The organism is Dorea sp. MB18-49, assembly GCF_023669465.1.
Classification (GTDB): domain Bacteria; phylum Bacillota; class Clostridia; order Lachnospirales; family Lachnospiraceae; genus Dorea_A; species Dorea_A longicatena.
Map to the genome: position 1 here is coordinate 1 of NZ_JAMOYX010000023.1, position 42,518 is coordinate 42,518.

44 protein-coding genes are annotated in these 42,518 nt (G+C 40.1%); 3 read left to right on the forward strand and 41 right to left on the reverse strand.

The window, feature by feature from the left end:
• Positions 1-101 precede the first annotated feature (101 nt).
• Positions 102-1,202 carry a tyrosine-type recombinase/integrase gene (locus tag NCY30_RS08285; RefSeq protein WP_250818622.1) on the forward strand — a complete coding sequence of 367 codons (1,101 nt, stop codon included), beginning with the start codon at positions 102-104 and terminating at the stop codon, positions 1,200-1,202.
• Between the two features lie 141 nt (positions 1,203-1,343).
• On the opposite strand, the gene NCY30_RS08290 is transcribed toward NCY30_RS08285, so the two are convergent.
• The 8 genes from NCY30_RS08290 to NCY30_RS08325 form a co-directional block, all read right to left on the reverse strand.
• Positions 1,344-1,988 carry a cytidylate kinase-like family protein gene (locus tag NCY30_RS08290; protein ID WP_022416129.1) on the reverse strand — a complete coding sequence of 215 codons (645 nt, stop codon included), beginning with the start codon at positions 1,986-1,988 and terminating at the stop codon, positions 1,344-1,346.
• 81 nt (positions 1,989-2,069) lie between these two features.
• Entirely contained in the window at positions 2,070-2,990 is a 921-nt protein-coding gene (locus tag NCY30_RS08295; protein WP_250818623.1) for an RluA family pseudouridine synthase, read from the reverse strand.
• Positions 2,971-3,477: a signal peptidase II gene (gene lspA, locus NCY30_RS08300; protein ID WP_006426560.1), complete on the reverse strand. Its 507-nt coding sequence runs from the start codon at positions 3,475-3,477 to the stop codon at positions 2,971-2,973. The genes NCY30_RS08295 and lspA overlap by 20 nt, the downstream gene beginning before the upstream one ends.
• Positions 3,478-3,524: 47 nt before the next feature.
• Positions 3,525-4,280 carry a YlmH family RNA-binding protein gene (locus tag NCY30_RS08305; RefSeq protein WP_006426561.1) on the reverse strand — a complete coding sequence of 252 codons (756 nt, stop codon included), beginning with the start codon at positions 4,278-4,280 and terminating at the stop codon, positions 3,525-3,527.
• Between the two features lie 2 nt (positions 4,281-4,282).
• Positions 4,283-4,843, reverse strand: coding sequence for a cell division protein SepF (locus NCY30_RS08310; RefSeq protein WP_006426562.1), 561 nt, complete (start codon positions 4,841-4,843; stop codon positions 4,283-4,285).
• Positions 4,844-4,868: 25 nt separating this feature from the next.
• On the reverse strand, positions 4,869-5,567 hold the full coding sequence (locus tag NCY30_RS08315) for a YggS family pyridoxal phosphate-dependent enzyme (protein ID WP_006426563.1): 699 nt from the start codon (positions 5,565-5,567) through the stop codon (positions 4,869-4,871).
• A 35-nt stretch (positions 5,568-5,602) separates the two neighbouring features.
• On the reverse strand, positions 5,603-6,979 hold the full coding sequence (locus NCY30_RS08320) for an HlyD family efflux transporter periplasmic adaptor subunit (RefSeq protein WP_044919567.1): 1,377 nt from the start codon (positions 6,977-6,979) through the stop codon (positions 5,603-5,605).
• A gap of 12 nt (positions 6,980-6,991) precedes the next feature.
• The gene (locus tag NCY30_RS08325) at positions 6,992-7,948 is read right to left on the reverse strand and encodes a TIGR01212 family radical SAM protein (protein ID WP_173787376.1); all 957 of its coding nucleotides are present in this window, start codon (positions 7,946-7,948) and stop codon (positions 6,992-6,994) included.
• An 83-nt stretch (positions 7,949-8,031) separates the two neighbouring features.
• Here NCY30_RS08325 and NCY30_RS08330 point away from each other — a divergent pair, with 83 nt between their 5' ends.
• Positions 8,032-8,232 (forward strand): DUF378 domain-containing protein, encoded by a 201-nt coding sequence (locus NCY30_RS08330; RefSeq protein ID WP_022416124.1) that lies wholly within the window; start codon positions 8,032-8,034, stop codon positions 8,230-8,232.
• A 117-nt stretch (positions 8,233-8,349) separates the two neighbouring features.
• Here NCY30_RS08330 and NCY30_RS08335 read toward each other — a convergent pair whose 3' ends face one another.
• The 33 genes from NCY30_RS08335 to NCY30_RS08495 all read right to left on the reverse strand — a co-directional run bounded on the left by NCY30_RS08335 (position 8,350) and on the right by NCY30_RS08495 (position 41,685).
• Entirely contained in the window at positions 8,350-9,345 is a 996-nt protein-coding gene (locus NCY30_RS08335; protein ID WP_055193848.1) for a D-alanyl-D-alanine carboxypeptidase family protein, read from the reverse strand.
• On the reverse strand, positions 9,329-9,724 hold the full coding sequence (gene mgsA, locus NCY30_RS08340) for a methylglyoxal synthase (protein ID WP_006426567.1): 396 nt from the start codon (positions 9,722-9,724) through the stop codon (positions 9,329-9,331). Before mgsA ends, NCY30_RS08335 begins: the two co-directional genes overlap by 17 nt.
• Before the next feature lie 12 nt (positions 9,725-9,736).
• A complete protein-coding gene (locus tag NCY30_RS08345) occupies positions 9,737-10,861 on the reverse strand; it encodes an FtsW/RodA/SpoVE family cell cycle protein (protein WP_022416122.1) in 1,125 nt (374 codons plus the stop codon).
• Positions 10,858-11,070, reverse strand: a complete 213-nt coding sequence (locus NCY30_RS08350) for a cell division topological specificity factor MinE (protein ID WP_006426569.1) — start codon at positions 11,068-11,070, stop codon at positions 10,858-10,860. Before NCY30_RS08350 ends, NCY30_RS08345 begins: the two co-directional genes overlap by 4 nt.
• A gap of 11 nt (positions 11,071-11,081) precedes the next feature.
• On the reverse strand, positions 11,082-11,873 hold the full coding sequence (minD, locus tag NCY30_RS08355; RefSeq protein ID WP_173787377.1) for a septum site-determining protein MinD: 792 nt from the start codon (positions 11,871-11,873) through the stop codon (positions 11,082-11,084).
• Positions 11,855-12,445, reverse strand: coding sequence for a septum site-determining protein MinC (locus tag NCY30_RS08360; protein WP_022416120.1), 591 nt, complete (start codon positions 12,443-12,445; stop codon positions 11,855-11,857). The genes minD and NCY30_RS08360 overlap by 19 nt, the downstream gene beginning before the upstream one ends.
• 17 nt (positions 12,446-12,462) lie before the next feature.
• Positions 12,463-15,399: a penicillin-binding transpeptidase domain-containing protein gene (locus tag NCY30_RS08365; RefSeq protein ID WP_179970543.1), complete on the reverse strand. Its 2,937-nt coding sequence runs from the start codon at positions 15,397-15,399 to the stop codon at positions 12,463-12,465.
• Positions 15,392-15,910 carry a rod shape-determining protein MreD gene (gene mreD, locus NCY30_RS08370; RefSeq protein ID WP_006426573.1) on the reverse strand — a complete coding sequence of 173 codons (519 nt, stop codon included), beginning with the start codon at positions 15,908-15,910 and terminating at the stop codon, positions 15,392-15,394. The genes NCY30_RS08365 and mreD overlap by 8 nt, the downstream gene beginning before the upstream one ends.
• A 3-nt stretch (positions 15,911-15,913) precedes the next feature.
• Positions 15,914-16,792, reverse strand: coding sequence for a rod shape-determining protein MreC (gene mreC / locus NCY30_RS08375; RefSeq protein WP_195549331.1), 879 nt, complete (start codon positions 16,790-16,792; stop codon positions 15,914-15,916).
• Positions 16,792-17,820 (reverse strand): rod shape-determining protein, encoded by a 1,029-nt coding sequence (locus NCY30_RS08380; RefSeq protein ID WP_006426575.1) that lies wholly within the window; start codon positions 17,818-17,820, stop codon positions 16,792-16,794. The genes mreC and NCY30_RS08380 overlap by 1 nt, the downstream gene beginning before the upstream one ends.
• Positions 17,821-17,856: 36 nt before the next feature.
• Positions 17,857-18,549, reverse strand: coding sequence for a RadC family protein (radC, locus tag NCY30_RS08385; RefSeq protein ID WP_006426576.1), 693 nt, complete (start codon positions 18,547-18,549; stop codon positions 17,857-17,859).
• Between the two features lie 61 nt (positions 18,550-18,610).
• Positions 18,611-18,871, reverse strand: a complete 261-nt coding sequence (locus tag NCY30_RS08390; RefSeq protein WP_250818624.1) for a DUF4321 domain-containing protein — start codon at positions 18,869-18,871, stop codon at positions 18,611-18,613.
• Positions 18,872-19,016: 145 nt separating this feature from the next.
• Complete coding sequence (locus tag NCY30_RS08395) at positions 19,017-20,648, reverse strand: NAD(P)/FAD-dependent oxidoreductase (protein ID WP_250818625.1); 1,632 nt, start codon at positions 20,646-20,648, stop codon at positions 19,017-19,019.
• A 31-nt stretch (positions 20,649-20,679) separates the two neighbouring features.
• Positions 20,680-21,909 carry an NAD(P)/FAD-dependent oxidoreductase gene (locus NCY30_RS08400; RefSeq protein ID WP_250818626.1) on the reverse strand — a complete coding sequence of 410 codons (1,230 nt, stop codon included), beginning with the start codon at positions 21,907-21,909 and terminating at the stop codon, positions 20,680-20,682.
• 37 nt (positions 21,910-21,946) lie between these two features.
• A complete protein-coding gene (locus NCY30_RS08405; RefSeq protein WP_006426580.1) occupies positions 21,947-23,230 on the reverse strand; it encodes a methionine gamma-lyase family protein in 1,284 nt (427 codons plus the stop codon).
• Between the two features lie 41 nt (positions 23,231-23,271).
• A complete protein-coding gene (locus NCY30_RS08410) occupies positions 23,272-23,568 on the reverse strand; it encodes a hypothetical protein (protein WP_022416113.1) in 297 nt (98 codons plus the stop codon).
• Complete coding sequence (gene miaA, locus NCY30_RS08415; protein ID WP_006426582.1) at positions 23,562-24,506, reverse strand: tRNA (adenosine(37)-N6)-dimethylallyltransferase MiaA; 945 nt, start codon at positions 24,504-24,506, stop codon at positions 23,562-23,564. Before miaA ends, NCY30_RS08410 begins: the two co-directional genes overlap by 7 nt.
• A 1-nt stretch (position 24,507) precedes the next feature.
• Positions 24,508-26,613 carry a DNA mismatch repair endonuclease MutL gene (gene mutL / locus NCY30_RS08420; RefSeq protein ID WP_173732513.1) on the reverse strand — a complete coding sequence of 702 codons (2,106 nt, stop codon included), beginning with the start codon at positions 26,611-26,613 and terminating at the stop codon, positions 24,508-24,510.
• A 3-nt stretch (positions 26,614-26,616) separates the two neighbouring features.
• Positions 26,617-29,265, reverse strand: a complete 2,649-nt coding sequence (gene mutS / locus NCY30_RS08425) for a DNA mismatch repair protein MutS (RefSeq protein WP_330591521.1) — start codon at positions 29,263-29,265, stop codon at positions 26,617-26,619.
• Positions 29,266-29,292: 27 nt separating this feature from the next.
• The gene (locus NCY30_RS08430) at positions 29,293-29,751 is read right to left on the reverse strand and encodes a putative ABC transporter permease (RefSeq protein WP_022416109.1); all 459 of its coding nucleotides are present in this window, start codon (positions 29,749-29,751) and stop codon (positions 29,293-29,295) included.
• 69 nt (positions 29,752-29,820) lie between these two features.
• A complete protein-coding gene (miaB, locus tag NCY30_RS08435) occupies positions 29,821-31,266 on the reverse strand; it encodes a tRNA (N6-isopentenyl adenosine(37)-C2)-methylthiotransferase MiaB (protein ID WP_055193861.1) in 1,446 nt (481 codons plus the stop codon).
• Positions 31,267-31,314: 48 nt separating this feature from the next.
• Positions 31,315-31,497, reverse strand: coding sequence for a DUF4250 domain-containing protein (locus NCY30_RS08440; protein WP_006426587.1), 183 nt, complete (start codon positions 31,495-31,497; stop codon positions 31,315-31,317).
• A gap of 20 nt (positions 31,498-31,517) precedes the next feature.
• Complete coding sequence (locus NCY30_RS08445) at positions 31,518-32,102, reverse strand: 5-formyltetrahydrofolate cyclo-ligase (RefSeq protein WP_416387607.1); 585 nt, start codon at positions 32,100-32,102, stop codon at positions 31,518-31,520.
• A complete protein-coding gene (locus NCY30_RS08450) occupies positions 32,071-32,292 on the reverse strand; it encodes a DUF896 domain-containing protein (RefSeq protein ID WP_006426589.1) in 222 nt (73 codons plus the stop codon). The genes NCY30_RS08445 and NCY30_RS08450 overlap by 32 nt, the downstream gene beginning before the upstream one ends.
• A 30-nt stretch (positions 32,293-32,322) precedes the next feature.
• On the reverse strand, positions 32,323-32,694 hold the full coding sequence (locus NCY30_RS08455; RefSeq protein WP_006426590.1) for a hypothetical protein: 372 nt from the start codon (positions 32,692-32,694) through the stop codon (positions 32,323-32,325).
• 46 nt (positions 32,695-32,740) lie between these two features.
• Positions 32,741-33,562 (reverse strand): pyridoxamine kinase, encoded by an 822-nt coding sequence (locus NCY30_RS08460; RefSeq protein ID WP_006426591.1) that lies wholly within the window; start codon positions 33,560-33,562, stop codon positions 32,741-32,743.
• 3 nt (positions 33,563-33,565) lie between these two features.
• A complete protein-coding gene (locus tag NCY30_RS08465) occupies positions 33,566-35,236 on the reverse strand; it encodes a putative polysaccharide biosynthesis protein (RefSeq protein WP_006426592.1) in 1,671 nt (556 codons plus the stop codon).
• 45 nt (positions 35,237-35,281) lie between these two features.
• Positions 35,282-35,776: an rRNA maturation RNase YbeY gene (ybeY, locus tag NCY30_RS08470; protein WP_006426593.1), complete on the reverse strand. Its 495-nt coding sequence runs from the start codon at positions 35,774-35,776 to the stop codon at positions 35,282-35,284.
• On the reverse strand, positions 35,773-36,789 hold the full coding sequence (locus NCY30_RS08475; protein WP_006426594.1) for a PhoH family protein: 1,017 nt from the start codon (positions 36,787-36,789) through the stop codon (positions 35,773-35,775). The genes ybeY and NCY30_RS08475 overlap by 4 nt, the downstream gene beginning before the upstream one ends.
• 3 nt (positions 36,790-36,792) lie before the next feature.
• Entirely contained in the window at positions 36,793-38,058 is a 1,266-nt protein-coding gene (locus NCY30_RS08480) for a sporulation protein YqfD (protein WP_250818627.1), read from the reverse strand.
• Between the two features lie 12 nt (positions 38,059-38,070).
• Complete coding sequence (locus NCY30_RS08485) at positions 38,071-38,343, reverse strand: YabP/YqfC family sporulation protein (RefSeq protein ID WP_006426596.1); 273 nt, start codon at positions 38,341-38,343, stop codon at positions 38,071-38,073.
• Between the two features lie 78 nt (positions 38,344-38,421).
• Positions 38,422-40,461 (reverse strand): polyphosphate kinase 1, encoded by a 2,040-nt coding sequence (ppk1, locus tag NCY30_RS08490; protein WP_250818628.1) that lies wholly within the window; start codon positions 40,459-40,461, stop codon positions 38,422-38,424.
• A 174-nt stretch (positions 40,462-40,635) separates the two neighbouring features.
• A complete protein-coding gene (locus NCY30_RS08495; RefSeq protein WP_173817893.1) occupies positions 40,636-41,685 on the reverse strand; it encodes an endonuclease/exonuclease/phosphatase family protein in 1,050 nt (349 codons plus the stop codon).
• A 200-nt stretch (positions 41,686-41,885) separates the two neighbouring features.
• Here NCY30_RS08495 and NCY30_RS08500 point away from each other — a divergent pair, with 200 nt between their 5' ends.
• Positions 41,886-42,293, forward strand: coding sequence for a hypothetical protein (locus NCY30_RS08500; RefSeq protein WP_055181775.1), 408 nt, complete (start codon positions 41,886-41,888; stop codon positions 42,291-42,293).
• Positions 42,294-42,518: the final 225 nt, after the last annotated feature.

Here is a 42,518-nt window from a genome sequence, read left to right on the forward strand (position 1 = left end):
TATTTACGATATGTTTTCTTTACAATATGTTTTGTAAAAATATGTATATATTATACACTTATGCTTTTTATATTTATTATTTTAAGGAGGTTTTTTCTTACATGATTGATTCATCTACAAATCTGGCCAATACATCGTCAAACAAACCGCATAATTATCATGAACAGAGCCAGATTGACCAGACGTTACGGCTCCGTGAAGTTTTGAAGACTTTACCGCCTTTTGTTAAGGACTATTTCCGTGCTATGGAACCGAAATCATCGGCACGTACCCGTATTAACTATGCTTACGATATCCGTGTGTTTTTCCACTTTCTTATGGAAAACAATCCTGTATACAAGAATTATACAATTGACAGATTTACGCCTCAGGATCTTGAGAATCTTGAGCCTGTAGATCTTGAGGAATACCTGGAATATCTGAAAGTATACAAACGTGATGAGGACGGCGAACTGATCACCAATGGGGAAAAAGGTCTGGCACGAAAAATGTCTGCCCTTAGAAGTTTTTATGGATATTACTTCAAGCACCGGATCATTCAGAAAAATCCGACACTTCTGGTAGATATGCCTAAATTACATGATAAGGCAATCATACGTCTGGATACTGATGAAGTTGCGCTGTTATTGGATTTTGTGGAATCTGCAGGCGAACATCTGACCGGGCAGGCACTGAATTATTATAAGAAAACGCGTGACCGTGACATTGCTATTCTCACATTATTATTAGGAACCGGAATCCGTGTATCCGAATGTGTCGGACTGGATATAAAGGATGTAGATTTTAAGAACAATGGAATTATGGTTACAAGAAAAGGTGGAAATCAGATGGTTGTCTATTTCGGTGATGAGGTTGCGGAGGCGCTTAAGAATTATATGGCAGGTGACCGTGCGGCCGCTACTCCCCTCCCCGGCCATGAACAGGCATTGTTTTTGTCAACACAGAGAAAACGCATGGGTGTCCAGGCTGTTGAAAATATGGTGAAAAAATATGCCAGGCAGGTAACACCGAACAAAAAAATCACGCCGCATAAACTGCGCAGTACATATGGTACTTCTCTCTATAAAGAGACTGGGGATATTTATCTGGTAGCGGATGTCCTGGGACATAAAGATGTTAACACGACAAAAAAGCATTATGCAGCGATTGATGATAACCGACGCCGTAAAGCTGCTTCTGCGGTCAAATTACGAGAAATATAAAATGTAATGGAACTTTTTTGTCACAGTGACAGGTGTGTTCTTCTTGTTCATCTATTTTTAATTTAAATGAAAAAAGAATCTCCGGCAACATATAGTAAATAATATATGTCGGAGATTCTTTTATTTATTAGTTTAATTAGATTATAATTTTTTATCTGTAATGTTCTCTTTTAATTCAACCAGCTGCTCAATGGCCTTTGCAGTACCATCAATTCCCAGAAGTGAACTGTCAAGGCAGATATTATAGCTTTCGGCAGCTCCCCATTTTTTATTGCTGTAATAATTATAATAGCTGGAACGTCTCTTGTCCGTTTTTTTGATCAAGTCTTTCGCCTTTGCATCTGTCAGATCATAGATACGTGCAATTCTGCGGATTCTGGCATCCATATCGGCATGAATGAATACGCTTAAAACATTATCGAATTCTTCCAATGCATAATCAGCACAACGTCCAACCAGAATACATGGTCCCTCAGACGCTATCTTACGGATTGTATCGAACTGGGCAAGAAAAATCTTATGATTAATTGGCATATCTGTGTAACTGGATGAAGGATACCCGAAAGAATAAGAATCCATAACCAAAGAATACAGAAAACTGTTGGTAGGTTTCTCATCATGTGTCTCAAAAAGTTCTTCACAGATACCACTTTCTTTTGCTGCGCGTTCCAGCATTTCTCTGTCGTATAATTTGATTCCAAGATCTTCCGCAACTTTATATCCGATCTGGCGTCCGGCACTACCATATTCACGACCGATTGTAATGATTGTATTTGTCTTTGCCATATAAATCACGCTCCTAAACAAAAATTAATATAAACATATTATACAGCAAACTTAGACAAATGTATAGAATTTTCTCATAATTCAGTTATAAATATTCCTTAGTCTGTCTAATAGTTCAATGAAATATTCTGGGAGAGGTGCATTTACTTCCAGATATTTTCCTGTGGTTGGATGAATGATTCCAAGTGTGCGTGCGTGCAGGGTCTGCCCTTGTAATCCTTTGAATGGGCATTTTTTCGGACCATAGACCTCATCACCAATCAGAGGATGTCCGATACTTGCCATATGGACGCGAATCTGATGTGTACGCCCGGTTTCAAGTTCGCACTGAATATATGTGTAATCGCCGAATCGCTCCAGAACTTTATAATGTGTGACTGCATCCCGTCCGTTTTTACAATGGGTGCTCATTTTCTTTCGGTCTGTTGGATGGCGTCCGATCGGAGCATTGACCGTACCGGAATCTTCTTTGATATTTCCATGTACGATAGCAACATAGATACGCCGTATAGAGTGTACTTTTAACTGTTCCGAAAGGCTTTGATGAGCTTTATCGTTCTTACATACAACTAATGATCCTGTCGTATCCATATCAATCCTGTGGACAATTCCAGGCCTCATACAGCCGTTAATACCGGACAGCTCATCACCGCAATGATACATCAAAGCATTTACCAGTGTCCCGCTATAATGTCCGGGAGCCGGATGTACGACCATTTGTTTTGGTTTGTTGATCATGATGATATCCTGGTCTTCATAAAGGATATCCAAAGGAATGTTCTCTGGTACGATATCAGGCTCTTTTGCCTCCGGAAGGGTAACTTCCACGCTGTCGCCAAAAGAAAGCCTGTAATTGGATTTTACAGGCTTCTGGTTGACTTTTACATATCCTTCTTTCATAATTTTCTGTATATAAGATCTTGATCTGTCTTCTAATTCATCTGAAAGATAGCGGTCTATCCGCTGGCCTTCTGTATTGCGATCAATGGAAAATTCTTTCAAGGTCGTCCTCCTTATAGTAAATGAGTATTAATATAACCAGCAGAAATGCTGCAACGGTTACATAGATATCGGCAACGTTAAAAATCGGGAAGTTGATCAGCTTGAAGTATAAAAAATCGACTACATAATTCAGACGGATCCGGTCTATACAATTGCCGAAAGCACCGGAAAGAATTAACACTGCACAGATACGAAGCGGCAGATATTTATGTTCTATAGGTACTTTGTGGTAAAACCAGATAACAGCAATTGTAATCAAAAGTACACTGATATAAAAGAATATACGTTGATTTTGCAGCACACCGAAGGCTGCACCCCTGTTTTCCAGATATTCTAATTGAAATACATCTTTAATCAGGACATAGGCAGACCGATCCTTAAGATGTAATACAACCAGATGTTTTGTAATCTGATCCAATAATACCAGTACAACGATACTTACCAATGCCATTATATAATGTGTGATTCGTTTTGTATTTGTCTTCATGATACTCCTTCTATAAATTAACTGTATAAATTATTTAAATTATTGTCCTAAATGTATTTGCGTACAGAGATCAGGTAGCGTCCCTTTTTTGTTTCTGAGAGAATACCATCATATGCAATACGTCCCATTTTCCTTACAGAGATAATATCATTGTCTTTTAAACGATAACCGTTACTCGTGATAAGTTTTCCATTTACAAAGACTTTTCCGGCTTCAATCTGTGCAGTAATCTTACTTCTGGAAAGTGGATAGGCAAGAGCAAGTACACTGTCCAGACGAATGGAAGATACGGTCCCTTTCAGCTCCTCAAATCTTGGTTCATAATCTACTTTAACCCCTTTTCCTATGGATGTATTTACGTTCGTATGACGAACCACAGTCAGATTATCTGCAATATATTCAGCGAGTTCTTCTTTGACAAAAATCAATCCTTTCTGATCTTCAACAATAATATCTCCAACTTTGGAGCGCTCGATGCCAAGATTCATAAGTGCTCCAAGATAATCCCTGTGTGTAAGATCTTCGGCAAATCTTTTGCTTGACGGAGTGACTTCTATAATCTGAATGGGATATTCATAATCATAATAAAGAGCATCAGGTAGAAAAACAGCCATCTGACGCTCTGATAAGTCATATCCACCATAAGTTTTATACTGAGATAAAAACATGTCTTTTGGTGTGGTATGAAGAATATTTAATTCATTCAAATTAAGAAAGTCGGAAAATATAACAATCCCTCTGTTATATGCCAGTCTGGAGAGTTCCACCAGACGTTTCTGTAACATACTTTCTTCTTTATTCATAATTAAAATCTTGACCTCATAGATGAAGAATCCAGAGAAGTGTTAAGCAAATCCTGAAGATCTCCAGATATATCAACATTTGTAGGTGTTACCAGGAATATGTAATTAGAAATTTTCTGCAGGTTACCACTGATTGCAAATGTAGCTCCTGAAGTAAAATCAATAATACGCTGAGCAATCTCAAGATCCAGTCCCTCAAGATTCAAAATAACGGTACGTCCACTTAATAAAGTCTCTGTAATCTCTCTTGAATCTTCTACAGAAGTTGGCTTGATCACGCAAACCTCCATATTTACACTGCTTCTTCTTGAAGGCTGACGCATCGGAGTTACTTTATTATTAGAGAATGCAGATTTGGACTTCACAGGTGCTGTGTAATCGTCTTCATCGTCTTCATCGAAATCTTTATCATTGTCTTTGGTGTTTTTATGAAAGAGGCTTCTCTTGGGCTTTTCTTCATAATCATCATCATATTCGTCATCGTCGAAGAATTCATCCTCATCGTATTCATCATCTCCGTCGTCTAACTTCATGATACTTAAGAACTTATCTAATACTCCCATTTTTAATAAATCTCCTATCTTCCGTTTATACTTGATGAGTATAATCACGTGCTCCAAAAATTCCGGTTCCCACACGGACCATGGTAGCTCCTTCTTCTATGGCCACCTGATAGTCATTTGTCATACCCATAGAAAGAATACTCATAGTAATATTATCAATGTTTTTCTTTGCGATGTCAACAGATAATTTTCTTAAATGTGCAAAAATCGGTCTGTTTTCTTCTGGATTTTCTACAAATGGAGCAATTGTCATTAATCCCTTTACGCGGATATGAGGAAATCCGGCAATCTTTTCTACAAATTCAGGAACCTCTTCCGGCATGAGACCAAATTTACTTTCTTCTTTTGCGACATTTACTTCAATCAATATATTGGCAATAACACCGTGCTTTTCTGCTTCTTTATCAATTGTTTCTGCGAGTCGGACAGAATCTACAGAATGAATCAGATCAACTTTATCGATAATGTATTTTACTTTATTACGCTGCATATGCCCAATCATATGCCAGTGAATATCCTTTGGAAGGACTTCATATTTAGAAGCCAGTTCCTGTGCTTTGTTTTCTCCGTTTATACGGACTCCAAGGTCATAGGCCTCCTGCAGCATTTCTACAGGTTTTGTTTTGCTTACGGCGATCAGAGTAACTTCATCTCTTTTACGTCCGGCACGGTCACATGCAGCCTGTATATTTTCTTCTACTTTTTCCAGATTTTCTTTTAACATAATTGTCCACTCCTTTTATAATCTGTTATTGTGTGTCAGGATATTACATCGCCCTCATGTACGTCTTTACCCGTCAGAGCAATGTGATCATAATTGGAAAGTCCGTAGTCATCACCACTTTGAACAATATAATATTCATCGCTTTCGCACAGAATCTGTACCTGTCGGAATACGGCATAACCACGGTTAATATTATATACACCTTTTAACTTCCGGGTTTTGTTTAACTGGCAGGTATCCGATGAATCAGGCTTTCTAAGTGTTGTATTTTCTTCAAAATCATCAGGATCTATATAAACAGAACCGGTTGATGTATCTCGGTAATAGATATCGACTGATTGGAACTGTGCATTTTCCTTCCCGGTATCGATCAATACTCCTGTGCTGTTGCTGTTACCACCCTGTGTAAGATAGTCTTCTGAGATCACATAAAAATTCTTTTTGGTGACTGCAGATTTTGGTATTTTAAGTCCGGTATGATCTGCCATAATAAGCTCTACATCTACAAAACGATCCTGGGCATAACGAACCATAGAATTATCAAATGCCAGATATCCAAGCCAGGTGCCTTTTACTTTTTTCATGGAAAAAGCCGCTGTCATAGTTTCGTTATCTTTCGGAAAACGGACCTGAACGCTGGAAGCATCAGTTAAATCTTTTACTGATTGTTTACTTAGAGCAATCACAAGTGTCCAGTCATCATCTTTGATCAATTTATATACTGAATCACCGGATTTGATTTTCGTATTATTCTTCTGCTCTTTTTTATTGTAGTTTTCTTTGTTAAGCATATCAGGGGTTATATCTTCTGCTTTTGTATTTTCAAAACCATCTACAGAATAGCTGATAATTCCGTCGGACTCAGCGGTATATACTTTCAAACCATCAAGATCTGATTCCGTCAAAGCCGCGATCTGCGTCTGACGATTCTGATTAGACTTGCCTTCAAGAACTCCGGAAATATTGTTCTTTAAAGTATATACATCCCCAAAGGTTCCGTCGGTATAATTTTCGCAGAAAGTCTGTGTCTTCTGACTGATTGCCGACTGTTCACTGGAGGTTAATTTTTGTGTGTTGTTTGTATTTGTTTCAAATTGAAGTTTCTGGTCAGACAGGGAATAAACCTGTGTTTTGGCACCGACTTTGTTTCCTTCTGAAATAAAGTAATTAACATAACCCTTCCCTTTGGAATGTACGACCGTTTCGTTACGAATGGCTAGACCGGTGTAAGAAGTATCTTTTACGATCGAACCCTCACGTACTTCATAAACAGAAATGTGCTTTGCGGTCAGATACATCAGAACCGTCACAAGAAGATAAATAAATATAACCCCAAAAATGACGATTCCGATATTTAAATGTTTTTTCTTTTGATAAACTTTTATATTTGAAGAAGTAATATTTGCAGCCAAAATACGGGCCTCCTATTCTTTGTTGTCCAATAAACGCAATGCCGCTCCATCCAGATAGTTCAGTTTTTTTCCTTGAAAACTATTCTGCTCTTCCATTCTTAAAAGAAGTTCATCACGTAATTTCCACCAACTTGTGTTCCAGTTGCAGAATACGGCATCTTTTTCAGGAATACGGCTAAACAGACGCTCTACGGCAATATCCGGATTTAGATGTTCAAGAAAAGCAATCAGTCTGTTCAGATATTCTTCTTTTTCGCATAGAGATATTGTACCATTTTCATAGTCATCGCACAACCGTGTGTCTTTGGCTATATAGAGAGAATGTGCTTTTACAATCTGAACGGGAAGAGCCGATAATATCTTAGCGGTTTCAATCGAATCATCCATCTCATCTCCTGGCAGATTTAAAATCACATGAGTACAGATATCATAACCATATCTGCTGATACGAAGAACGGCGTCAATATATTCTGCAAGAGTATGACCGCGCGATATTCTTTTCAGAGTATGATAATTTACTGTCTGAAGTCCAAGTTCTATTGCAATCTGAATTCCCGTTGTTTCGCGAATCCTATTTAAAACATCAAGATAATCTTCACGGATGCAGTCCGGACGTGTGGAAATCGCAATTTCTACGATATCAGGAACCTTCGATGCTTCGAGCATATATTTTTGAAAAATATCCAGAGGCATAAATGTGTTGGTATAATTTTGAAAATAAGCAATAAATTTATGGGCATGATATCTTTTCTCTATATATTTCCTTGTGCTCATCAGCTGTTCGGTAACAGAAACAGCTGAATCCATTGCTTCAAATCCGGTTCCGGTTTCTGCACAGAATGAACATCCTGCGCCTGAAATACGATTTGGGCACGTAACAGGAAGATTTACCGGTAATTTATATACTTTTTCTCCATATCTTTTCTTTAAATATTTTGAATATGGATAATATCTTTCATCGATATCCATTATATAAATCCTTTCTCTGATATGTGTATAATCTTTCCTTTTATGGTAATACTATTATCATTCGATAAAAGGAGGATTCTTACATGAAATGGTTTGATAACACTGCTTTAACGCTGGTGATCATAGGCGCACTTAACTGGTTGCTGGTCGGTATTTTTAAACTGGATATTGTAGCCGTGATATTTGGAAATCTTACATGGCTGTCCAGAATTATTTATACAATTATCGGACTGTGCGGTTTATATCTCATCAGCCTTTATGGAAGAATTGGAAGTTCATCCTAAAAAAGGGGTATCCGTAATTTGGATGCCCCTTTTGTTTGGGTATACAAGAGAAGTTGCCACCGGCAACTTCTCTTGTATACTTTGGTATGAAAAGTGTCTGCGACATATTCTTATGCATCAATTATTTTCAGGAATTGCTTCTACAATTGCTGTCATATCTTTGTAAAGTAAAGGTTTGGTATCAGCCTTCATTACGATTGATATATACGGATGGTCATTTTTATCTTTTGTAAGCAGAATTAAACAGTTTCCTGCCAATTGAGTTGTACCGGTCTTTCCGCCGATTACAGTTACATTATCAGGCTTCTTGGCATCTCCCGTTGCATAAAAGTTTGTTGGTTCCCATGTGATGCTCCTTATCGTTCCATCGTTTCCGGTAACCTTTGCGGTGTGAGATTTTGCCATGATAATTTTTACAAAATCATCATATTTGATACATTCATTAAATATTAAATATAAATCATATGCCGTTGTATAGTGGTTATCATTGTGAAGTCCGTTGGAATTTACAAAATGTGTGCCGGTTGCCATTAATTTGGCTGCTTCTTTATTCATCATTTCAGCAAATCCATCCATACTTCCGCCGACATATTCTGCTATAGCAGTAGCATTATCATTACCTGAATGTAATAACAGACCATATAATAAATCGGATAAAGTAATTTTATCTCCAGCTTTTATTCCACAAGTTGCTTCATCCGCAGCAAAACTGTTCATATCCGCATTCTGGGAAACGGTTACAACATCGGAAAGATCCGCATTTTCTAAGGCTACAAGTGCCGTCATGATCTTTGTTGTACTTGCAGGATATATTTTGTCAAACATTTGATAAGAAAAATCTACTTTCTTTCTGTCCACATCAAACAGCGCAGCAGAATGTAATGTATTAGTCTCATCCGAAGATATGCCACTGAGACTGATATCACCGGAAGCTACACATAAATCTGAAGCAAATAATTTTCCGGTGTAAAGGTCTTTGTTATAATTTTCTGCCTCGTATTCAGCGACTACATTCTTCGTTCCAAGCAGATCTGTAATTCCACATCCGGTTGCCATGACAACCGTTAATAACAGTACAGAAATTAATTTTGAATATTTACCGATACATTTCACGCCAGTCCAAATCTCCTCTGTCAATTGCCAAAATAATAATCTCTGCTGTTGCAAGGTTCGTAGCCAACGGGATATTATAAGTATCACACATCCGAATCACGTCATTTAAATCTGGATCATGTGGCTTTGGATTAGAGGGTTCTCTTAAAAAGATAAGCGCATCAATGTCATTTTGCGCAATCTGAGCTCCCAGCTGCTGTTTGCCACCTAAAGGACCGGCAAGATATTTATGAACTTTCAGGTTCGTAACTTCTTCAATTAATCTTCCGGTCGTTCCTGTAGCATAAAGACTGTGTTTGCTTAAAATTCCTCTATAAGCGATACAGAAATTTTGCATCAATGCTTTTTTTGAATCATGTGCTATCAGACCTATATTCATATCATTCACTCCTTACTGGTATTTTTTCGGTTGTAATCCTACGTTCAAGACTAATCCAATTCCAATATATAAACTTACAAGAGAAGTCAGACCATAACTTACAAAAGGTAATGGAACTCCGGTATTTGGCAAAATTTTGGTGGCAACACCAATGTTGATAAAACTTTGTATGCCGATCAGGCCGCCAACACCGCAGCATATGATTCTTCCTGCAAGGTCTTGCGATCGTATCCCAACTAAGATACATTGTATCACAATCAATAGTAATAACGCAATAATTATACACCCTCCGACAAAACCTAATTCTTCTCCGATGATTGCGAAAATAAAGTCTGTCTGAGGTTCCAGAATGAAATTACCGTTTTTTACGGAAGTAGTTGTATTGTTATCCAGTCCTTTTCCTGTTAACTGTCCGGATCCTATAGCCATTACAGAATTTTTCTGCTGATATGCTTCATCACTTTCATATTTTTCCGGTTCAATGAAAGCAAGGATACGTTTCTGCTGATAATCTTTGAGGATTTTCTGATTCGGCTGAACAACAATACTCAAAAATATTACTGCGATCGGGACTAGTATAATCAATACCGTACCGATAAACTTATAACTGAGTCCGGCAATATAGATCATAAGGCAGATCATAAGTGCCGTACATATCGTAGTAGATAAGTTTGGCTCAATTAAAATTAAAGCAAGAGGAATTCCTGCCAGAACGGCATATTTAATTAATGTAAACTTATCATTAATATCCTCTTCATGTTCCATCAGGAATTTGGCAAAGAAAATAATAAGCAATATTTTTGCCAGTTCAGATGGCTGGAACTGAATAAATCCTACTTTAATCCAACGGGTTGCCCCATTTACATTTTCTCCGAATAATTTTACAGCTGCAAGCATAATGATAGACAATGCATACAAAACCCAGTAAAAATTCATAATCCACATGTAATCAATTAAGGAAACAACAATCATTGCAGTAAAGCCTATGATAACACCAAGAATCTGTTTGCTCTGAAGAGATTCCTTTGCACTGCCGACAACTAAAATACCCAGAACAGACAAAATCCCGACAAGTGTTACGATTCCAAATTTGTAATTTTTTAAATTGTATGGTTTAGTAAATCTATGTGATCTCACGTTTCTTCTCCTGCTATTTTTATCACTATCTGTGAACGGTTAATCTCTACCTGAAAATCATCTTCTGTAAGTTCCATATATTTGGAAAGTGTTTCGTATAAATCTTTGCAAATATGTTCATAAGCCGAAGGAGTACATTGTACACGATCTGATATGACCAACGTGCGCAGACGATTCTTTGCAATGGATACGGAAGAGTTTTTCAGCATAATAAATCCTCCTAATTCTTCCTGAAAGCATGGGCAATTCTGGAAAATACCCCTTTGCCTGTGTCAAGATTCATAAAAGAGACTTCCGTGCCCGTGATTCGTTTGCAAATGTTAAGATATCCCTTTCCGGCTTTTGAATCCAATCCGATTACCGGTTCCCCCTGGTTCGTTCCTATTACAACCTGTTCGTCATCAGGAAGGATCCCAATCAGCGGAACGGCAAGAATCTCTGTGACATCGTCAACCGACATCATATCTCCTCTTTTCACCATATCCATCCGGATACGATTAATGATAAGATCGATTGTACGGATCTGGTTCTGTTCCAGAAGTCCGATGATACGGTCGGCATCACGGATGGATGATACTTCCGGAGTTGTAACTACAAGTGCACGGTCAGCACCGGCAATTGCATTTTGGAAGCCCTGCTCAATTCCTGCAGGACAATCCAGAAGTATGTAATCGAATTCTTCTTTTAATTCTGCGGTGAGTTTCTTCATCTGTCCCGGAGAAACTGCGGATTTATCTTTTGTCTGTGCGGATGGCAGTAAATAAAGATTCTCATATCGGCTGTCTCTGATCAGTGCCTGTTTAAGCCGGCAGCTTCCATCAACAACATCAACAAGATTATATACAACCAGATTTTCCATGCCCATAACAACATCAAGGTTGCGAAGACCGAGATCAGTATCAATAATCACTACCTTTTTGCCAAGCTTAGATAATCCTGCACCTATATTTGCCGTTGTTGTTGTCTTTCCAACACCGCCTTTTCCTGATGTAATTACAATAACTTCGCCCATGAATAACTTCCTCCTATAACTGGTTTTACTTTAATCCCTCCGATCCGCAGTTTTTTAGGCTGCATATGGAGTGCTGCTATGACAGCATCTGTCCTGCCGGCGGCACCTGCAATCACGGTTCCGTATATAGTACCTGTCACGATTACATTTCCTTTTGATGCAACCGTTGCACCCTCTTCAACATCTCCGATGATCACGATGCTCTGTTCCGACTCCAGAACCTGTCTTCCTCTTAATGTACCTTTATAGAACTGTCCGTCCCTTTCATGGATAGCTTCAAGGCTTTCGTCCAGTAATTTTTTATGGACTTGTTCTGTAGCAGTATTCTTTTCAATAATGCATAGTATTTCAATACCGGCAGCTGATTCAATCGCTCTTGTCAGCTGCCGCTCTTCTTCTTCTGTGAAAGAACGGCCTTCATATTCTACCGCCATTTTTGCATGATTAAAAAATTTGGCGGCAGATTGAAATTTGTTTTTTACGTCATCAAGCAATTCTTCAAATGAATTGTCGGAATTAAAATAAATCGTAATGCCGTATTTGTTGCTCTTGATGAGAACATCATCTTTCACATAGAATCATCCTTTCTTTAATCGCCAATGGTTACAGTTCCGATATTGGAAGCCTCTCCGGTGATCAGTTCATTTTCCGGAGTAACTTTATAATAATACTCCATGACATTATTACCAACTTCAGTTGCAAAAGTTGAACTGTAACCATTGGCGATACGTATTGCAAATGCAATCTGTGGACTGTCACTAGGAGCAAATCCTACAAAAAGACCATGATCCGGGTGAGTCTGACTTTGCTGAGCTGTTCCTGTTTTACCGGATAATTGTACACCGCTGGCATTTAATTTTGTGAAAATATCTTTGTGTTCGGATGTTACCACTGCTCTCATACCTTCGTGAACTGCCTGCCATGTAGTAGATGATACATCGGTTACTTTATTTTTTACTTCCGGTGTATAATCTTTTACTGTCTTTCCCTTCGGATTGGTCACTTTGTCTAAAAGACTTAAATTATATACAGTACCCTTATTTGCAACAGCTGTAATATATCTTGCCAGCTGACTGGTTGTATAGTTGTTGGTTCCCTGTCCGATAGCGGATAATACAGAGTTGTCATCGGAAATCTGCGGATCTGATTCCGGAATTTCCATACCGGAAGTATCTCCAAGTCCGAATTCTTCTGCATATTTCTGCAGTTTTGCAATTCCTCTTTCACTTGAATAGTAATTCTGAGTACTCTTTCCGTCAGAAGTATCATTATCTAATTTTGAATCGCCTGTACTGTTAAGGCCAAGTCTGTATCCGACTTCATAGAAGAAATCATTACAAGAATGTTGAATTCCCTGCGATACATTCAGGTTGCCATGAGCAGACGGATAAATCCAGCACTTTGGATTTGGTGTAACTTTTTTATATACACCTGCGCACGGAAGGTAAGTATTTACATCAATAACACCTTCTGTCAGACCGGTGATAGCAGATAACGGCTTATAGGTAGAACCTGGTGCTGTTTTTTCCTGAGTTGCATTATTATAAAATGGACGAGACTGATTTGTAAGCAGTTTACTATAATAATCGGAGTCCATAGTATTTGCAAGACGGTTGTTGTCATATCCCGGATATGATACACAGGCCAGTACTTCACCAGTATTCGGATCTGTTGCAACTAAAGATCCGGTACATGGTTCAAGTCCAAGCTGTCCCGGGGTAATTTCCAGTGATTGGATCTTGCTGCGGATAAAATCATAAGCACCGATGCTTCCGGCTTTTAAGCTGTCGTACTGATTATCTTTTTTATCCAGAATATTCTGCTCATATAACATCATACATATCTGTCTGCCGGTAATAGTTCCTGATTTTATCATATAACGGTAGATCAGTTTGTCAAAATTGTTATCGGTATTTATATAATCCAGAATATAATTTATGATTCCCTGATATACTTCTCCGGAATCGGAATATTGTTCGTTGGATTTTATATAGTCTTTTAATAAAGAAGTATCTATCCAGTTCTTTGAAATTGCATAATTCAAATACGTATAAACATTAATAGATTCTTCATCTTTCCAGGCTTTATACGTAGCATCTTTAGTATCAATGGATTTTGACATCAAGACGCCTGTACCGTTAGTCAGTACATCAGATACCAGGTATGTCAGATACGCCTGGACTTCTTTTGGCTGATCTTTGTATGCGGCAGCTTTTGAATCATTCAGCACTTTTGTCAGTGTATTTTTAACTTCTTCTTTTCTTATAGAAAATGCAGAGGCAACTTCTTTTTCAGCTTCTCCGGCATCGGGATCCGTAAAGTGTGTCATGTCAAGCACATCATTATTGATCATTGCGTTATATACATCACCGATCGGGATGATAACGTCACTTCCATCTTCTACCTTATTGCGGTCAAAATCAAGAGAGTTCTGAATTTTGGCGAGAAGAACTCCTGCAAGTTCCTGCTCGAGAATATTGTAGGCAGCTTTCTGCAGATTGGCATCAATCGTCAGATAAAGATCATTCCCGGCTTTCGGATTTGTTCCTTTTACGGTTTTGATAACTTTACCTACGTTGTTAACATAGAGTTTCTCGCTTCCTTTTTTACCCTGAAGCTGAGAATCCATCGCCTTTTCAAGTCCTGCCTTACCTACAGTATCAGTTTTGCTGTATCGTTCCTGATCGGCATCGCTTAAAGCATCATACTCTTCCTGCGAGATCTGACCGGTATATCCGATAATATTTGCAAAACATTTACTGTCAGCATACTTACGAAGTGATTCTTCTTCTACATTGATCCCTGATAATTTGTCCAGATTTTCCATAATATCTGCAACTGTGGCATCGCTGACATCTTCAGCGATTGTGGTTGAGATATATTTCTGATAACTGTTCAGCCAGATCTGATAACGAATATTGATCAGTTTTAGTACAGTGGACTTGTCCATCTCCTTTTCATTAATTCCGAATTTTTGTTTATCCGTACAGAGATAATGAATAAGTTCATTTGCCGTTGTTGCTTTCTGTTTTTTAGAAAGCTGGTCGATGGTTGATTTTCCATATACGTCGGCAATAAAACGTAATTTCTGAGTCTCATTTTGCGCAACAAATTGATAATTATTATTACTGTCCAAAATGATTCCGAAGTTATTGATAACGGTATCTCCGTTCGATTCGACCATTTTAATAACAGAAGAAATCGTCTTGTTCAAAACTTTATTCTGTTGTGCTATGCTGTCATAAGATCCGTTATCTTCGATTGTAACGGAATATGCCAATTCATTATATGCCAGCAGATTACCGTTCCGGTCATAGATATTACCACGGGTACCCTGTATTTCTTTTGTTTTCTGAATCTGCAGTTTATAATCATCAAGATATTCCTGCCCTTTGACAATCTGAAGATAGAATATTCTCTGTACCAGGATTGCCGATGTAATACAAAAGACAATAATTAATACAAATATTCGAGATTGTACGAATTCTGCAATGCCGGATTTGATCCGTTCCCATAAACTATACAAATTTACTTGCACTCCTTTGCTCTTCTGCTTCCAGTTTCTTGTTAATGTGTAATATGATCTGATACAGAATCAGAGTAACCAGAATGGTATACACAAGTTCTGGCATAATGATCTGTCTCAGGTATGCTTCAAAAGCAAAATCCCCCTGCAAAAGATACATACAGAAGTATGTAACTAAACCGTATATCAATTCACTGATCGCAATAAGTGCGATAGGAAGTTTGATATCATCATCATAAAAGAGTCTTCGAAATGACCCGTTCATGTAACCAATTACCGAAAAAAGCAGGGTGTAAAAACCGAGAGTGTTTCCCCAGAATACATCTGTCAGGAAACCGGACAGAAATCCAACGGCAAGGCCCTCTTTTTTTCCTCTCATAAATCCGAACGAAGAAGTAACGATAATCAACAGATTGGGTTTGATCGTTGCGAATGCCAATCTGTGAAAAACGGTACATTCTAATAAAAAGCAGATAATGATAATGAAAAATGTGATAAGTTTTCTTTTCATATGCTACTCTCCCTTGGTGCTTCCGGATTCCTGTTTGATGAGTTCGCTTTTGGTCGTTGTAATAACAAGAACCTCGTGAAGTTTGCTGAAATCAACAGCAGGTGTAATGTATCCGGAACGTGTCAGGTTATTGGAATCTACTTTTACATCACTGACATATCCGATAAAGAGTCCCTGAAGAAATCTGTCGCTGACATGCGAAGTAACGACTTGTTCTCCAACTTCAATCTTATTATCATTATTAGCAAGCTTTTCAAAACGGATTCTTCCATTTTCCATCTGTTTTAAATCACCTCTTACCACACAGGTATCTGAAGTAGAAAGAAGCATTGCACTGATATTACTTTCATCATCTATAATAGAACGTACCCGGGCGTAATGAGGTCCGACTTCTGTTACAATTCCCACAAGGCCGCTGCCTGCAAGAACATTACAGTTTTTCTTGATTCCGTCTTTGCTCCCTTTGTCGATCGTAAAGTCGCTGAACCAGTTAGAACCGCTGTTGGAAATTACATGTGCGCCGATTTTTTTATAATCTGAATAATTTTCATCGAGTTTATATAATTCACGGAGTCTTTCCAGTTCATACTGATCCTGACGGAGTCTGGTGTTGTCTATTGTAAGATCATCTACTTTGGATTGTAATTTTTTGTTTTCCTTTTTCATATCCTGCAGTGTCTCAAAATTATCGGAAAGATCGCTCATATAACGTCCTACATATCCGATACCTTTTTGCATAGGAATTACTGTATAATTTGCAATGAAACTGATTGGTCCGTTCCCTCCGGTAATACGTTCTACCCCCATCAGAATAACACAGATGACGATTACAATGATCAGCCAGTATTTACTTGGAAGGGAAGATTGATTTTTTGTCTTCATTATCTCATCCACCTATAATTATCTTCTATCATTGAAAATGTAAGTTTTCTTAAATCTTTTGACATAATAATACGCTTCAGCCCATTTACCGCACAGGTATCCGGTTCCAGAGCTGTCCTTGATTTGATTCCAACCATCTGCTCGATATATATTTCGAGGCCTGGCATATTTGCAAGTCCACCTGTGAGGAAAATCCCGTTTTCATAAATTGCTTTGCGAACCTCAGGAGGTGTCCTGTCTAAAAGAGAATGTATTGCTTTTACACATTCAAGCAGAGGATCCTTCATTGCCGCACGGACAAGCATAATAGAAATAGGCTTTCGCATCGGTACACCTGTGATCAGATCTCTTCCGGCCACCGATAATATAGAATCGGAATCACCCGTAAATACATTGAAATTTCTTCGAAGTACTTCTGCCGTCTGCCGTCCAATCAAAAAGTCGTGACTGTGTTTTACAAGATTGATGATTCCCTGGTCAAACGTCAGACCGCCGACCTTTACAAGGCGGTTTAAAACCATACCTCCACCGGCCAGTACAGATAACTCGGTTGTTTCGCCTCCAAAATTCGCAATCATGATACCTTTTGTATTCTGAATATCAAGATTCAGACCTACTGCATCAGCAATAGACCGCTCTACAATGTTTACTTCTTTTGCTTTTGCCGTTGAATGGATTACCAGATCAAAGAATGCTTTCTTTTCTACTTCTGTTACATCCGTTGGAACAGCAATCACATATTCAGAACCACGCGAAAACTGACGTCCCCTTTTTAACAGGTTCTGAAGCAGGAACTGCATGTCATTAAATCTGGAAATGACACCTGCCTCCATAGGAAATGTGATTTCTATATTGGATGGTGCTTTTCCATACATACTGAATGCATCATCTCCAACTGCAAAAATATCGCGATCCCGGTTATCTTTAAATGCAATTACATTTTTCTCTTTCCAGATCGTATCTTTTTTCTTATCGTAGACCTTTATATCATAAGAACCAAGGTCCAGCCCGTATACATTTCTTGCCATCTGACAGAATCCTTTCTTCTATCTTGTTTGCAGAATTTACAGCATGCCCTCCTCACGAAAACTCATATAGCAATTATTGCCAATAATAATATGATCTAACAAATCAATTCCTATAAGCGCACCCGCATCCAGAATTCTTTTTGTTGTCAACATATCTTCACGGCTTGGAGTCGGATCACCACTTGGATGATTATGTAAAATTATAATTGATACCGCATTCTTCTGCAATGCTTCTATAAAAAGCTCTCTCGGTGTAATAAGGGATGCATTTACTGTCCCTTTTGAAATATTGGTTTCGCCGAGAAGCTTTGCCTTCGAGTTTAACATCAATAATTTCATATGTTCCTGTTTCTCGTGTCTTAAATCTTCCATATAATATTGTGCAATCGTTTTCGGTTCGGTAAAACATACGGTTTCTTCATATGAAGCTTTGGAAAGCCTTTTTGCAAGTTCCGATATACAGGATATCTGAATTGCTTTTACCTGACCGATTCCCTTGATCTTTTTCAAACGTTCAACATTAAACTGGTGAATCCCGAGGATTCCGTTTTCGCCGGCATGATACAGGACCCTTCTTGCAAGGTCTACTGCATTTTCACCCTGAGTTCCTGTTCTTAATAATACCGCCAATAATTCAACGTCACTTAAACTGTCCGCTCCCAGACGTGCACATTTTTCATATGGCCGCTCGTCTTTCGGCATTTCTCTCATGGTATTAGATTGATTCATATTTTCTTTAGATTCGCACGACGTTCACAGAAGTAAAGTCAGGGACCTACCTTTCTGTAAACTATAAGAAACGATATATGATAATGGAAAGAATCACGCCAATGATACTTGCCATGGTTATCTTTATCGACAGACCAAATGTTATGATTAACACTCCCAGGTCCAGGACGATCGGCTCGTCTATTCCAAAGGATTGTCCATAACTCAGCCAGGATAAGGCCGGCACCCCTTTTGCCAGCGTCCCGATAAAGCCACCAAGAACTACTCCTGCCAGAATAAGCAGAAATAAAGCCCAGGCGTTCTTACTCCCTGCACCTTTCATATGTACTCCTCCTCGTTTTTCCTATCTAAAAAACTCAATACATTTTATCACATTTCAGAAAAAGTGTATAGGTTTATGATATTAAAAAATTCTTAAACTTCTTTTCGATTTTCTACATAAAGTGAGCATATTTCATAAAAAATTTTTATTTTTTTGTCTCTAACGGGCGATATGTGCCGGCAATCATTTCGGCGATTTTTATTCCATCCATGGCTGCAGATGTAATGCCGCCGGCATAACCCGCGCCTTCTCCACAAGGATAGATTCCGCGGATCTCGCTTTGCAGAGAATCATCTCTTATGATTCTGACCGGCGAAGATGTTCTGCTTTCAACTCCTGAAATGACAGCATCCTTTCTTGCATATCCAGGAAGCTTCTGATCAAATATGCATACCCCTTCCTGTAATGAATCCGCAATGATCTCAGGAAAAATGCGTCTGACATTAGCAAGCCGATACATACCTTTTATCTGTGGAATAATATCACCTAATTTTTGCGAAGGTATATTTTTACAAAAATCACCGAATAACTGTACCGGAACCTTGCCGTTTCCTTCCCGATATGCATTTTCTTCTAATTTTCTTTGGAATTCAACGCCGGCAAGTGGATGGCTGCTTCCAAAATCTTCCGGGGTTACGGTAACGATAACGGCGGTATTGGCATTCTGTCCGTCTCGCTTGCTATAACTCATTCCGTTAACAGCAAGGCGATGAGGTTCGGAAGAGGCATTTACTACATATCCACCGGGACACATACAAAATGTATATACACCTCTTCCGTTTTTCAGATTTGCCGTAAGTTTATACGGTGCTGCGGGCAGAAAGTCCGGATAATACTCTCCATATTGATCTTTATTAATCATTTCCTGAGGATGCTCCATGCGGACTCCTACTGCAAATGCTTTTGGCTGCATAGGTACTTCGTGTTGGTGCAGCATGGCAAATGTATCACGGGCACTATGACCGATTGCAAAAACAGCAAGCTCTGTATCGAGAACATATTTTTCCTGCTTTTTGAGATCGTATACTTCTAATTTGCGGAGCACTTTTGTGTTCCCTGTTGTAACGGTCTGGATATCAGTGACCTGTGAATGAAACCGTACTTCTCCGCCATGCGCACAGATACATTCACGCATTTCTTTTACAACCCGGGACAAAATATCTGTTCCTATATGCGGCTTGCTTTGATATGTGATCGCTTCCGGAGCACCATGTCTGGCAAAGATGCGGAGAACTTCGTGGTTCCGCCCTGATTTGTCTTTCACAAGAGTGTTAAGTTTTCCGTCAGAGAATGTTCCGGCACCGCCTTCACCGAATTGAACATTCGATGAAGGGTCTAATGTTCCGGTCTTCCAGAAGGTTTCTACGTCTTTAGTGCGTTGATCGACATCGGCCCCTCTTTCCAGAAGGATTGGCCGGTATCCGTGGATTGCAAGCATATATCCGCAGAATAGTCCCGCAGGTCCGGTTCCGATGATAACAGGACGGTGCTTGAACTCTCTGGTTCCGTTTGCAGGAAAGTTATAAGTATCTTCTTTCGCCTGAAATTGAATCTGATTACTCTTGATGCTTTTTTTGATTTTTGCCTCATCTTTTACCAGGACATCCACGGAATAAACATAATAAAGATCTGGCTTTTTACGTGCGTCAATGGACTGGCGTCTGATCTTGTATCCCTGAAGATATTCTTTTTTCATATGAAGCGTTTTCAAAATCTTTCGTTCCAGATCTGATTGTGTATGTGCAATGTTTAATTTTAACTGATTGATCCGTATCATGTTTTACTCCTTTTTGTTATCTTTGTAAAAATCACTGCGTATCCGCAGCTGCCTTGCCGGCCAGATAGCCGGTTGCCCATGCCCATTGAAGATTATAACCACCGCAGATTCCATCTGCATCCAGAAGTTCGCCTGTAAGATACAGGCCTTTTATATATCTGGATTCCATTGTCCTGGCACTAAGCTCTATAGTGGAAATCCCTCCTGCACACACTTGTGCATTGTCAAAACCGTTAGTAGTATCAATTAGTACTACGTTTTGCTTGGCCGCTTGCACAAGGCTTTTGAACTGCGTTTCGGACAACTCTTGAACCAGCGTGTGCATACGGATGCGGGCCTGCTCTAAAAATCTCGGTATTAGTTTCTGGTGGAAGATCCCAAGAAGATAATCCGCACAAGTCATTTGCTCCCGTCCTTCTTTTCTTTCCAAAAGAAAGGATAAAAATTCGTTTTCTGACATCTCAGGCAGAAAGTCAATTTTAACCTTTGCATTTTGCTTGAGATATAAAGCTTTCGCAACATAGCGGCTGATTTGAAATACAGGAATTCCGGAAATTCCATACGCTGTAAGCTGTAATTCTCCGCGGTCAGAAGCAATGGCTTTCCCGTCACAGATTGCGGTTACGGAAGCATCGGTTCGGACACCGGCTGCTTTGGCAAATGGATTTTTCCTGACCTTAAGCTGTACCAGCGCCGGAACCACGGGAACCATTGTATGTCCCAGGCCCTTTGCCAATGTGTATCCGCTGCCATCAGATCCCAGTTTTGAACTGGCCTTTCCACCACAGGCCAGAATTACAGCATCCGCTTTCTGTTTTCCTGTATTTAGCTTTATCATAAAGCCGGACGATATCGGGGTAATATCCGTTACCTGAACACCGGTAAGAATTTTGATGCCAAGCCGGTGAAGTTCCAGTTTTAATAATTCCAGAACGGTAGATGCCTGATCTGAATGTGGATAGACATAATTTCCTCTTTCTTTGACCATAAGTCCGAGAGATGAGAAAAAGCGTATGGTATCTTCATACCCAAACTGCTCTAACACTTCTTCAACAAATGGAATATTTTCACTGCGGTAATAAGAAGATTTCATATCTTTGTTCGTCAGATTACACCTTCCGTTTCCTGTTGCGAGAATCTTTTTCCCGACAGAATCTTTTTGCTCATATATCGTAATCTGAACTTTTGGGTTTGATCTTGCGGCTGCAATCGCAGCTGCAAGACCGGAAGCACCGCCGCCAATGACTGCTATTTTCTTCATCTGCAAATCCTCTTTTTCTGCATAGATTTTTATAAATTTATAAGGTTACGATTCCTGCGCGGACCAGATATTCTAAAGACATCAGAATTCCCAGTTTTGCATGTGGCCAGGTAAGTCCGCCCTGGAAATATACCGCATATGGAGGCTTGATCGGACCATCTGCACTCAATTCAATAGACGATCCCTGGACAAATGCACCGGCGGCCATAATAACATCCGAATCATATCCAGGCATCGGCCACGGTTCAGGTGTAACATAAGAATCCACCGGAGCGGCCGCCTGAATTCCTTTGCAGAATTCAATTACACCTTCGGGAATTCCGAATTCTACTGCCTGAATAATATCATGCCGGCTTTCTGTCCCATTTGGAATTACAGGGAAACCAAGTTTTTCATAAATATTTGCTGCAAAAATTGCGCCCTTTAATGCGGATGCAGATACTGTCGGCGCAAGGAATAATCCCTGATAGAAATCCTTCATCACACCAAGCGATGCGCCTACTTCTCTTCCGAGTCCAGGAGAAGTCAGGCGATATCCGCAGGCATCAATTAAATCTTCACGTCCTGCAATATATCCACCGATCGGAGCAAGACCGCCGCCCGGATTTTTGATCAGAGATCCAACGGTCATATCTGCTCCGACATCACTTGGCTCAATTGTTTCAACGAATTCGCCATAACAGTTATCAACCATACAGACAAGATCCGGTTTGATCCCTTTTACAAATGTGATCAGTTCTCCAATCTGCTTTACGGAGAAACTTGGCCTGGTCTGGTAACCTTTGGAACGTTGGATTGCTACCATTTTTGTCTTATCATTGATTGCTTTTTTGATGTTTTCATAATCAAAAGTGCCATCTGCCAGAAGGTCTACCTGGGAATATGAGATGCCATATTCAGCAAGCGAACCGTTTGACGGCCGGATACCGATCACTTCTTCCAAAGTATCATACGGTTTTCCGGCAGGTGCCAGAAGTTCATCTCCGGGTCTTAGATTTGCCGCAAGTGCGAGTGACAGAGCATGTGTTCCGCAAGTGATCTGCGGACGTACAAGTGCGCTTTCTGTGTGAAAAATAGACGCATATACTTTTTCAAGTGTATCTCTGCCCTGATCATCATAACCATATCCGCTGGCATAATTAAAACATCCGGCACTGACACGGTTGTCCTGCATGGCTTTTATTACTTTCAACTGATTGTATTCTGCAATCTCATCTATCTTTTCGAATCTGTCTTTCAGATTTTTTTCTATATTTTTTCCAAATGAAAGGACTGTTTCACGAATGCCCATTTCATTATAAATTGTGTTCATTGGTATCATAATTGTCTGTTATCCTTCTTTCTGAAAAATTTATCATCTGTTTATTTTGCATCTAAAATTTTAAACCGCAGGGATTCGCACATCGCATCAAACGTCGGATTGATGGACGGAATGCGGCGAAGCACATTTTCCGCTTCTCGGTATCTTTCCATATCATATAAGAGCGAAGCTCTGTTAAGATCGAACATGGCCCTCTCTCCCTCGTACTTGATCAGCGGTTCCAGTCCGAGAAGTTCGCGATATGCAAATGCTGTATCCTGATTGCGTGAATAAATTTCCATTAATTCATTCATTTTTCGCAAAAACTTTGATTTACCCCTCAGTTTTTTCTTTAGCATATTTTTCCCTCCAGATGTGAAATCATTGCTTCTAAGATTTTTTCTTCGTCATAATCATATTTTTCTTTTTGGATCCATGTGACCTGCCGCTCACGCCGGAACCAGGTAAGCTGTCTCTTGGCGAAATGCCGGGTATCGCGTTTGATTGTATATACTGCTTCGTCAAGAGCATACTCTCCGTCCAGATATGCCAGTATTTCTTTGTATCCTAATCCCTGCATTGAAACCATCTCTTTGGTACAGCCCATCTCTTTCAGCCGTTTTACTTCTTCAACAAGCCCTTCGCTCATCATCTGATCCACACGTCGGTCAATTCTCTGATAAAGCTGTTCCCTTGGTGCGTTGAGAACAAAATAAACAAATTCATACGGAGACTCTTTCTGACGCTCTTCTTCATTGTGTCTGGACATTTTCTGACCGGTCTGATGATAATATTCAAGCGCACGGATCACACGTTTTATATTATTGGCATGAATATCTTCAGCGGACTTTGGATCAATTTCGCGTAACATATTGTGCAGATATTCCGCCCCTTTTTCTTTTGCCAGATTTTCCAGGTCTTGACGATAATTGTCATCCTGTGAAGTACTGGTAAAATCAATGTCATATAGTAATGCCTGGATATAGAATCCGGTCCCTCCTACAATGATTGGAATGTGACCGTTAGCGTAGATTTGTTCCATAGCTTTTTTTGCCATCTGCTGGAAACGGACTACATGGAATTCGTCCCATGGCTTTAATTCGTCTACCAGATAATGAGGAATCCCCTGCATCTCTTCTGGACGTATCTTCGCGGAACCGATATCCATATATTCATACACCTGCATGGAGTCAGCAGAAATGATTTCTCCTCCGATGGCTTTTGCAAGTCCAATGGAGGCTTTTGTTTTGCCAACGGCCGTAGGCCCTGTTAGTACTACTAATGGTTTCTTCTTCATTTTATACAATCCTCTTGAATTTCTTTTCCAGTTCTCGTTTTGTCATTGCGATAATGGTAGGTCTTCCGTGTGGGCAGTGATACGGGTTGTCCAGTGATAGCAGTTCACCGATCAGCGCATCTACTTCCTGCACCGACAGTTTCATGTTGCCCTTTACGGCAGCTTTGCATGACATCGAAGCAATCTTTTCGTCGATGAGATCCGGAGACTGATTTCTGGTAATTTCATCCGAAAGACTGTCCAACATCTGGATCAGCAGTTCTTTCTTTGCAATACTGAACAGATTATCTGGTACGGCGCGGACGGCATAAGAATCCTGACCAAACTCCTCAATCTCGAATCCAATCCTTGTAAATTGATCCATGTAGGTGTTCAGAAGCTCTGCTTCCTGCATGCTTAAGTTCAGTACGATAGGAGGGCTGATCATCTGTGAGGTGAATTCCCGGGTTTTCATGGATTTTAAAGTCTTTTCATACAGAACACGTTCGTGCGCCGCATGCTGGTCGATGATGTACAGGCTGTTATCATATTCTACCAGCCAGTAGGTTTCAAATACCTGACCAACGACTTTATATTTCTGCATGGCCTCTCTTGTAAGCAGATGATCTTCAAAAAGTTCCATCTGTTTCGGTGTTTCCGTAAGAGATGGTTCTGGTTTAGTTGTTTCGTCTGTATTCGTCGACATTGTTATTTTTGATTTGCTGGATGCATTCTGCATGTAAGGTGTTTTTTCTTCTGCTACGTTTGAAGGTGTTGAAGCAGAAGAAAACGACGGGCTTTCTTTTACTGAAATATTTTCTGCTATATTTTCTGTCGTATGTACTGCTTGCTTTGTTGCAATCTTTTCTCTTCTCTTCTTCTCTTCATGCTCTGCCAGAACCCGTTCTTTCATCCTGGACATGAAGTATTCCAGATCACGCTCCTGCGGAGGCGGCACAATTGCTTTTTTCCGTTGCGGCATCGATGCGGATGTTACACCACCAGTCATTCCTGATATTTCTCCTGTCTGGACCGCCGCCGGAGTCTGAGAAACAGATCCAGTCTTTGGTTTCGGCGCATATGCCGGTGTATTGGAAACAACCGGCTTTGGTTCCGGCATCTCCACATGCGGGATCAGTTCTTTCTCGTGAAGACCCTGATCAACCGCTGAGTAGATGGCATTATATACTTCCTGCTGGTTATTAAAACGCAGTTCCATTTTAGTTGGATGTACATTGACGTCTACATGTTCACCATCAATCTCGATATGCAGTACTACGAACGGATACTTGTGCTGCATGGTAAAATCTTTATATGCGTCTTCAATGGCTCTGGAAATGATATTATTCTTGGCATATCTTCCATTGACATAATAATTTTCAAAATTACGGTTTCCTCTGGAAATGATTGGTTTCCCGAGAAATCCTGTGACTTTCAGGCCTTTTGCATCGTATTCTGCTTTTAGAAGATTTGCTGCGATATCACGTCCATAGATATGGTAGATCACATCTTTGAGTTTGCCGTTGCCGGATGTATGCAATTTCGACTGTCCGTTGTTGATAAACTGAAAAGAAATGTGTGGATGCGAAAGTGCAAGTCTTGTCATCAGATCTCCTACATGACTTGCTTCAGTCATAGGTGTCTTTAAAAATTTTCTTCTGGCCGGAGTATTATAGAACAACTGCCTTATAATAAATGTCGTTCCGTCCGGTGCTCCGGTATCTTCAAGGTCTTCCTCTTTGCCGCCTGCGATACGATATAAAGTTCCGAAGGTCTGGTCCCTGGTCTTGGTAATCAGTTCTACCTGTGCAACTGCAGAGATGCTGGATAACGCTTCACCGCGAAAGCCCAGTGAACCGATATGGACCAGATCATCTACAGAACGGATTTTACTCGTTGAATGCCGTAAGAATGCAGAACGGACGTCATCCCGTTCAATCCCGCATCCGTTATCTGTAATACGCATAAAAGAAATCCCGCCCTCTTTTATCTCTACCACAATTGCCGTAGCACCTGCGTCGATGGCATTTTCTACCAGTTCTTTTACAACAGAAGCAGGTCTTTCAATGACCTCTCCTGCTGCTATCTTATCAATTGTAATCGGGTCTAACACCTGAATTTTACTCATCGTTTACCACCTGTTTTTCAGCTTGTTCTGAAGCTGATATAATGTATTTAATGCGTCGATCGGAGTCAGATTGGCTAGATCCAGATCCTTAATCTCCTTAATTACGTCATCGTCTTTTACGGTATCAAATAATGACATCTGGGCAAGATCTACCTCATCAAAATGTTTTGTTTTTTGTTTGGAAGATTCCTGTCCCTGCACTTCAATGTCCTTGATACGTCCGGTTACATCTGCCTGCACCAGTTCTTCTACGATTTCTTTCGCCCTGTCCGTAACTGACTGCGGAACTCCGGCAAGTCTTGCGACCTGAATTCCGTAGCTCTTATCAGCACCACCTTTTACTATCTTACGCAGGAAAATGATATCATCACCTTTTTCTTTTACGGCAATGCAGTAATTATTGACATTTTCAATTTTTCCTTCAAGCTCAGTCAGTTCATGATAATGTGTTGCAAATAACGTCTTTGCCCCAAGCAATTTGCTGTTGCTGATATACTCGATCACTGCCCAGGCAATGCTTAAACCGTCAAAAGTACTGGTTCCGCGACCGATCTCATCAAGGATCAGAAGGCTCTTACTTGTCGCATTACGGAGAATATTAGCAACTTCCGTCATCTCGACCATGAAAGTACTCTGGCCGCTTGCAAGGTCATCTGATGCACCCACTCGTGTAAAGATGCGGTCAACCACACCGATGTTAGCGGATGAAGCCGGAACAAATGAACCAATCTGCGCCATCAGGACGATCAGCGCAGTCTGTCTCATGTAGGTTGATTTACCGGCCATATTTGGCCCTGTGATAATGGAAATACGATCCTTTTTATCATTCAGATATGTATCGTTACAAATAAACATGTCATTGGAAATCATCTTTTCTACTACCGGATGTCTTCCGTCTTTGATGTCGATCAGTCCTTTATCGTTCATCTTCGGTCTGACGTAATTATTCTGCTCCGCAACCAGTGCAAGTGAGGCAAATGCATCTAATTTTGCAATAGCTTTGGCTGTCTTCTGAATACGTACGACCTCTTTCCCAATCGTATCTCTGACTTCAGAATAAAGCTGGTATTCCAGTGCGTACAGTTTATCTTCCGCACCAAGAATCGTGTCTTCCAGTTCTTTTAATTCCGGAATGATATAACGCTCTGCATTGGCAAGAGTCTGCTTTCTTGTATAATAATCCGGTACCAGATCTTTAAAAGAATTGGTAACTTCCAGATAATAGCCAAATACTTTGTTGTATTTGATACGCAGATTCTTGATTCCTGTCTTTTCCCGCTCATCTGCTTCCAGTTTGGCAAGCCAGTCCTTCCCGTCGGATTTGGCATTGCGGAGTTTGTCGACTTCTGCATTGTATCCATCTTTTATGATACCGCCTTCTTTCATGGCAATCGGTGGATCCTCCCTGATAGAATCACTAACCAGCTTGCACAGATCTTCCAATGTATCCAGCTCTTCATACAGTTCCTTTAAAAGCGGTGTCTGCATGTCACTTAAGATACACTTAATATGTGGAAGCATGGAAAGTGAAGTCTGGAATGCGATCAGATCTCTTGGATTGGCAGATTGATATGTGATTTTGCATACCAGTCGTTCGAGATCGTAAACCGGTGAAAGATATTCTCTGATTTCCTCTCTGGAAATCGCATTTTTCATCAGTTCATCTACGGCATCCAGTCGTTTTTCAATTGCATTTTTGTCAATTAACGGCTGTTCAATGTATTTGCGTAATGTTCTTGCGCCCATTGCGGTCTTTGTCTTATCCAGTACCCAGAGAAGGGAACCACGTTTTTGCTTGTCGCGCAGTGTTTCACACAACTCCAGATTACGTCTCGTCGAGCTATCCAGAAGCATATATTTTCCGGCTGCGTAGATTGTCAGATGAGAAATGTGTGATAAATCTCTTTTCTGTGTCTCTACCAGATATTGCATGAGTGCGCCGGCTGCGATCACGCCACAGTCATAGTCGGCAAGTCCCAATCCTTCAATTGTCCCTGCATGGAAATGCTCCTTTAATATCCGTTCACAGATTGCATCATCAAAATACCAGGAATCCAGGGAATATACGGTAATTCCAAGTTTTTCTTTCAATAATTCAAAATCCATTCCGCTCATATAGAACGCTTCATTGCAGATCAGTTCTGAAGGCATGAATTTGTAGATCTCATCAAATAATTTTTCTGAATTTTCGATCTCGGTTACCATGTATTCGCCGGTTGATACATCGGCAACTGATACGCCGTAATGATCTGATGCATAGGCGATACACATAATATAATTATTCTTTGTCTCATCTAATGCCTGAGTATCCAGGTTGGTTCCGGGTGTTACGATTCTTACAACATCTCTTTTAACCAGTCCCTTTGCAGTTGCCGGATCTTCCATCTGTTCGCAGATTGCTACTTTATAACCTTTGGATACCAGTCGGTTCAGGTATCCGTCTACTGCATGATATGGCACACCACACATCGGTGCGCGTTCTTCGAGCCCACAGTTTTTTCCGGTTAATGTAATCTCCAGTTCTTTGGATGCGGTCAGTGCATCATCAAAGAACATCTCATAAAAGTCTCCCAATCTATAAAAGAGGATGCAGTCCGGATATTCTTTTTTCGTCTGCATATACTGCTGCATCATTGGTGTTAATTCTGCCACTTTTCTTCTCCTCTTGTCATTTTATTTTTACATTTCATTATAGCATTTATATTTTGAATTTAAAAGGATAGTTTTTCTCACAAACTGTGGTTTGTCTTCTCCATATAACAAATGCAGAATATTGGCACTCAGATAGATTCCAACAGCACAAAGACAGGCAAACAATATCATAAACGGCAGACAAATCTGCCCGAATAACTGAAATGGCAGACAGCTGTAATCCCATACATGAAGTGCAAACCATTTATTTACAATGATACCTGTGATAAATTCCATTGCTGTTACAAAGATACTGCACCGCAGCACCTGTCTTAGAAAATCATCCTGCCAGTGTACCAGTTCTCCCTGGTACGTGAAAAACATCATACAGATTCCGCCCAGTACAAACATGGACCAATGTGAAAATCCACGGAAGATGATTTCCAGCGAATAGTAGATCCATCCTCCGATACCCCATAAAAATAAATACTCACTGATTTTTTTCATATAAAAACGCCCTCACTATCTTGTTGATACTACATAGTTTGAGCGCTTTTATGGTTAATTATAATACATTTATTCTGCCAGTTCTCCCAGATAATAGAAACCTTTGCATTCAGTCAGTCTGACATCTGCCAGACGTCCGATCATTCCTTTATCTCCCTTGATATGTACCAGTAGATTGTTGCTTAAACGTCCGGTCACCATGGATGGATCGTGTTCACTGACTGATTCGATCAATGCTGTCTGAACAGTTCCTTCATGAACAGAGCATACTTCTGATGCGATGGAATGAACTTCTTTTAATAATCTGTCAAAACGATTTTTGACCACATCTTCAGGCACCTGATCTTCCATAACTGCAGCCGGTGTTCCGGTACGTTTTGAATAGATAAAAGTAAATGCACTGTCATAGCGGACTTTTCTTACGATATCCATTGTCTCTTCAAAATCTTCTTCTGTCTCACCAGGGAAACCAACAATGATATCGGTAGTAAGAGAAATATCCGGTACTGATCTTCTGATCTTTTCTACCAGTTCCAGATACTGTTCTTTTGTATAATGACGATTCATCTTCTTCAGAATCTTGCTGCTTCCGGATTGTACCGGTAAATGCAGATGTTTGCAGATCTTTTTGGATTTGCCCATGACTTCGATCAGTTCATCGGATAGATCCTTTGGATGAGACGTCATAAAGCGAATGCGTTCCAGTCCTTCGATCTGTTCAATTCTTTCAAGAAGCTGGGCAAATGTAATCGGATGTTCCAGATTCTTACCATAAGAATTGACATTTTGGCCGAGCAGCATAACCTCAACAACACCATCTGCAACAAGCTGGCGGATTTCGGATATGATCGCCTCAGGATCACGGCTTCTTTCTCTTCCACGTACATATGGTACGATACAGTAACTGCAGAAGTTATTACATCCAAACATGATATTTACTCCGGATTTGAAGGAGAATTTACGGTCATTCGGAAGGTTTTCAACAATTTTATCGGTATCTTTCCAGATATCGATCACCATACGCTGCGATTCGAAACGTGTGACGATGAGTTCGGCAAATTTAAAAATATTATGCGTTCCAAAAATAATATCTACATAGCGATAACTCGTCTTTAACTTTTCTACGACTTCCGGTTCCTGCATCATGCATCCGCAAAGACCGATCATCATATGAGGATTTTTCTTTTTTCTTGGTTTTAACTGGCCAAGTCGTCCGTAGACACGCATATTGGCATTTTCTCTTACTGTACAGGTATTAAAGATGATAAAATCAGCCTCATCTTCCGCAGCTTCTACGTAACCGATTTTTTCCAGGATTCCGCAAAGCTTTTCAGAGTCTCTCGCGTTCATCTGACAACCAAAGGTTGTAACGCAGAACGTCAGCGGACGACCAAGTTCTTCGGATTCACGCTGTACATATGCCTTTGCCTTTTCGATGAAATAATACTGACGGGCAGTATCATCCGCCGGCGGCTCTTTTGTAATATCTATATCGTAATTAACATTATTAAGCATTCTTTTTGCTCCTTTGTATTATTTTAGAATCAATTAGTAATCATGGATTTAGACAAACTGATGTCTGTTTTCGTCATATTCATAATCAATGGTTTTTAAAGTATTCACAATTTCTTCTTTTTCTACATTCATATCATCACATAAAGCATCCAGATTGTGATAATAATCTCTGAGTTTTGTATTGACTACACTAAGTAACAGCATAGGATCTTTCGGTAACCCATTTGCCATCTTTTGTTCACTCCTTTTTGTTATATAAGACTTTTCTCTTCTGTATCAAGCGGATAACTCTGCTTTTCTGTCACAACTTTCTCTGGCTTTATATCATGTTCCTCAAAAGGAAGTTCTCTGTACATCTGCAATTCGAATGCAATTGCAATTGCATGCAGATTCGGATGTTTTTCCAGATATTTGTCATAAAAGCCGCCGCCATATCCAATCCTGTGGCATTCTTCATCAAAAGCGACTCCAGGCATGATCAAAAGTCCGTCTTCTCCGTCTGCTATATGATCGCCGGTTGGTTCCAGAATCCCGTATGCGCCCGGCTGTAAGTCATCTTTACTTTCTACCAGGTAAAAATTCATTTCGCTTCCCTCAATTCTCGGAAACCACACACTTTTTCCGAGCTTCCAGGCTTCCTCCATGATGGAAGAGGTTCCCACTTCTCCGTTATAATTTGCATAACAGTATATATCGGTCTCTTCTAAAAATCGCGGATGATTGATAACTCTTTCGGTAATGTCGTTGGTTGCCTGTTGCCACACAAGTGGATCCATCTCTTTTCTGAGACGGATGATCTTATGTCTAATTTCCTTTTTTGTTTCCAAATTTCTCACCTAAATTCGTAATACTTCCGTCTTTTTCCTTTATAGAAATGTTGTTCAACTGCCCACGCAGGTTCCTTTTAAAAGAATCTATATATTCTTTTCTCAAGATCTGCTGTTCTTTTAGTTCTTCCGGTGTCAGACCTTCTGATTTTGATTTGTGATATAATTCATTGATTCTTGCTACTTTTTTATCATCCATTATCTTTTGTCCTTTCTGTAAGTTTCAGGTTTAACTGGAATAATTTTCCAGAAAACCATATAAGCTTTCTGATGTTTCTATATATTTTCCATTCTGAATTTCTTTTTGAAGATTTTCCGGAAGGCCCTCCAGTGAAATATCTGTATATTCATATACTGTCTTTTTATCACTAAGATATACAACCACATATCCATTTAATTCCTTCAGATAATAACAGTCGTCTTTAAGAGCCTGTCCGTCTGCTGCCACAGAAGTGTTGTTCATTTCTTTCTGTTCCTTCGCATTTATTTCGGCCTGGATTTCACGCTTTCCTTTATTCAAACTCAGCTGATAAGCACAGGTAATTCCAAATACTACAAGGATCAGAAACAGTAAAAAGCCAATACCATACTTATTTTTCATAGTGATTACTCCTTTTTGAGTACAGTATTAGCTTATAACATTGTATTTATACGATTTTTCTCAATGTTTTTTCGATAAGAAGCCCCTCCCGCTCCGGATAATCATACTTTTCACTTTCTCTGATACATGCACATACGAATGCATGAGAAGCCTGGACACTTTCCAGAAGTGTGTTACCCTGCAGGAGTCTGGCAAGAAACATTCCGTCAAATGCGTCACCGGCTCCGTGAAATTCTTTTAATACTTCACCGTTCCCGATATAGAGAAATGCATCGTCTTCATATAATACGATACCTTTTTTGCAGTCATCTTTCGGAACACTGGTGATGATTATATCTTTGGCACCCATTTTGCGCAGTTCTTCGCACAGATGCAGGACATTTCGGTGATTCCCTGTGATCTGATACTCTTTTCCGGCGAGCAGATACATTTCTGTCAGATTTGGCAGAATTACATCCGAATAAGGCAAAAGCCTTCTCATCGATGTACCGTAAGATCCATCAAAATTAGAATAATATTTCCCGTGATCACCCATGATTGGGTCAAGGATTACTTTGGTATCCGGAAATTGACTGATAAAATAAATAACAGAATCAATCACGTCAACATTACCAAGGTATCCTACAAAAATCGCGTCAAATGTAATGTTTTCTTTCTTATAGTGATCCGCACACGTACGTATATATTCTCCGGGTACATGATATATGGCAGGTGTTCCATAACCTCCGGTATGTGTCGATAACAACACAGTCGGGATGGGACACGCTTCAATTCCCATCATACTTAAGATAGGTGTCATATTCATCATGGCTGCTTTTCCTACACCGCATATATCGTGTAACAGTGCAATCTTTTTTACTGGTCTCATAACTTACCTGTATTCCCCTTTTATCAAATGTAATCTACGGCATAATGTCACAAGGGTAGCTCCTTTTGGCATGCCAAGTAATTCTTCTTCTGTAATTCCTCCAAGTACAACAATAGCCACACCATAAGTTACCACTGCTGCAAGAAGTGCGATGATCGTCGCAATATATGGGCCTGCGAACAATTCGAAAATCAGGTGGACCAAAACAGCGATCACACCCATGATCAGTGAAGCCAGTGCAGGGATTACAAAAGTCTTCTTCTTTTCCTGCACATATCCAATCCTGTCACGCAGTGCTTTTGCGTTCAATACACAGATTGCTCCGGAGAAAATAATCTTACTTAATACTACGGCATAGATATTCCATTTCAATACTACCAGCATCAGGAACAATGTCACAATATGGATCACCAGGGAAATTGCAGCATTCTTTACCGGAGTCATCATGTCATCAAGGCCCTGTAATACAGAGTTGGTAACAGTTGACAGACAGAAGAATACAACCGAAAGAGCTCCCATCTGAAGCATCAGTGCAGCCGTTGTATTATCCTGAGTAAAATATAACATATTCAGGATTGGTTTTGCCAGCGTAATAAAACCAACCGCACATGGAATTGCGATCACCATATTAAAACGGCTTACCGTATTGATCTTATTATGTACCTGTTTTCTGCTACCAGTCTGTACTGTTGCAACCAGACTTGGCACCAGAGATGCCGCCAGTGCACTGGAAATAGAAAGCGGTACATTGATCATTGTACTGTACTGTCCCTGAAAGATTCCCAAAAGACTTGCATATTCTTTTTTACTGAACCCCTGTGCAGCCATTACGTTATTAAAAAGCGCCGTATCTACGAAGTCACTGATATTATATACAGTTGCACTTAAAATAACCGGTGCGATCGTTACAAACAGAACTTTGTATACCGTCTTATAGCTTTCGCGTTTTTTCGAATGGTCACGTCTCATTTTGCGTTTGAAGACTTTGTTATATGCAAGAAATACAAGACCAACAAATACTAATGCACTGAATGCTCCAAGAACAGTACCAAGTGTTCCTCCGGCTGCGGCAAATGCCGGACCGAAAGATTTGTCACCTCTCGTTTTTCCTACGGCTTTTCCTGCATTTAATAATACATAGGCTCCCGCAATAGATACAACTGCATTTATGATCTGTTCAATAACCTGTGAAATTGCAGTCGGGACCATGGAACCGATTCCCTGAAAAAATCCTCTCAAAACTCCAAGTAATGCAACGATCAGAATACACGGTGCCAATACACGGAGCGCATATGCACTCATATCCAGATGCATGATCGTCGTTGCAATAAAATCAGCTCCAAAGAATACAAGCAGAGCTACAAAACCACCGGCGAGCAATGCAAATGTTATGGCTCCACGAAAAATCTTATGTGCATTTTTGTATTCTCCTACGGCGACTCTTGCGGATACCAGTTTTGATACTGCCAAAGGGAGGCTGTAAGAAGTCAACATCAAAGCCACGGAATAGATTGAGAACGCTACGGAATAGTATCCGTTTCCTTCCGTTCCGATAATATTAAGCAGCGGAATGCGGTAAAATGCTCCGATCAGCTTTGTGATAACTCCTGCTATCGCCAGAATCGATCCCTGTACGAGGAAATTCTTCTCATTTTTTTTACGTTGTTCAGACATACATCTTTAACTCCATCATTTTGTATAAATTAGTAAGATCAATTGTTATCTCAGAATATCCAGGCGTTCCATAATCTCTCGTTGTTTTTGTTCCATCACCTGGCGTTCTTCATCTTCCATATGGTCATAACCTGTTAAGTGTAACACAGAATGCGCAATAAGAAAAGCATATTCTCGCATCGGACTGTGTCCGTACTCTTCTGCCTGTGCAAGAACTTTCTCTTTTGATATCACAATATCACCAAGCGTCAGCTCTCCGCTTTCAGGATCGAAACAATCTTCCTGTTCTTCCAGGAAGTCAAATGTTCCGGGTTCCGGATAATCGATCATAGGGAAAGACAATACATCAGTTGCTCTGTCGATTCCTCTGAATTCCTTATTCATCTCATGAATCTGTGCATTTTCTGTCAGGAGCAGGTTTACTTCTGCCTCATAAGGGCAGCCTACATAATCCAGGGCTTCTTCTACTACTCTTTTTGCAAGTGCTTCACATTCAAGTGGAAGTTTCACATCCCCTTCTTCTTCAAAATATAATGTCATGATCTTCGCCTCTTATCTTTTCCTTTGTATTTAGCATCATTTCCACGACGGTTTTCGTGTTTGCTTTCATAATCTTCGTATGCTTTTACGATTCTTTGTACCAGCGGATGACGTACAACATCTTTGCTGGTAAGGTGGCAGATACTGATATCTTCGATATCTTTTACAACTCTTGTTGCCACATCAAGTCCCGATACCTGACCGGATGGCAGATCCTTCTGTGTTGCATCACCTGTAATGACAACTTTTGAGCCAAATCCGATTCGTGTAAGGAACATCTTCATCTGTGCCGGGGTGGTATTCTGAGCTTCATCCAGAATAATAAATGCATTATCAAGCGTACGCCCACGCATATAAGCAAGCGGTGCCACTTCAATCAGACCTTTTTCAGAATTCTTCATAAAACTTTCTGCGCCCATGATCTGATACAGTGCATCATAAAGTGGACGTAAGTACGGATCGATCTTACTCTGAAGATCTCCCGGAAGGAATCCGAGTTTTTCTCCTGCTTCGATTGCAGGACGTGTCAGAATAATCCTTCCAACTTCGTTATTTTTAAATGCAGTGATTGCCATTGCCATCGCAAGATATGTCTTACCGGTACCGGCAGGCCCAAGTCCGAAGACGATCATCTGTTTGCGGATTGCATCTACATATTTTTTCTGCCCAAGGGTTTTGGGTTTGATCGGCTTTCCCTGTAATGTATGGCAGATAATATCCTTATCGATCTCCAGAACATTTTCTTCACTGTCTTCCATTACAAGCGCCAGTGTATAATCTACATTCTGTTCCTGAATCGTGTTGCCTCTTTTGGAAAGTTCAACAAGCTGATCCAGCACTTTTTTTGCTTTTTCCACCTTCAGAGCATCTCCCATGATCTTTACACTTTCACCTCTCGCGATCAGTGTTACATGAAGAGCCCGTTCTATTTTCTTTGCATATACATCGAACTGCCCGAACACATTCGCTTCATGTTCTGCAGGTATATCGATGACTGTTTCCATTAATCCCATGCATTAATCTCCATTCTTTGTTTCTTCTTCCGAAGAATTTTCTATCGGAATCGGTACAGACGGCATCTTTCTGCCAACGGAACATCTGATCTTTAGTGTTCCCTTTGCATAATACGTCTCAGACCCTGTGTATATTTTAACATCATTCTGGATAATTTCTACCCCTTTTTTCTCCAATTCTTTACAGTAATCCTGAAAATCTGCCGATAATATCATTCTGGCATCTGCTTTGGTATACTTCTTATACATTTTGCGGTAAGGCGTTATCGTGCTTTTTTCTAATGTCACCGGAATTACATTGGCAATCTGATATTTTTTCTGAACTACATATTTTTCGAAGACCGGATATTGATTGTTTTTAGATTCAGTCGTGAAATAATGCCTGCCAAGACGGATTCCGTAATTTCTTTTCTGGAGAAAGTAAAATCTTGAACGGTAATATTTTTTCTGTATATATTGTCTGGTTAACTCTTTCTGATATGTAATGGCTTTTTCTCCTGTTATGTCTGCATCTGCATTTTTCAATCTGTAACCGGTAATCTCTTTTTCATCATTACAGATTGGAATCTGACCAGACACAAGGATAGCTCCTTTTTTCACTTTTGTCCCCCGTTGTACCATAGGAGTGCCGGTACGCGTTATAATATCTACAATTGTGCAGTCCGTATCTGCAATAATATCTTTTCCTTCTTCGTTATTGTCTAAACTGATTTTTGAACTGTCCGTAAAATCGTCTTCATTTTCCTTTATCCGAATGACAAGACGGCATCCATCCACGGAAGCAGAAACCCATATGATCCTGTCGTACTTTTTTCTGAGATCCTGCACAATCTTTCTACAGTTTACATCTGATTTTTTCATACCGTCTTTGACGTTTTCGGACGAAAGGAATCTTTTCAGCGTATCATCTGTATAAGAGAGATTCCCACTGATATCTATGCCCCAGATAAAACGTGTCATAAAAAGGATCAGACCGGCACAGATAAGAAAACCAGACAGCAGTATGTGACGTTTACGGTATCTGTATAAAAGAAAAGGAAGACCACTGCGGCGTATGATGCAAACCTTCGTACCGGTCTTCCTTACGATCTCTTTCAGTCTGCGAAAACCATCAATCGTAAGATTCATCTCATATGAACCGCAGACCCGCTTCAGATCCCATATATAAATATTTTTATAACGGCAGGCGTTCAGAAAACGTTCCGGCGAATATCCGGTTACCCGTATCCTGACATAACCTTTCAAGTACCAGATCAGCTGTTCAAACACGACGGTCCCCTCCTATAGTTGATACTCAATTGTTCTGATGTGACCGTGAATCTTCATCTCGTCATTTGTATAATATATAACTTCCAGTTTTTTCCCAGTGATTTTGATCTGACCACTTTTGGATTGAAGCCTTATTATCTGATCTGTATATTCTGTCATTCCTCTGTAATTTTCCACACAAAGATCATTTGTTCCGGTAATCGTAAGAATCGGGAGCCCCATTGCTACATCTTTTGGGACTCCCGACATCTCCGCCGCTTTTTCTTTCCATTCCTGACGTTTCATAAAAATACCGTGCTGGTAATTTGTATTACTCTATGCTTTTTCGCCGGAATATATGCATGGCAATTCAGTTACCTCTTTTTAAAGTTCGTGATATGCCTGTGCGTAAAAATACTCCTGTGAATTCAGTGGTGCCTCCTCATTAATTACACGATGATAATTCCCCTCTGCATCCAGATATCTTGCTTTCTGGTTGTCTGCAAGCATAATATCGAACATATCCTGTAATTTATTCTGCAGTCTTTCATCGTATACAGGCGCTGCCACTTCCACACGTCTGACTGTATTTCTTGTCATAAAATCTGCGGATGCAATATAGTATTTCCTGCGCTTACTGTTTCCGAATATATAGATTCTCGAATGCTCCAGGAATCTTCCGACAATGCTGATGATACGAATGTTTTCTGTCTTTCCTTCCACACCAGGGATCAGGCAGCAGATTCCACGGACAACCATATCGATCTTCACACCTGCTTCGGAAGCTTCGATCAGTTTATCGATGATCTTCTTATCTGTAAGAGAATTGAGCTTAAATCCAGCATAAGCTTCTTCTCCATTTCTTGCATGTGCAATCTCTTCATCCAGCATGGCAAGTACTTTATTCTGCAGACATTTCGGTGCAACCAGAAGATGTTCACTGTGCTCTACAACTTCACCCTTTGACAAAGCCTGGAATACATTGGAAGCTTCCAGTCCGATCTCTACGTTAGCTGTCATAAGAGAAAGGTCGGTGTACAATCTGGATGTCTTTTCATTGTAATTACCGGTACCGATCTGTGTAATGTACTCTACCTGACCTCCGTTTTTGCGGGTGATCAGACACAGTTTGGAGTGTACTTTATAACCATCCAGTCCATAGATCACCTGACAGCCAGCATCCTCCAGAAGTCTGGACCAGCCGATATTATTTTCCTCATCAAAACGGGCTCTCAGTTCTACCAGTACGACAACTTCTTTTCCATTCTCGGCTGCTTCGATCAGTGCCTCTACCACTTTACTCTGCTTCGCCACACGATACAGGGTCATCTTAATGGAGATGACATCCGGATCTTCGGCCGCTTCCGTCAGCAGATGTAAGAACGGACGGATGGATTCGTATGGGTAAGATAACAGTTTGTCTTCTTCCCGGATCTGTTCTATGATACTTTTTCCATCCTGGAACTGGTCAGAGCGCTGCGGTGTACGTTTTGGAAAATATAATTCCGTATGCTTTCTGAGAAGATCCTGGATCTGGAATACAAACGACAGATCCAGTGGTGTTGAAGATATGAATACATGGCTTTCATCCAGCTCCAGATATTCACATAATACGACAATTCCTTTTTTGTCGATATCTCTGGAAAGTTCCAGACGAATCGGTGCCAGTTTCTTTCTCTGCTTAATCAGCCCTTCCATAAATTCACGGTAGTCCAGATCTTCATCGTACAATGCATCTGCATCGATATCGGCATTTCTTGTGATACGGAGTAAAGATTTTGATTTGATCTTATATCCTTTGAATACCGCCGGCGCGAAATGCAGAATCAGTTCTTCGGCGAGCATATAGGTGCCCTGCATTCCCGGAACTGCGATCAGGCGTCCGAAGATGTTGCTGGTGCATGGAATAATTCCCAGACGGTCTTTCTTGCCCTTGGAGCCAAGTACGGCTACGGCATAGATTTCTTTATTTCTAAGGAATGGGAATGGCTGTCTTCTTCCTACAACAGTAGGCGAGATCAATGGTGCAATCTCGGATTCAAAATAACGCTCGAGATATGCAGCCCCTTCTTCATCGAGTTCATTGAAACGTAAAATGCGGATGCCCTGTTCTGCCACACGTTCCATCAGTTCTTCATAGACCGCTTCTTTGCGTTTATTGATTTGTTTTGTGCGTTTTAAGATTGCATCAATCTGCTCCTGTGATGTCATGCCTGTCTTATTTTCACGGATCTTTTTGTCAAGAAGTGTCTGGTCATATAATGATCCCACACGTACCATGAAAAACTCGTCCAGATTGCTCTGATAGATCGATGCAAATGTCAGTCTCTCACATAATGGGACTTCTGGATTTTCAGCCTCTTCCAGTACACGTTCATTGAATTTCAGCCAGGAAAGTTCCCGGTTCATATATATGCTGCTCATAGTGTTTTCTCACCTTTCTCTGTGTATTTTTTACTTTTTTCTTTTCCGAAATATTCATTCCAGTATTCCTAATATAGCATAGCATTCCCCGACTTATATTAGATATATGTTAAATCTATGTTAAATCAGCCCGCCGGGAAAGGCAGGCTGATAAACAGATTATATTTTGGTATATTATTTTAATGTTACATTTAATTTTACCGGCTGATGATCGGTATATTCGAACTGTGTGTCGATATTTTCCACTTGATCGATCTTCAGATTATCCGAAACGATGAAGCCATCCAGTACATATACCTGTGAATCATCATAGTTACCGCTGTATGGTCCGTTTAACAAGCGGCAGGTCGGTACATTATCGGATACTGCATAAGAAAATCCTTCCGGGATATCTTCTTTTCCGACCTTTCCCGGAACCCAGCTGTCTTTATCGTGGATCGGATAGGTGTCCATTCCATCAAATGTCTGGTTAAAGTCCCCGCCGGCAATCACATAATTTCCTTTTTCATACTCTTCTTTTAACTTCTTCACCAGAACTTTCCGCTGCGCGATCTTACCTTCTCCGCTGTCATAAGCTTCCAGATGAAAATTGATCAGAACCAGCTCTTTGTCACTGCCTTTTATCGGAATTCTTGTTTCCAGCATACAGCGCTTAAGATTACAGGTTTTTACCGGCCATTTGAAAGATTCCGGAAGCGCGATTCTGGAAGCCTCCGATACTTTGTAATCAGAATATGTTACCAGGCCGCTTTCAACTTTACCGATCGTCGGAAGCGGGTATGGGACATATACGCATTTGAAATTACATGCAAAGATTCCATCTACACCCAGTGCTTTTTCGTAGTAAGCTTTTTCGTTGATGTGATAAGATCGTTTGGAATCAATGTCTACTTCCTGAAGAAAACAGACATCGGCATCTGCATCATTCAGAATGCCGGCAATTCCTTTCATATTGTGCTTTACCAGATCTTTCGTCTCCGGCATGACTTTACTTCCGCCGTCCATAAAGAAATCTTCGTCTTTGCTAAGTCCGGCATATCCGGTATTATAGGTCAGGATCGTCATCGAATCTCCTGTAGATATGGACTGTTTTCCACTGGTTGTGTTCAAAGTCTCTATCTGATCCGGACGGTATTCCAGCGCTGTCAGAATGGCAACAGCCACCAGGAGAATCAATACAATTCCAAGTATGATTCCACCTAAGATCTTCCCAAATTTTTTCATGTTGTACCTCCGTGTTTTTTATCTTTTGGCAGATACCAAAGTAACATAGTAATTATATCCGCCTGATATATTTATCTATTATAACAGTAGTTTTGTAGAAAATCCATTCATAAACCGAGGAAAATACGGACAATTTCACGGTGGTTTTTCTAGGATATCGGTGTTATAATGAGCCATATTATGTAAGGAGGCGATTATCTATGGCTACACCACTTCTTGTGTTGATCATATTGGCAATTGTGATTATTGCATCAATCATAACATCTGTTGTCACGTATGTTATTTTATCCGGGAGAAATAAAAGAATCCGCCTGGCAGAGCAATACCGCCAGCTTGGTATTACAGAACAATATCTGAAGATTCAGGATGAAATCGAGAGGATCATCCGTTACAAAGATATCAAACTTACAACGGCGTCACCTGTAAAGATGTCAAATCCGGAAGACGGACAGAATGAAAAAGAAACAGAATCAGGAACATTCGCAGATGACCTTTGGTTCATCGTCCGCGGAAAGGACAGAAAGACATCTGAAAAGCTTCTGGAATACTGGCACTTCATCTGTGAGAATTCCGAATGGAAATGTATAGAGCGCAAGAAAAAAGGTTAAAAATCAGGAAAACCGACAATCTGTACCATACGGGAATCTGCTTCATTCGAAGCAGAGTCGCCGGGCACAGTCTGTCGGTTTTATTTTCTGTATTATTCGTAAGCGCTTAGTTTTTGGGTAACTAGATATTCGCCCTTTTCTAACTCATAATAATAGAAGATAGATTTTTACTCCACTTCTTTGATAGAAAGTAGAAATTTACTACATTTGGAGGTTTCATTATGA

Excerpts from the sequence above, each read along its gene's own strand:
- NCY30_RS08285 (WP_250818622.1), top strand. The coding sequence starts at position 102 with ATGATTGATTCATCTACAAATCTGGCCAATACATCGTCAAACAAACCG.
- NCY30_RS08290 (WP_022416129.1), bottom strand. The coding sequence starts at position 1,988 with ATGGCAAAGACAAATACAATCATTACAATCGGTCGTGAATATGGTAGT.
- lspA (WP_006426560.1), bottom strand. The coding sequence starts at position 3,477 with ATGAAGACAAATACAAAACGAATCACACATTATATAATGGCATTGGTA.
- NCY30_RS08305 (WP_006426561.1), bottom strand. The coding sequence starts at position 4,280 with ATGAATAAAGAAGAAAGTATGTTACAGAAACGTCTGGTGGAACTCTCC.
- NCY30_RS08310 (WP_006426562.1), bottom strand. The coding sequence starts at position 4,843 with ATGGGAGTATTAGATAAGTTCTTAAGTATCATGAAGTTAGACGACGGA.
- NCY30_RS08315 (WP_006426563.1), bottom strand. The coding sequence starts at position 5,567 with ATGTTAAAAGAAAATCTGGAAAAAGTAGAAGAAAATATACAGGCTGCA.
- NCY30_RS08325 (WP_173787376.1), bottom strand. The coding sequence starts at position 7,948 with ATGGATATCGATGAAAGATATTATCCATATTCAAAATATTTAAAGAAA.
- NCY30_RS08330 (WP_022416124.1), top strand. The coding sequence starts at position 8,032 with ATGAAATGGTTTGATAACACTGCTTTAACGCTGGTGATCATAGGCGCA.
- mgsA (WP_006426567.1), bottom strand. The coding sequence starts at position 9,724 with ATGAATATAGGTCTGATAGCACATGATTCAAAAAAAGCATTGATGCAA.
- NCY30_RS08350 (WP_006426569.1), bottom strand. The coding sequence starts at position 11,070 with ATGCTGAAAAACTCTTCCGTATCCATTGCAAAGAATCGTCTGCGCACG.
- minD (WP_173787377.1), bottom strand. The coding sequence starts at position 11,873 with ATGGGCGAAGTTATTGTAATTACATCAGGAAAAGGCGGTGTTGGAAAG.
- mreD (WP_006426573.1), bottom strand. The coding sequence starts at position 15,910 with ATGAAAAGAAAACTTATCACATTTTTCATTATCATTATCTGCTTTTTA.
- mreC (WP_195549331.1), bottom strand. The coding sequence starts at position 16,792 with ATGAAGACAAAAAATCAATCTTCCCTTCCAAGTAAATACTGGCTGATC.
- NCY30_RS08380 (WP_006426575.1), bottom strand. The coding sequence starts at position 17,820 with ATGGCAAGAAATGTATACGGGCTGGACCTTGGTTCTTATGATATAAAG.
- radC (WP_006426576.1), bottom strand. The coding sequence starts at position 18,549 with ATGAATCAATCTAATACCATGAGAGAAATGCCGAAAGACGAGCGGCCA.
- NCY30_RS08390 (WP_250818624.1), bottom strand. The coding sequence starts at position 18,871 with ATGAAAGGTGCAGGGAGTAAGAACGCCTGGGCTTTATTTCTGCTTATT.
- NCY30_RS08395 (WP_250818625.1), bottom strand. The coding sequence starts at position 20,648 with ATGATACGGATCAATCAGTTAAAATTAAACATTGCACATACACAATCA.
- NCY30_RS08400 (WP_250818626.1), bottom strand. The coding sequence starts at position 21,909 with ATGAAGAAAATAGCAGTCATTGGCGGCGGTGCTTCCGGTCTTGCAGCT.
- NCY30_RS08405 (WP_006426580.1), bottom strand. The coding sequence starts at position 23,230 with ATGATACCAATGAACACAATTTATAATGAAATGGGCATTCGTGAAACA.
- NCY30_RS08410 (WP_022416113.1), bottom strand. The coding sequence starts at position 23,568 with ATGCTAAAGAAAAAACTGAGGGGTAAATCAAAGTTTTTGCGAAAAATG.
- miaA (WP_006426582.1), bottom strand. The coding sequence starts at position 24,506 with ATGAAGAAGAAACCATTAGTAGTACTAACAGGGCCTACGGCCGTTGGC.
- mutL (WP_173732513.1), bottom strand. The coding sequence starts at position 26,613 with ATGAGTAAAATTCAGGTGTTAGACCCGATTACAATTGATAAGATAGCA.
- NCY30_RS08430 (WP_022416109.1), bottom strand. The coding sequence starts at position 29,751 with ATGAAAAAAATCAGTGAGTATTTATTTTTATGGGGTATCGGAGGATGG.
- miaB (WP_055193861.1), bottom strand. The coding sequence starts at position 31,266 with ATGCTTAATAATGTTAATTACGATATAGATATTACAAAAGAGCCGCCG.
- NCY30_RS08440 (WP_006426587.1), bottom strand. The coding sequence starts at position 31,497 with ATGGCAAATGGGTTACCGAAAGATCCTATGCTGTTACTTAGTGTAGTC.
- NCY30_RS08450 (WP_006426589.1), bottom strand. The coding sequence starts at position 32,292 with ATGGATGATAAAAAAGTAGCAAGAATCAATGAATTATATCACAAATCA.
- NCY30_RS08455 (WP_006426590.1), bottom strand. The coding sequence starts at position 32,694 with ATGAAAAATAAGTATGGTATTGGCTTTTTACTGTTTCTGATCCTTGTA.
- NCY30_RS08460 (WP_006426591.1), bottom strand. The coding sequence starts at position 33,562 with ATGAGACCAGTAAAAAAGATTGCACTGTTACACGATATATGCGGTGTA.
- NCY30_RS08465 (WP_006426592.1), bottom strand. The coding sequence starts at position 35,236 with ATGTCTGAACAACGTAAAAAAAATGAGAAGAATTTCCTCGTACAGGGA.
- ybeY (WP_006426593.1), bottom strand. The coding sequence starts at position 35,776 with ATGACATTATATTTTGAAGAAGAAGGGGATGTGAAACTTCCACTTGAA.
- NCY30_RS08475 (WP_006426594.1), bottom strand. The coding sequence starts at position 36,789 with ATGGGATTAATGGAAACAGTCATCGATATACCTGCAGAACATGAAGCG.
- NCY30_RS08485 (WP_006426596.1), bottom strand. The coding sequence starts at position 38,343 with ATGAAACGTCAGGAATGGAAAGAAAAAGCGGCGGAGATGTCGGGAGTC.
- ppk1 (WP_250818628.1), bottom strand. The coding sequence starts at position 40,461 with ATGAGCAGCATATATATGAACCGGGAACTTTCCTGGCTGAAATTCAAT.
- NCY30_RS08495 (WP_173817893.1), bottom strand. The coding sequence starts at position 41,685 with ATGAAAAAATTTGGGAAGATCTTAGGTGGAATCATACTTGGAATTGTA.
- NCY30_RS08500 (WP_055181775.1), top strand. The coding sequence starts at position 41,886 with ATGGCTACACCACTTCTTGTGTTGATCATATTGGCAATTGTGATTATT.